The organism is Phenylobacterium sp. (assembly GCF_016793225.1).
In the GTDB taxonomy this organism is placed as follows: Bacteria; Pseudomonadota; Alphaproteobacteria; order Caulobacterales; family Caulobacteraceae; genus Phenylobacterium.
In genome coordinates this window covers 1-54,328 of the sequence record NZ_JAEUMN010000087.1, presented here as the reverse complement: position 1 = coordinate 54,328, position 54,328 = coordinate 1, and the positions used below count along the sequence as shown (strand labels likewise).

General features: G+C 71.8%; 53 protein-coding genes and 2 tRNA genes. 24 read left to right on the top strand and 31 right to left on the bottom strand.

The window, feature by feature from the left end; genetic code table 11:
* Positions 1–10 precede the first annotated feature (10 nt).
* On the top strand, positions 11–913 hold the full coding sequence (locus JNK30_RS10725; protein WP_293482227.1) for a cobalamin biosynthesis protein CbiG: 903 nt from the start codon (positions 11–13) through the stop codon (positions 911–913).
* A 1-nt stretch (position 914) separates the two neighbouring features.
* Here JNK30_RS10725 and JNK30_RS10720 read toward each other — a convergent pair whose 3' ends face one another.
* Positions 915–1,847, bottom strand: coding sequence for a LytTR family DNA-binding domain-containing protein (locus tag JNK30_RS10720; RefSeq protein WP_293482226.1), 933 nt, complete (start codon positions 1,845–1,847; stop codon positions 915–917).
* Here JNK30_RS10720 and JNK30_RS10715 point away from each other — a divergent pair.
* Positions 1,846–3,798 carry a pyrroloquinoline quinone-dependent dehydrogenase gene (locus tag JNK30_RS10715; protein WP_293482225.1) on the top strand — a complete coding sequence of 651 codons (1,953 nt, stop codon included), beginning with the start codon at positions 1,846–1,848 and terminating at the stop codon, positions 3,796–3,798. The genes JNK30_RS10720 and JNK30_RS10715 overlap by 2 nt on opposite strands.
* Here JNK30_RS10715 and JNK30_RS10710 read toward each other — a convergent pair whose 3' ends face one another.
* The gene (locus JNK30_RS10710; RefSeq protein WP_293482224.1) at positions 3,799–5,175 is read right to left on the bottom strand and encodes an MATE family efflux transporter; all 1,377 of its coding nucleotides are present in this window, start codon (positions 5,173–5,175) and stop codon (positions 3,799–3,801) included.
* 172 nt (positions 5,176–5,347) lie between these two features.
* Here JNK30_RS10710 and JNK30_RS10705 point away from each other — a divergent pair, with 172 nt between their 5' ends.
* A complete protein-coding gene (locus JNK30_RS10705) occupies positions 5,348–5,827 on the top strand; it encodes a DUF4188 domain-containing protein (RefSeq protein ID WP_293482223.1) in 480 nt (159 codons plus the stop codon).
* A 37-nt stretch (positions 5,828–5,864) separates the two neighbouring features.
* Here JNK30_RS10705 and JNK30_RS10700 read toward each other — a convergent pair whose 3' ends face one another.
* From JNK30_RS10700 to glmU, 6 genes are all read right to left on the bottom strand, one after another.
* Positions 5,865–7,958 (bottom strand): catalase, encoded by a 2,094-nt coding sequence (locus JNK30_RS10700; RefSeq protein WP_293482222.1) that lies wholly within the window; start codon positions 7,956–7,958, stop codon positions 5,865–5,867.
* An 85-nt stretch (positions 7,959–8,043) separates the two neighbouring features.
* Positions 8,044–9,423 (bottom strand): class II 3-deoxy-7-phosphoheptulonate synthase, encoded by a 1,380-nt coding sequence (locus tag JNK30_RS10695; protein WP_293482221.1) that lies wholly within the window; start codon positions 9,421–9,423, stop codon positions 8,044–8,046.
* Between the two features lie 406 nt (positions 9,424–9,829).
* A complete protein-coding gene (locus JNK30_RS10690) occupies positions 9,830–11,002 on the bottom strand; it encodes an O-antigen ligase (RefSeq protein WP_293482220.1) in 1,173 nt (390 codons plus the stop codon).
* 27 nt (positions 11,003–11,029) lie between these two features.
* On the bottom strand, positions 11,030–12,412 hold the full coding sequence (gor, locus tag JNK30_RS10685) for a glutathione-disulfide reductase (protein WP_293482219.1): 1,383 nt from the start codon (positions 12,410–12,412) through the stop codon (positions 11,030–11,032).
* An 11-nt stretch (positions 12,413–12,423) separates the two neighbouring features.
* A complete protein-coding gene (rpiA, locus tag JNK30_RS10680) occupies positions 12,424–13,107 on the bottom strand; it encodes a ribose-5-phosphate isomerase RpiA (protein ID WP_293482218.1) in 684 nt (227 codons plus the stop codon).
* Positions 13,107–14,459 carry a bifunctional UDP-N-acetylglucosamine diphosphorylase/glucosamine-1-phosphate N-acetyltransferase GlmU gene (gene glmU, locus JNK30_RS10675; protein WP_293482217.1) on the bottom strand — a complete coding sequence of 451 codons (1,353 nt, stop codon included), beginning with the start codon at positions 14,457–14,459 and terminating at the stop codon, positions 13,107–13,109. Before glmU ends, rpiA begins: the two co-directional genes overlap by 1 nt.
* 113 nt (positions 14,460–14,572) lie before the next feature.
* On the opposite strand from glmU, the gene JNK30_RS10670 reads away from it, so the two are divergent.
* From JNK30_RS10670 to JNK30_RS10660, 3 genes are all read left to right on the top strand, one after another.
* A complete protein-coding gene (locus JNK30_RS10670; RefSeq protein WP_293482216.1) occupies positions 14,573–16,837 on the top strand; it encodes a transferrin receptor-like dimerization domain-containing protein in 2,265 nt (754 codons plus the stop codon).
* Positions 16,827–17,537 carry a phosphoglycolate phosphatase gene (gene gph, locus JNK30_RS10665; protein WP_293482215.1) on the top strand — a complete coding sequence of 237 codons (711 nt, stop codon included), beginning with the start codon at positions 16,827–16,829 and terminating at the stop codon, positions 17,535–17,537. The genes JNK30_RS10670 and gph overlap by 11 nt, the downstream gene beginning before the upstream one ends.
* Positions 17,538–17,557: 20 nt before the next feature.
* Positions 17,558–17,632 (top strand) — tRNA-Val (locus tag JNK30_RS10660).
* 28 nt (positions 17,633–17,660) lie between these two features.
* Here the strand turns inward: JNK30_RS10660 and JNK30_RS10655 are convergent.
* Positions 17,661–18,599 (bottom strand): bifunctional enoyl-CoA hydratase/phosphate acetyltransferase, encoded by a 939-nt coding sequence (locus JNK30_RS10655; RefSeq protein WP_293482214.1) that lies wholly within the window; start codon positions 18,597–18,599, stop codon positions 17,661–17,663.
* On the bottom strand, positions 18,596–19,789 hold the full coding sequence (locus JNK30_RS10650; protein ID WP_293482213.1) for an acetate/propionate family kinase: 1,194 nt from the start codon (positions 19,787–19,789) through the stop codon (positions 18,596–18,598). The genes JNK30_RS10655 and JNK30_RS10650 overlap by 4 nt, the downstream gene beginning before the upstream one ends.
* A 211-nt stretch (positions 19,790–20,000) precedes the next feature.
* Between JNK30_RS10650 and JNK30_RS10645 the strand changes: the two genes are divergently transcribed.
* Positions 20,001–21,311 carry a PAS domain-containing protein gene (locus tag JNK30_RS10645; protein ID WP_293482212.1) on the top strand — a complete coding sequence of 437 codons (1,311 nt, stop codon included), beginning with the start codon at positions 20,001–20,003 and terminating at the stop codon, positions 21,309–21,311.
* A 21-nt stretch (positions 21,312–21,332) separates the two neighbouring features.
* Here the strand turns inward: JNK30_RS10645 and JNK30_RS10640 are convergent, their stop codons facing one another.
* From JNK30_RS10640 to JNK30_RS10615, 6 genes are all read right to left on the bottom strand, one after another.
* The gene (locus tag JNK30_RS10640; RefSeq protein ID WP_293482211.1) at positions 21,333–22,172 is read right to left on the bottom strand and encodes an SDR family NAD(P)-dependent oxidoreductase; all 840 of its coding nucleotides are present in this window, start codon (positions 22,170–22,172) and stop codon (positions 21,333–21,335) included.
* A gap of 79 nt (positions 22,173–22,251) precedes the next feature.
* Positions 22,252–22,662, bottom strand: a complete 411-nt coding sequence (locus tag JNK30_RS10635) for a MaoC/PaaZ C-terminal domain-containing protein (RefSeq protein WP_293482210.1) — start codon at positions 22,660–22,662, stop codon at positions 22,252–22,254.
* Between the two features lie 3 nt (positions 22,663–22,665).
* On the bottom strand, positions 22,666–23,184 hold the full coding sequence (locus tag JNK30_RS10630) for a MaoC family dehydratase N-terminal domain-containing protein (protein WP_293482209.1): 519 nt from the start codon (positions 23,182–23,184) through the stop codon (positions 22,666–22,668).
* 119 nt (positions 23,185–23,303) lie between these two features.
* Complete coding sequence (locus JNK30_RS10625) at positions 23,304–24,614, bottom strand: citrate:proton symporter (protein ID WP_293482208.1); 1,311 nt, start codon at positions 24,612–24,614, stop codon at positions 23,304–23,306.
* Between the two features lie 75 nt (positions 24,615–24,689).
* Positions 24,690–25,622: a hypothetical protein gene (locus JNK30_RS10620; RefSeq protein ID WP_293482207.1), complete on the bottom strand. Its 933-nt coding sequence runs from the start codon at positions 25,620–25,622 to the stop codon at positions 24,690–24,692.
* 121 nt (positions 25,623–25,743) lie between these two features.
* A complete protein-coding gene (locus tag JNK30_RS10615) occupies positions 25,744–26,058 on the bottom strand; it encodes a hypothetical protein (RefSeq protein ID WP_293482206.1) in 315 nt (104 codons plus the stop codon).
* 237 nt (positions 26,059–26,295) lie between these two features.
* Between JNK30_RS10615 and JNK30_RS10610 the strand changes: the two genes are divergently transcribed.
* Genes JNK30_RS10610 through JNK30_RS10590 form a run of 5 tightly spaced genes read left to right on the top strand, consistent with a single transcriptional unit; the run spans position 26,296 to position 30,384 of the window.
* A complete protein-coding gene (locus JNK30_RS10610) occupies positions 26,296–27,420 on the top strand; it encodes an ABC transporter permease (RefSeq protein WP_293482205.1) in 1,125 nt (374 codons plus the stop codon).
* Entirely contained in the window at positions 27,417–28,229 is an 813-nt protein-coding gene (locus tag JNK30_RS10605; RefSeq protein ID WP_293482204.1) for an ABC transporter ATP-binding protein, read from the top strand. Before JNK30_RS10610 ends, JNK30_RS10605 begins: the two co-directional genes overlap by 4 nt.
* Positions 28,229–29,200 (top strand): MlaD family protein, encoded by a 972-nt coding sequence (locus tag JNK30_RS10600; protein WP_293482203.1) that lies wholly within the window; start codon positions 28,229–28,231, stop codon positions 29,198–29,200. The genes JNK30_RS10605 and JNK30_RS10600 overlap by 1 nt, the downstream gene beginning before the upstream one ends.
* Positions 29,197–29,829, top strand: coding sequence for an ABC-type transport auxiliary lipoprotein family protein (locus tag JNK30_RS10595; protein WP_293482202.1), 633 nt, complete (start codon positions 29,197–29,199; stop codon positions 29,827–29,829). The genes JNK30_RS10600 and JNK30_RS10595 overlap by 4 nt, the downstream gene beginning before the upstream one ends.
* Positions 29,830–29,886: 57 nt before the next feature.
* The gene (locus tag JNK30_RS10590; protein ID WP_293482201.1) at positions 29,887–30,384 is read left to right on the top strand and encodes an SRPBCC family protein; all 498 of its coding nucleotides are present in this window, start codon (positions 29,887–29,889) and stop codon (positions 30,382–30,384) included.
* A 26-nt stretch (positions 30,385–30,410) separates the two neighbouring features.
* On the opposite strand, the gene folD is transcribed toward JNK30_RS10590, so the two are convergent.
* From folD to JNK30_RS10570, 4 genes are all read right to left on the bottom strand, one after another.
* On the bottom strand, positions 30,411–31,301 hold the full coding sequence (gene folD / locus JNK30_RS10585; protein ID WP_293482200.1) for a bifunctional methylenetetrahydrofolate dehydrogenase/methenyltetrahydrofolate cyclohydrolase FolD: 891 nt from the start codon (positions 31,299–31,301) through the stop codon (positions 30,411–30,413).
* Complete coding sequence (locus JNK30_RS10580) at positions 31,298–31,780, bottom strand: NUDIX domain-containing protein (RefSeq protein WP_293482199.1); 483 nt, start codon at positions 31,778–31,780, stop codon at positions 31,298–31,300. Before JNK30_RS10580 ends, folD begins: the two co-directional genes overlap by 4 nt.
* Complete coding sequence (locus JNK30_RS10575; protein WP_293482198.1) at positions 31,780–32,784, bottom strand: S1/P1 Nuclease; 1,005 nt, start codon at positions 32,782–32,784, stop codon at positions 31,780–31,782. Before JNK30_RS10575 ends, JNK30_RS10580 begins: the two co-directional genes overlap by 1 nt.
* Positions 32,785–33,436: 652 nt before the next feature.
* A complete protein-coding gene (locus tag JNK30_RS10570) occupies positions 33,437–34,021 on the bottom strand; it encodes a glutathione S-transferase family protein (protein WP_293482197.1) in 585 nt (194 codons plus the stop codon).
* Positions 34,022–34,206: 185 nt separating this feature from the next.
* Between JNK30_RS10570 and JNK30_RS10565 the strand changes: the two genes are divergently transcribed.
* The gene (locus tag JNK30_RS10565) at positions 34,207–34,686 is read left to right on the top strand and encodes a 3D domain-containing protein (protein WP_293482196.1); all 480 of its coding nucleotides are present in this window, start codon (positions 34,207–34,209) and stop codon (positions 34,684–34,686) included.
* Between the two features lie 200 nt (positions 34,687–34,886).
* A complete protein-coding gene (locus JNK30_RS10560; protein ID WP_293482195.1) occupies positions 34,887–35,420 on the top strand; it encodes an AAA family ATPase in 534 nt (177 codons plus the stop codon).
* Positions 35,421–35,453: 33 nt separating this feature from the next.
* Here JNK30_RS10560 and JNK30_RS10555 read toward each other — a convergent pair whose 3' ends face one another.
* The 6 genes from JNK30_RS10555 to cobA are packed head-to-tail and all read right to left on the bottom strand — an operon-like array spanning position 35,454 to position 40,379.
* Positions 35,454–36,281, bottom strand: a complete 828-nt coding sequence (locus tag JNK30_RS10555) for a ferredoxin--NADP reductase (RefSeq protein WP_293482194.1) — start codon at positions 36,279–36,281, stop codon at positions 35,454–35,456.
* A 12-nt stretch (positions 36,282–36,293) separates the two neighbouring features.
* The gene (locus JNK30_RS10550; RefSeq protein WP_293482193.1) at positions 36,294–37,040 is read right to left on the bottom strand and encodes a phosphoadenylyl-sulfate reductase; all 747 of its coding nucleotides are present in this window, start codon (positions 37,038–37,040) and stop codon (positions 36,294–36,296) included.
* Complete coding sequence (locus JNK30_RS10545; RefSeq protein ID WP_293482192.1) at positions 37,040–37,537, bottom strand: DUF934 domain-containing protein; 498 nt, start codon at positions 37,535–37,537, stop codon at positions 37,040–37,042. Before JNK30_RS10545 ends, JNK30_RS10550 begins: the two co-directional genes overlap by 1 nt.
* On the bottom strand, positions 37,521–39,176 hold the full coding sequence (locus JNK30_RS10540; protein ID WP_293482191.1) for a nitrite/sulfite reductase: 1,656 nt from the start codon (positions 39,174–39,176) through the stop codon (positions 37,521–37,523). The genes JNK30_RS10545 and JNK30_RS10540 overlap by 17 nt, the downstream gene beginning before the upstream one ends.
* Before the next feature lie 7 nt (positions 39,177–39,183).
* On the bottom strand, positions 39,184–39,546 hold the full coding sequence (locus JNK30_RS10535; protein WP_293482190.1) for a DUF2849 domain-containing protein: 363 nt from the start codon (positions 39,544–39,546) through the stop codon (positions 39,184–39,186).
* Complete coding sequence (cobA, locus tag JNK30_RS10530; protein WP_293482189.1) at positions 39,543–40,379, bottom strand: uroporphyrinogen-III C-methyltransferase; 837 nt, start codon at positions 40,377–40,379, stop codon at positions 39,543–39,545. The genes JNK30_RS10535 and cobA overlap by 4 nt, the downstream gene beginning before the upstream one ends.
* 185 nt (positions 40,380–40,564) lie before the next feature.
* On the opposite strand from cobA, the gene gcvA reads away from it, so the two are divergent.
* Positions 40,565–41,524: a transcriptional regulator GcvA gene (gcvA, locus tag JNK30_RS10525; protein WP_293482188.1), complete on the top strand. Its 960-nt coding sequence runs from the start codon at positions 40,565–40,567 to the stop codon at positions 41,522–41,524.
* Between the two features lie 34 nt (positions 41,525–41,558).
* Positions 41,559–42,182 (top strand): hypothetical protein, encoded by a 624-nt coding sequence (locus JNK30_RS10520; RefSeq protein WP_293482187.1) that lies wholly within the window; start codon positions 41,559–41,561, stop codon positions 42,180–42,182.
* 198 nt (positions 42,183–42,380) lie between these two features.
* On the opposite strand, the gene JNK30_RS10515 is transcribed toward JNK30_RS10520, so the two are convergent.
* From JNK30_RS10515 to JNK30_RS10505, 3 genes are all read right to left on the bottom strand, one after another.
* A complete protein-coding gene (locus JNK30_RS10515; RefSeq protein WP_293482186.1) occupies positions 42,381–42,695 on the bottom strand; it encodes an Hpt domain-containing protein in 315 nt (104 codons plus the stop codon).
* Between the two features lie 58 nt (positions 42,696–42,753).
* Positions 42,754–42,829: transfer RNA gene (locus JNK30_RS10510), tRNA-Lys, on the bottom strand.
* A gap of 163 nt (positions 42,830–42,992) precedes the next feature.
* Entirely contained in the window at positions 42,993–43,610 is a 618-nt protein-coding gene (locus tag JNK30_RS10505; protein WP_293482185.1) for a PEPxxWA-CTERM sorting domain-containing protein, read from the bottom strand.
* 183 nt (positions 43,611–43,793) lie between these two features.
* Here JNK30_RS10505 and JNK30_RS10500 point away from each other — a divergent pair, with 183 nt between their 5' ends.
* The 3 genes from JNK30_RS10500 to JNK30_RS10490 all read left to right on the top strand — a co-directional run bounded on the left by JNK30_RS10500 (position 43,794) and on the right by JNK30_RS10490 (position 45,883).
* Entirely contained in the window at positions 43,794–44,525 is a 732-nt protein-coding gene (locus JNK30_RS10500; protein WP_293482184.1) for a helix-turn-helix transcriptional regulator, read from the top strand.
* Positions 44,526–44,616: 91 nt separating this feature from the next.
* Positions 44,617–45,060, top strand: coding sequence for a hypothetical protein (locus tag JNK30_RS10495; RefSeq protein WP_293482183.1), 444 nt, complete (start codon positions 44,617–44,619; stop codon positions 45,058–45,060).
* A gap of 103 nt (positions 45,061–45,163) precedes the next feature.
* Positions 45,164–45,883, top strand: coding sequence for a PEPxxWA-CTERM sorting domain-containing protein (locus JNK30_RS10490; RefSeq protein ID WP_293482182.1), 720 nt, complete (start codon positions 45,164–45,166; stop codon positions 45,881–45,883).
* 69 nt (positions 45,884–45,952) lie between these two features.
* Here the strand turns inward: JNK30_RS10490 and JNK30_RS10485 are convergent, their stop codons facing one another.
* Entirely contained in the window at positions 45,953–47,542 is a 1,590-nt protein-coding gene (locus JNK30_RS10485; RefSeq protein ID WP_293482181.1) for a caspase family protein, read from the bottom strand.
* Positions 47,543–47,673: 131 nt separating this feature from the next.
* Positions 47,674–48,276, bottom strand: a complete 603-nt coding sequence (locus tag JNK30_RS10480) for a DedA family protein (RefSeq protein ID WP_293482180.1) — start codon at positions 48,274–48,276, stop codon at positions 47,674–47,676.
* 230 nt (positions 48,277–48,506) lie between these two features.
* Between JNK30_RS10480 and JNK30_RS10475 the strand changes: the two genes are divergently transcribed.
* From JNK30_RS10475 to JNK30_RS10455, 5 genes are all read left to right on the top strand, one after another.
* A complete protein-coding gene (locus JNK30_RS10475) occupies positions 48,507–49,880 on the top strand; it encodes a lipopolysaccharide biosynthesis protein (RefSeq protein ID WP_293482179.1) in 1,374 nt (457 codons plus the stop codon).
* Positions 49,877–51,610, top strand: a complete 1,734-nt coding sequence (locus tag JNK30_RS10470) for a fatty acyl-AMP ligase (protein WP_293482178.1) — start codon at positions 49,877–49,879, stop codon at positions 51,608–51,610. The genes JNK30_RS10475 and JNK30_RS10470 overlap by 4 nt, the downstream gene beginning before the upstream one ends.
* A 91-nt stretch (positions 51,611–51,701) precedes the next feature.
* The gene (locus JNK30_RS10465) at positions 51,702–52,634 is read left to right on the top strand and encodes an NAD(P)-dependent oxidoreductase (protein ID WP_293482177.1); all 933 of its coding nucleotides are present in this window, start codon (positions 51,702–51,704) and stop codon (positions 52,632–52,634) included.
* A gap of 107 nt (positions 52,635–52,741) precedes the next feature.
* Complete coding sequence (locus tag JNK30_RS10460) at positions 52,742–52,996, top strand: acyl carrier protein (RefSeq protein ID WP_293482249.1); 255 nt, start codon at positions 52,742–52,744, stop codon at positions 52,994–52,996.
* Positions 52,997–52,998: 2 nt separating this feature from the next.
* Positions 52,999–54,213 (top strand): aminotransferase class I/II-fold pyridoxal phosphate-dependent enzyme, encoded by a 1,215-nt coding sequence (locus JNK30_RS10455; protein WP_293482176.1) that lies wholly within the window; start codon positions 52,999–53,001, stop codon positions 54,211–54,213.
* Positions 54,214–54,328 lie beyond the last annotated feature (115 nt).

Here is a 54,328-nt window from a genome sequence, read left to right as displayed (position 1 = left end):
GTTTCCGCCCGTGCCGCGCCTGTTCAGCGCCTATGTGATCGTCGACTGGAGCGCCGCGGCGAAGCCGACTACCGGCGCGGACTCGATCTGGATCGGCGTTCTGAAGCGCGACATCCGCTTCCGGATGGCGTTCGAGAGCTTCAACCCGGCGACGCGGGCCGAGGCCGAGACGCGGCTGACGGCCATCCTGGACGACCTGAAGAAGCGCAACGAGCGCTGCCTGCTGGGCTTCGACTTCCCGCTGGGCTTCCCGCGCGGGTTCGCGGCGGCGCTGAAGCTGCCCGGCGAGGCGCCGTGGCAGGCCACCTGGGACCAGCTGGCCAAGATGGTGAAGGACAAGCCCGACAACACGAACAACCGCTTCGGCGTCGGCTCGGAGGTCAACCGGCGGCTCACCGGCGGGCCGTTCCCGTTCTGGGGCTGCCCGCCCAAGGATGCGCTGACCACGCTGCAGCCGAAGCGCACCCGCAACCACGGGCCGGACGACCTGCCCGAGTTCCGCCACGCCGACCTGGCGGCGAAGGGCGCGGCGTCGATCTGGAAGCTCTACTACAACGGCTCGGTGGGCGGTCAGGCGATCCTGGGCATCCCGTTCGTGCGGCGGCTGAAGGCGGCGCGCGGCGAGGGCTTCAAGGCGTGGCCCTTCGAGACGGGCTTCAAGGCGCTGACCGAGGCGGACCTGGCGGGCGTCGACGTGGTGGCGGCCGAGGTCTACCCCTCGATGCTGAAGCCGCAGGGCGCCCCGGGCGAGGTGAAGGACCTGACCCAGGTGCGCACCACCGCCGAGCACTTCGCGCGCCTGGACGAGGCCGGCAAGCTGGGCGCCCTGTTCGCGCCGCCGAAGGGCGCCGCGGCCGACGCCGTCCTGGACGCCGAGCGCGAGGAAGGCTGGATCCTGGGCGCGGGCGTGTAGGTTAGCCGGCCCGCAGCCGCTGCAGCGCCGCCCGGTAGCGGCGCGACAGGGGGATGCGGAGCTCGCCGATCTCGACGGCGTAGTCGCCCGACCCCTCCGGCGCCAGGCCCGTCACCCGCGCGGCGTTCACCAGCCAGGAGCGGTGGGTGCGCACGAAGCCCAGGGGCGACATGAGGGTCTCGAGCCCGCCCAGCGCGGTCCGCATGAGCGGCCGCCGGCCGTCGTCGAGCAGGAACTCGGCGTAGTTGCCGGCCGAACGGATCGCGACGATCGCCAGCACCGGAACGCGGATGAGACGCGCGCCGTCGCGGATGTCGAAGGTGGCGGGCGTCGCGGGGGCTGGAAGCGCGGCCGGGCGCATGATCCAGCCCAGGGTCACCCAGAACAGGAACACCGACACCGCGAACCCGGGCGCGTCCTTGGCCAGTTCGTAGGCCAGTTCCTGCCCGAGCGGTGTGAAGTGGTAGCGGGCGTCCGCCGCGGCGTAGGCCGCCTGGCGGATGAGCACGAAGCCGCCGATGTGGACCAGGGCGAAGGGCGCGAACGCCAGGGCGAGCCCCGCGGCCATCCGGAGCGGCGACGGCCGGGAGCGCCGAAGCCAGAGCGCCGCCAGCCCCGCGATCAGCAGCGCCGGCGCCATGCTCACCAGGCTGGAGCCTTCCAGGACCACGACTTCGGCGATGGGCTGCCCGGGAAAGTCATGGCGGCGGGTGAGCACGTTGAAGAGGATGATGACGGCCACCACCGACATCCCGATGGCCCAGGACAGCAGGAGCCCGCGGACGGTGTCGCCGTCGATCCCGCGGAGAAGGCCTTGCAGCCCCGCCCCGGGCGGTTCGTCCCTGGCCGCGAGCCGTTCGTCCCGGCCCGGCTGGCGCACGAGGGCGGCGCGATGTTCCATCGCCGCCATCGCCTGCCCTTCGGATTTCGCCATGACCGTCCTGACCCGATGCGCCGCGACCTGCGCCGCCGTGAGCCTACTCGCAATCGCCGCGTGCGCGCCACGCCCGAGCGCGGCCGTCGCGGCCGCGCCCGAAGCGGACTGGCCCTACTATGGCGGCGACGCGGGCGGGCAGCGGTACTCGTCCGCGGCGCAGATCACGCCGGCGAACGTGGCGGGGCTGAAGGTCGCCTGGACCTATTCGACCGGCGAGCTGGCGCGGAACGGCGCGGAGATCGAGCACGCGGCGTTCGAGAACACGCCGATCCTGGCCGAGGGCCGGCTCTACGTCTGCTCGCAGTTCAACCTGGCGGCGGCGCTGGATCCGGGGACGGGCCGCGAGATCTGGCGGCACGACCCGAAGGTGGACCCGACGGTCCGCTACCCCAACGACAACGTCTGCCGCGGCGTGACCTTCTGGCGCGACCCCGAGGCGCCGGCGGGCGCAGCCTGCGCGGCGCGGGTGTTCCTGCCCACGGTGGACCGGCGGCTGATCGCGCTGGACGCGGCGACCGGCGCCCCCTGCCCCGGCTTCGGCAAGGGCGGGACCGTGGACGTGGGCCTGGGCGTCCTCTTAGAGCGCAAGGGCCAGATGCAGATCACCTCGCCGCCGGTGGTGGTGAACGGCGTCGTGGTGGTGGGCTCGTCGATCGACGACAACCAGCGGGTGGAGGAGATCTCGGGCGTGGTGCGGGCCTACGACGCGCGCACCGGGGCGCCGCGCTGGGCCTTCGATCCGCTGGCGGGCGCCGGGCCGGGCGTGAAGGCGGGCGCGGCCAACGTCTGGGCGCCCATGTCGGCGGACCCGGCGCGCGGCCTCGTCTTCCTGCCCACCTCGAGCGCGAGCCCGGACTTCTTCGGCGGCCTGCGTCCGGGGAACAACGGCATGGCCAATTCGGTGGTGGCGGTGGACGCCGCGACCGGCCAGCCGCGCTGGAGCTTCCAGACGACGCACCACGACGTCTGGGACTACGACGTCCCGGCCCAGCCGACCCTGGGCGACGTGGCCTACGGCGGGCGCGCCACGCCGGCGGTGATCCAGGCCACCAAGCAGGGGCTGATCTTCACCCTGGCGCGGGAGACCGGCGCGCCCGTGATCCCGGTGGAGGAACGCCGCGTCCCGCAGGGCGGCGCCCCGGGCGAGCCTCTGTCGCCCACGCAGCCCTTCCCCACGGCGCCGCGGCCGCTGAGCCCGATGGAGATCGCGCCCGAGGACGCCTACGGACTGACGCCCTGGGACCGCGGCGCGTGCCGCAGGCTGATCGAAGGCGCCCGGCGCGAGGGGATCTATACGCCGCCGTCTCTGCAGGGGACGATCCTGTACCCGTTCACCGGCGGGGGCATGAACTGGGGCGGGCTGGCCTTCGACGCCGGCCGGCAGGTGGTCTATGTGAACACCTCCAGCGCGCTGCACCTCGTGACGCTGATCCCGGCGGACAAGGTGAAGGCCACCCAGCAGGCCGAGATGGACACCGAGGTCTCGGCCCAGCGCGGGGCGCCCTACGGCATGAAGCGCGAGGTGCTGCGCTCGCCGCTGGGACTGCCCTGCAACCCGCCGCCCTGGGGCCAGCTGCACGCCGTGGACATGCGCACCGGCAAGGTGCTGTGGGAGGTCCCGCTGGGGACCACGCGCGACCTCGCGCCGGGCTCGCAGCTGCTGCTGGGCGACATCGGGGTCCCCGGCTTCGGCGGGCCGATCGCCACGGCGAGCGGGCTCGTGTTCATCGGCGCGGCGATGGACAACTACCTGCGCGCCTTCGACGGCGCGACGGGGCGCGAGCTGTGGAAGGGCCGGCTGCCGGCCGGGGGCCAGGCGACGCCGATGACCTACGTCTGGAAGGGGCGGCAGTACGTGGTCATCGCGGCCGGCGGCCACGGGAAGAGCGGAACCAAGCCGGGCGACCAGGTGGTGGCCTTCGCCCTGCCCGGGCCGCTGCGCCCCTGACTAGAGCGGCCGGCGGCTCAGCAGCCAGAAGCGGCCCAGCAGCAGCGCGCCCGACAGGAAGCTGGCGGCGATCACGGCCCAGGTCATGCCGAGGATCCCCTGCCCCATCGGGATCGCCAGGAACCAGGCCAGCGGCATCATCACCAGGATGTAGCTGGTGAGGTGGGTGATCGTGGGAACCCAGACGTCGCCGCGGGCGCGCAGCGACTGGGCGGCCACCACCTGCAGCGCGTCGGGCGCGAAGAAGAGGCAGGCCAGCGCCAGGGCGGGAATGGCGATCGCCAGGGTCGCGGGATCGGTCGTGTAGGCGCCCGAGATCAGGCCGGCGGCGGGCCAGATGGCGAGCGAGATCGCCACGCCGAACGCGAAGGTCACGGCGAAGGAGACGACGCCGGCCCGGGTCACGGCGGCGGGATCGCGGGCGCCGTAGGCCTTGCCCACGAGAACCGCGGCGCCGGTCGCCAGGCCCAGGGGCACCATGAAGACGATGGCCGCGACGTTGAGGACGATCGTCCACGCCGCGACGGTGAGCGCGCTGATCCAGCCGGCGATCACGTTCAGGCTGGCGAAGGCGGCGACCTCGAAGAAGTTGGAGATCCCCGCGCCGTAGCCGATGCGCCGCTGCTCGATCTCGGCCGGCCGGTCGCGCTCGGGCCGGTCGAAGACGCCGAGCGCGCGGGCCTCGGCCATGCGCAGGATGAAGGCCACGCTGATCAGCGCCAGGAAGGTCCGGGCGCCCATGGTCGCCCAGGCCCCGCCGACCGCGCCCATGGCCGGCAGGTCGAAGGTCCCCGGCACCAGCAGCAGGTTCAGCGCCAGGTTCACGACGTTGGCCGCCCACATGAACCAGGCGGCCGGCCCCGGGCGGGACAGGCCCTCGAGCCAGAAGGCGCAGGCGACGCTGATCGCGTAGCCCGGCAGCGACAGCGAGAAGACCAGCAGCACCCGGCTGGCGCCGTCGGCGAGGTCCTTCTCGAGCCCGATCACATGCATGAACGGCGGACCGCCGACGGCCAGGATCACGGCCGACACCAGGCCCAGCCAGAAGGCGTAGGCCAGGCCGCGCCTGAGCACCGCCCCGGTCAGGTCGCGGCGTCCCTCCCCGATCCGGCGCGCGGTCATCACCTGGACGCCGGTGAGCAGGCCCACCACGGCGGTCAGCACCACGCTGGTCGGCGCCCAGCCCAGCGCGTGGTAGCCGAGCTCGCGCGCCGAGAAGCGGCCGACGACGATGGCGTCGGTGAGCCCCATGGCCATGATGCCCAGGCGCGACAGGACGACCGGTCCCGAGAGCTTCAGGAGGGTGTCGAGATCGGTGCGGAAAGGGCTCGTGCGCCCCCGAGACTCCGCGGGCGCCTGGCCCGCGGGGCGGTCCATGGCTGGCAAGCTCGGGTTTTCAAAGAGGCGCGGAGACTGGCGCCGGCGTCGCGGGACGGCAAGGCCAGCTTCAGCTTGGCCGGCCTTCTCCCTGCGCGCGTGGCCTCGAGGGCACATCCAAACGCCGGCGCCGGGCGGTAGCCGCAAGGGATAACCGGACAGCGAGGGCGACATGGGCGGCATCAACAAGGCGCGGATGTGCGCCGAGCTGGAGGGCGAGTTCGTGGTCTTCCTGATCGGCGCCCGCATCCTGCGGCCGTGGAAGATCTGGAAGTGGCGACCCGTCGCCGCGGCGATGCGGAGGATGCGCAGCGAACTGGAAGCCCGCCCGGAACTGGGCCTGCTGCACGCGCAGGACTTCAACGGATTCCCGGACGTGATGACCGTGCAGTACTGGCGCAGCTTCGAACATCTGGAGGCCTACGCCCGCGCCGAAAACCACGAGCACTTGCCGGCCTGGCGCAGCTTCTACCGGACCGTGGGCATGGATGGCGACGTCGGCATCTGGCACGAGACCTACCTGGTCGCGCCCGGGCGCTACGAAGCGATCTACGGCGGCATGCCCACGTTCGGCCTGGGCGCGGCGGGCCGGCTCGTCGACGCGGTCGGCGCGAAGCAGGAAGCCCGCCAGCGCCTGAAGGCCGCAGCGTGACGACGGCCGCGGGCGCGAGGCCCGCGGCCGCGCAGGCTCAGGCCACGGCGTCGAGGTCGGTCTTCAGCTCGCGGGTCCAGACCCGGAGCTGGCGACAGGCCTGCACGAACGTCTCGGCGTCGTCGTCGCCGGACAGGGGCACGAAGCCGCTGTCGAGGTCCGCCGCCATGACCCCGGCCCGCTCGAAGAACGGCAACGCCGCCTCGGTGTGGCCGATCACCTTGCAGTGGGCGAAGGCGTCGCTGACGAAGTCCTTGGCGGGCTTGTCCATGCCGAGCAGCGCCGCGCCCTCGGCCGAGACGATAACCGCCACGGCGTCGTAGAGCACCGACGGGCCGCCATCGATCTTCTGCTGCGCCGGCTGGAGCGCGCCGTCGCTGAGCCGCGCGCCGCCGACCTTGGGGGCGATCAGCTCGTAGATGGCGCCTTCGGCCTCGATCGCGTCGACGAGCGCCTCGAGCAGGTCGGCGTCGGAGCCGTCCGCGATGAGGATGCCCACCTTGCGGCCGCGGAAGCTGGGCGGCGGCCGCTTCAGGATGCTGAGCGGGTCGGAGGCCGGGAGGTCCTGGATCACCGGCGCCGCGGGCGGCGCGGCGGTCGGGATCTCCGCCAGGCCGAGTCCGTCGGCCACCCGCGCCGCGAGACCCTCGTCGATGTTGCGCAGGTGCGAGACCATGCGCGCCCGGATGTCCTCGCGCTCGCACTTGCTGAGCTCGAACACGAGGGCGTCGGCGATGTGCTTCTGCTCCACGCCGGTCTGGCTGACGTAGAATTGGCGGGCCTGGCTGTAGTGGTCCGCGAACGTCTCGGACCGGATCTGCCGCTTGTCGCCGGCCTCGGGCGCGACGAAGTGGCGGTAGCCCCGCTCGGGACTCTCACGCGGGCCGCCCCAGCTGTTCGGCTCGTAGTTCACGCGGCCCGACGGGTTGCGCATGGCCATGTGGCCGTCCTGCTGGAAGTTCATCACCGGGCAGCCGCGGGGCTGGTTGATCGGGATGTGGGTGAAGTTGGGGCTGCCCAGCCGCTTCAGCTGGGTGTCGAGGTACGAGAAGTTGCGGCCCTGCAGCAGCGGGTCGTTGGTGAAGCCGATGCCGGGCACGACGTTCTGGGTGCAGAACGCGACCTGTTCGGTCTCGGCGAAGAAGTTGTCGACCACCCGGTCCAGCACCAGGCGGCCGACGACGCGGACCGGCACGAGCTCCTCGGCGATGATCTTCGTGGAGTCGAGGATGTCGAACTCGAAGCTGTCGGCGAAGGCGTCGTCGAACACCTGGACGCCGAGCTCCCACTCCGGAGGATCGCCCAGGGTGATGGCGTCCCAGAGGTCGCGGCGGTGGAAGTCGGGATCGGCGCCGTTGATCTTCACGGCCTCGTTCCACATCACCGACTGCAGGCCGAGCTTCGGCTTCCAGTGGAACTTCACGAAGGTCGAGCGCCCGTCATCGGTGATGAACCGGAAGGTGTGGACCCCGAAGCCCTCCATGAACCGGAACGACCGCGGGATCGTGCGGTCCGACATGATCCACATGACCATGTGCATGGACTCGGGCGTCAGGGTGATGAAGTCCCAGAAGTTGTCGTGCGCGGTCTGGGCCTGCGGGAAGCCGCGATCGGGCTCCTGCTTGGCGGCGTGGACCACGTCGGGGAACTTCATCGCGTCCTGGATGAAGAAGACCGGGATGTTGTTGCCGACCAGGTCCCAGTTGCCTTCCTTCGTGTAGAACTTCACGGCGAAGCCACGGACGTCGCGGGCGAGGTCGAAGGACCCCTTGTTGCCCGCCACGGTCGAGAAGCGGACGAAGACCGGCGTGCGCTCGCCGGCGCGCTGGAAGAGATCCGCGCGGGTGAGGTCGGCCAGGCTCTCGGTGGTCTCGAAGTAGCCGTGCACGCCGAAGCCGCGGGCGTGGACGACCCGCTCCGGGATGCGCTCGTGGTCGAAGTGGAAGATCTTCTCGCGGAAGTGGAAGTCTTCCAGGAGGGCGGGGCCGCGCGCGCCCACCCGCAGCGTGTTCTGGTCGTCGGCGACCGGCACGCCCTGCTGGGTGGTCAAGACCGGGGTGTCGCCCTCGGCGATCTGATGCGTTTCGCCGCCGGCGCCCGGATTCCGGTCGCGGTAGATGTCGTCGGACATGTCGTCCCTCCTGTGGCCCGCCTCAACCGCGGGACAGGAGGAAAGTTCAGGCGCGCCCGAAAAGAGGTGCGCGCCGGCCGCCGGCTCACACCGCCGCCGCCACCCTCCGGGAGAGATCGACGCGATCGTCCTTCAGCTTCTCGGCCACCAGGAACGCCAGTTCCAGCGCCTGCTCGCCGTTGAGCCGCGGGTCGCAGTGCGTGTGGTAGCGGTCGGCGAGGTCGCCCTCCGCCAGGGCCCGCGCGCCGCCCAGGCACTCGGTGACGTTCTGGCCGGTCATCTCGAGGTGCACGCCGCCGGGATGCGTCCCCTCGGCCTTGCAGAGGTCGATGAACGACTTCACCTCGGACAGGATGCGGTCGAACGGCCGCGTCTTGTAGCCGGTGGCCGCCGTCAGGGTGTTGCCGTGCATCGGGTCGATGGCCCAGACCACGTTCGCGCCCTTGGTGGCGCGCAGCAGCGCCGGCAGCCGGCCCTCGATCTTGTCGTAGCCGAAGCGGCCATAGAGCGTCAGCCGGCCGGCCTCGTTCTTCGGGTTCAGCACGTCGATGAGCTTCAGCAGCTCGTCGGGCTCGACGGTCGGACCGACCTTCACGCCGATCGGGTTGCGGATGCCGCGGAAGTACTCGATGTGCGCGCCGTCGAGCTGGCGCGTGCGCTCGCCGATCCAGAGCAGGTGCGCCGAGGTGTCGTACCACTCGCCCGAGGTGCTATCGACCCGGGTCATGGCCTCCTCGTAGCCCAGCAGCAGGCCCTCGTGGCTGGTGAAGAAGTCCACCTGGTGGATGGTCGGATGCGTCTGGGCGTTGATGCCCAGGGCGTCCATGAACGACAGGGCCCCGGAGATCTTGTCGCCCAGTTCGCGGTAGCGGGCGCCCTGCGGGCTGTCGGCCACGAAGCCCAGGGTCCAGCGGTGGATGTTGTAGAGGTCGGCGTAGCCGCCGCTCGCGAAGGCGCGCAGCAGGTTCAGCGTGGCCGACGACTGGCTGTAGGCCTGGATCAGCCGCTGCGGGTCGGGCGTGCGGCTCTGCGGCGTGAAGTCCATGCCGTTGATGTTGTCGCCGCGGTAGCTGGGCAGCTCGACGCCGTCGATCGTCTCGACCGGCGAGGAGCGCGGCTTGCCGAACTGGCCGGCCATGCGGCCCACCTTCACCACCGGCTTGCCGCCGGCGAACGTCAGCACCACCGCCATCTGCAGGATCAGGCGGAAGGTGTCGCGGATGTTGTCGGCCGCGAACTCCTTGAAGCTCTCGGCGCAGTCGCCGCCCTGCAGCAGGAAGGCCTTGCCCTCGACCACGTCGGCCAGGGCCGCCTTGAGGCGTCGCGCCTCGCCCGCGAACACCAGGGGCGGCATCTTGCGAAGGGTGGTCTCGACCCGCGAAAGCTCAGCCAGGTCCGGATAGTCGGACGGGATGTGCTTGGCGGGCTTCGTTCTCCAGGATGCGGGCGTCCAGTGTTCGGTCATCTGCTCAAGTCCGGTACCGCCGTCGTCAGCGGGCCGGGCGTTTTACCCACATTGCAGCGCAGCGTCACGCCCCTGCGGACCGGCTGCGGCGTTCGATGCCTCGCGGGCCGGCCGTTGCACCGGTCCAAGTTAACCGCAGAGATCGCGGAAAGGGCCGTGGGCCTACGCACCCCCACGGCTGTCATCCCGGTTTCGCCGCAGGCGAAGACCGGGACCCATACGCGCCCGATGTGTGGGGGTGGCCCGCTGGCGGCGGCGCCCGCGCTTTATCCGGAGAGGCGGAGTCTATGGGTCCCGGTCTTCCGCTTGCGCGGAAACCGGGATGACAGGGGGTTGGGGTGGGGCCAGGCCCCCTCTCGCTTCGCGAGCTCCCCCAGGGGGGGGAGCATCGACCACCCACGTCCCCTCAGCTGCGGCGTTCGGCGTCCTCGGAGTCGGCGAGGGCCGCCGCGGCGGCGGTCAGGGCGGCCGCGCCCAGCCACCACTCCTGCCAGACGCCGAAGCTGATGGCGCCGAAGAGGACGTAGACCATGGCCGACCCCGCCGCGCCCGCCGCGACCAGGCTGCGCGCCTCGCCGGCGAACCGGCGGAAGACGAACGCCCACACCAGCGCGCCCAGGACCGCCCCGAGGGCCCCGAGCTCGAGCCAGAGCTGCAGGGCGCCGTTGTGCGGGTGGAGCTGGATCCAGGGGCTGAAGGCCCGGCTGGCGTCCAGGCCCCAGCCGCGGAACGGATGGTCGGCCAGACGGGCCAGGGCGTAGCCCCAGTAGCCGACGCGCTGGGCCCAGGACTCCGGCAGGTGCTGGCCCGTCTGCAGCTTCAGCGCGGCCAGGATCAGGAGGGGCATCAGCAGGATCAGCGTCGCCGTGGCCACCGCCAGCGACTTCGGCGCCGAGCGCGGCCAGATCCAGACCGTCACGCCGGCGGCCACCGCCAGCCCGACCGCGAGAACCGGCGCGTCGGATCCGAACTTCGCCCCCACCAGCGCCGTGCCCACCGCCATGGGAACCGCGAGCAGCCAGGACGCGCCGGCGCGCGCCGCGCCCGCGGCGACGACGGGCCAGAGCAGCGCCAGCACGAAGCTGCCGTGCGCGATGTTCTTCTTGCCGAGGTCCGGCCGGATGGGGTCGCGGATCAGGTCGCGCAGCGCGCGGTAGAGCCCCGCCTCGGTCATGGCCTCGACCGCGAGCACGGCGCCGTACGCGGCCAGGCCCCAGCCGAAGACCTTCAGCGCGAGGCGGCGCTGGGCCGGCGCGGCGCGACGGGCGCCCTGCCAGGCCGACCAGTAGAGCAGCACCTGGAAGGCGAGCTTCAGCGCGGCGCTGTCTTCCAGCCGCGTGGCCTTGTGGGGGCTCCAGAAGGTGGAGGCGGCGGCCCAGGCGACGGTGAGCAGCAGCAGGATGGCGAGGGGCCGGTCCCGCTCGTCCACGCGGACGGCCGGCAGGCAGAGCAGGCCCGCCAGGCTGAGCAGGGGCGCGAAGCCGAGGGGGCCCAGCCAGGCGAACAGCGGCGTCAGGGCGGCCACGCCGACCATCACCCAGCCGCACCACGCCCCGAGGCGGTCGCCCCTCTCGCTCATGGCCGCCTGATAAGGGCGTTCGCCGGCTTAGGCCACCTGTCCGAGCGCGGGCGGCGTGTACTTCTCGCGCATGGTGACCAGCTCCTCGGCGAGGGTCGGGTGCACGGCGCAGGTGGAATCCCACTGCGGCTTGGTCACGCCCATCTTGAGCGCGATGGCGGCCATCTGGATGATCTCGCCCGCGTCGGGGGCGACCACATGGCAGCCCAGGATCCGCTCGCTGCCCTGCTCGACCACGAGCTTGATCAGCGCGCGCTGGTGGCCGCCGTAGAAGGTCTCCTTCATGGGCCGGAACTTCGAGAGGTAGACGTCGACCTTGCCGTGCCGATGCCGCGCGTCCGCCTCGGAGAGGCCCACCGAGCCGATCTGGGGCTGGGTGAAGACGGCCGAGGCGACCATCTCGTGGTCGAAGGACATCGGCGTGTTGTGGAACTCGGTGCGGGCGAACGCCTCGCCCTCGCGGATCGCCACCGGCGTGAGGTTGATCCGGTCGGTGACGTCGCCCACGGCCCAGATGTTGTCGACGCTGGACCGCGAGAAGCCGTCGACCTTCACCGCTCCGTTCGCCGCGAGGTCCACGCCGGCGTTCTCCAGCCCGAGGCCGGCCGTGTAGGGCTCGCGGCCGAGGGCGAACATGACGACGTCGCTCTCGCAGCTGTGCCCGTTGTCGAAGGTGTTGAGGATGCCGGTCGCGGTCTTCTCGAGGCGCGTGTGCTGCGTCCCCAGGAGGATGCGCACGCCGGCCTGCTCCATCTCTTCGGCGATGTGGGCGCGGATGTCGTCGTCGAAGCCGCGCAGGACGTTGGGGCCCCGGTGGACCACTGTCGTTTCCACGCCCAGGCCGTTGAAGATGCCCGCGAATTCCAGGGCGATGTAGCCGCCGCCGGCGATCACGATGCGCTTGGGCAGTTCGGGCAGATGGAAGGCCTCGTTCGAGGTGATGGCGAGCTCGACGCCGGGCAGCTCGCGGGGCATCCAGGGCCGCCCGCCCGTGGCCACCAGCACCTTGCCGGCCGTCACCTCGCCCTTGCCTTCGAGCTCGATGACGTGGCGGTCCTTCAGCCGCGCCTTGCCGTGGAAGAGCTCGGCGCCGGCGTTCTGCAGGTTGCGGACATAGATGCCGGAGAGCCGGGCGATCTCCTTGTCCTTCTCCACCAGGAAGCGGGACCAGTCGAAGCGGGTCTCGCCGACCTCCCAGCCGTACCCGCGCGCCGTCTCGAAATGCTTCGCGTATTCCGAGGCGTAGACCATGAACTTCTTGGGCACGCAGCCGCGGATGACGCAGGTGCCGCCCACCCGGTGCTCCTCGGCGACCCCCACCTTGGCGCCGGACATGGCCGCCACGCGCGCCGCCCGGACGCCGCCCGAGCCGGCGCCGATGACGAAGAGGTCGTAGTCGTGATCCGCCACGCGCGGTCTCCTCAAGGTTCCAGTTCGACGACGCCGTCGGGCGTCCCGACCAGCGCCCGATCGGCCAGATCGAGGAACAGGCCGTGGTCCACGACGCCGGTCACGCTCTTCAGCGCCGCCGCCAGCGCGGCGGGCTCCGCGATCGTCCCGCAGGCGGCGTCATAGATAAGGTTGCCGCCGTCCGTTGTTACCGGCTCCCCGTCCCGGCGTCGAAGCATCGGTGCGATGCCGATTTCGAATTCCGCCAGGACGTCGCAGATGCGCGCCTGCACGGTCTTGTGCCCGAACGCCGTGACCTCGACGGGCAGGGCGAACTTTCCCAGGGTTTTCACCTGCTTGGCGGCGTCGGCGATGACGACGCAGGAACGGGACGCCTCCCAGACCAGCTTCTCGCGCAGGAGCGCGCCGCCGCCGCCCTTGATCAGCGCCAGGCCGGGGCCGATCTCGTCGGCGCCGTCGACGGTGAGGTCGATGGCCCGGGTCTCGCCCAGTTCCCCCAGCCGGATGCCGAGGCTTGCGGCCAGCTCGGCCGTGGCCTTGGAGGTCGGCACGCCTACGATGTCGAGCCCGCGCGCGGCGAGCGCCCGGACGAACCAAGCCGCGGTCGAGCCGGTGCCCAGGCCCACCACCATGCCGTCCTGCACGAGGGCGGCGGCCGCCTCGCCCGCGGCGCGCTTCTGGGCGTCGGCGTCCATCACTTGCCCTTGGCCTTCTTCGCGCTCATCGCCTGGCGGAAACGGGCGGCCCAGCCGGGCTTCTCCACCTGCTGGCCGCGGGCCAGCGCCAGGGCCTCGGGGGCCACGTCGCGGGTGATGACCGAGCCCGAGCCGGTGTAGGCGCCCGCCCCGATGGTCACCGGCGCCACGAGGGCCGAGTTGGAGCCCACGAAGGCGCCCTCGCCCACGTGGGTGTCGTACTTGAAGAAGCCGTCGTAGTTGCAGAAGATCGTGCCGGCGCCGATGTTGGCGCCCGCGCCCACCGAGCCGTCGCCCAGGTAGCTCAGGTGGTTGGCCTTGGCCCCCCTGCCCACCGTGACCTTCTTCACCTCGACGAAGTTGCCGATGTGCGCGTCCTCGCCGATGTCGGCGCCCGGCCGCAGCCGCGCATAGGGTCCCACCAGGGCGCCCTCGCGCACCACGCAGCCCTCGAGGTGGCTGAACGCCCGGATGACGGCCGCCGTCTCCACCTTCACGCCGGGCGCGAAGACGACGTACGGCTCGACCGCGGCGCCGGCGGCGATCTCCGTGTCCCATGAGAAGAACACGGTCTCGGGCGCCGTCATCTGCACGCCCTCGGCCAGGAAGTAGGCGCGCCGGCGCCGCTGGAACTCCGCCTCGGCCTGGGAGAGCTGGAGCGGCGTGTCGGCGCCCATGACCGCGGCTTCCGGCGCGATGTGGGCGCGGACCAGCGCCTCCTCGTGCACGGCTTCGGCCACGATGTCGGTGAGGTAGTACTCGCCCTTGGCGTTGTCGTTGCGGACGCGCGACAGCCAGCGGAACAGGTCGCCGCGGTCGGCGAGGTACATGCCGGCGTTGCAGGTCCGGACGGCGCGGACCTCCTCGGTGGCGTCGGCGGCCTCGACGATGCGCACCACGTGCCCGTCCGCCCCCCGCAGGACGCGGCCGTACTTCAGCGGGTGGACCGGCTCGAACGCCATGATGGCCAGCCGCGTCCCGCGGCCGCGCAGGGTGAACAGCGGCTCCAGGTCCTGGGCCGTCAGCAGCGGACAGTCGCCGTTGACCACCAGCACCTCGCCCTCGAAGTCCGCGAGCGCGTCGGCGGCGCAGAGGACGGCGTGGCCGGTGCCGAGGGGCGGGTCCTGGACGACGACCGCGGCCTCGCCCAGCCGGTCGACGACCAGCTGCCGCACGGCGGGGCTATGGGCGCCGACCACCACGTGGATGCGCTCGCAGCCCGCGGCCTGCACCGTGTCGATCACGCGGTCGAGCAGCCCGCGGCCGCCCACGGCGTGCAGGACCTTGGGGGTCCTGGACTTCATCCGCGTGCCCTGGCCGGCGGCCATGATCACGGCGGCTCTGGCGGTCATTCGGCGCTCCCCCACGCAAGTCCATGAGTCTCGGCTCCCGCCCGGCTTAGCAAGCCTTGTGGCGGGGCGCGACTAACGGTTAGCGTCCGCGCCATCCTGTCCCCGGAGTCTTCATGGCATCTCAGCTGCGTCCGGCCGCCCTCGTCTGCGCGGCGGCCCTGGCGGCGCTCGCGCCCGCCGCCGCCCTCTCCGCCCCCGACGCGGCGCTGGAGACCAAGTTCGACGGCCTGATCGATCCGGCCGAGATGGGCGGGTGGATGAAGACCATGTCGGCCGAGCCGATCCACGTGGGCGCGCCGCACAACCGACGCAACGCCGAGATGACGCTGGCCCAGTTCAGGAGCTGGGGCTGGGACGCGAGGATCGAGACCTTCTGGGTGCTCTATCCGACGCCGAAGGAGGTGGCCCTGGAGCTCGTGGAGGGCCGCGGCGCGCCGTTCAGGGCCACGCTCTCCGAGGCTCCGGTTCCCGGCGACGAGAGCTCGTCGCGCACCAGGGACCAGCTTCCGGCCTATGTGGCGTTCCAGGGCGACGGCGAGGCGACGGCGCCGCTCGTCTACGTGAACTACGGCATGCCCGCCGACTACGAGGCCCTCGAGCGCCTGGGCGTCTCGGTGAAGGGCAAGATCGTGATCGCCCGCTACGGCGCCGGGTGGCGGGGCCTCAAGCCGAAGCTGGCCCAGGACCACGGGGCCGTGGGCGCGATCATCTACTCCGACCCGCGGGACGACGGCTACGCCGTGGACGACCCCTACCCGAAGGGCGCGGCGCGGCCGCCGCAGGGGTTCCAGCGCGGGTCGGTGGCGGACATGACGCTGTTCCCGGGGGACCCCACGACGCCGGGCTACGGCTCGACCAAGGACGCCAGGCGGGTCGCCCGCGAGGACTCGCCCACCATCCTGAAGATCCCGACGCTGCCGATCGGCTACGGCGACGCCCAGGTGCTGCTGGCGTCCCTGGACGGCCCGGTGGCGCCGGCGAGCTTCCGCGGCTCGCTGCCCATCACCTACCACGTGGGCGGCGGGGACGGCGGCGCCCGCGTCCGCCTGAAGGTCGCCTCGGACTGGAGCCTGAAGCCGGCCCATAACGTGATCGCCACCCTGAAGGGCCGCGAGCGGCCGGACGAATGGGTGGTGCGCGGCAACCACCGGGACGGCTGGGTCTTCGGGGCCACGGACCCGATCTCGGGCCACGTGGCGATGATGGGAGAGGCGAAGGCGCTGGGCGCGCTGGCCAAGACCGGCTGGCGGCCGAAGCGCACGATCGTCTACGCGAGCTGGGACGCCGAGGAGCCGATGCTGCTGGGCTCGACCGAGTGGGCCGAGACCCATGCGGCGGAGCTGAAGGCCAAGGCGCTCGTCTACATCAACTCCGACTCGAACGGCCGGGGCTTCCTGTCGGTGGGCGGAAGCCACGCGCTGCAGCGCTTCGTCAACCAGGTCGCCGCCGACGTGGCGGACCCTCAGACGGGCGTCTCGGTTCGCGACCGGCTGCGGGCGGCGCTGGCCGTGGCCGCGGCAGAGCAACCCGGCAACACGCGGGCGGCGGCGCTGGGCCGCATCGCCGCGGACCCGACGCGCGACCTGCCGATCGAGGCGCTGGGGTCCGGCTCGGACTACTCGGCGTTCCTGCAGAACCTCGGGCTCGCGAGCCTCAACGTGGGCTTCGGCGGCGAAGGCGAGTCGGGCGGCGTCTACCATTCGGCCTACGACACCTACGAGCATCACAGCCGCTTCGTGGACCCTGGCCACGCCTACGCCGGCGCCCTCGCCCGGGTGACGGGGCGGATGGTGATCCGCCTGGCCGACGCCGAGGTCCCGGTGCAGCGCTACGGCGACTTCGCGGACACGGTGGCCGGCTACCTGGACGAGGTGAAGCGGCTGGCGGACGGCAAGCGGGAAGAGGCCGCCGCGCGGACCCGCCTGCTGGCCATCGGCGCCTACCGGCTGGCCGACGATCCCACGATCCCCCGCAGCGACCCGGCGCCGCTTCCGGCCTCGCCGCAGCTCGACTTCGCCCCGCTCGACGGCGCCGTAGCGCGGCTGCGGACCAGCGCGGCGGCGTTCGACCAGGCGCTGGCGGCCAAGGGCCCGGGCCTGGCCCCGGCGCGGCGCAAGGCGCTGGACGCCGTCCTGCTGCGCCAGGAGCAGCGGCTGCTGCGCGACCGCGGCCTGCCCTTCCGCCCCTGGTACCGGAACATGATCTACGCGCCGGGGCGGTTCACGGGCTATGGCGCCAAGACCCTGCCGGGCGTTCGCGAGGCCATCGAGGAGCGCCGCTTCGAGGACGCCCGCGCCTACATCGTGCTGACGGCCGAAGCGCTGAACGACTACGCCGCCGGGCTCGACGCGGCGACGGCGGTGCTCAATGGCGGATGAGGCGCTGCGCGGCGCGACGATCGCCTTCGACCTGGACGGCACCCTCGTCGACACCGCCCCGGACCTGATCGGGACCCTGAACCACATCCTGCGGGAGGACGGTCTGCCGGCCCTGCCGCTCGCCCAGGCGCGGGCCTACATCGGCCACGGCGCGCGGCATCTGCTCAAGCTGGGCTTCGAGGCGGCCGGCCAGAGCGTGCATCCGACCCGGCTGCAGCAGCTCTTCGAACGCTTCATCCCGCACTACCGGAGCCGGATCGCGCAGGAGAGCCGACCCTTCCCGGGCTGCGAGGCGGCGCTGGACGCCCTCGCCGCGGCCGGCGCGACGCTGTGCGTCTGCACCAACAAGCCCTCGGACCTGTCGGAGGCGCTGCTGGACGCCCTGGGCCTCACCGCCCGCTTCGCCGCCGTCGTGGGACCCGACCGGGCCCCCGCCCCCAAGCCCGACGCGGCCCACCTGCGGGCCGCCGTCGACGCCGCGGGCGGCGACATCGGGCGCACGATCCTGGTGGGCGATTCGGGCACGGACGCCGGCGCGGCCCGCGCGGCCGGCGCGGGGCTGGTGCTGGTGGATTTCGGCTACACCGAGATCCCGGTGGCCGACCTGTCGCCCGACGCGGTGATCTCGCACTACGACGACCTGCCGGAAGCCTGCCGGCGGCTGCTGGGCGCTTGCGGCGGGAAAGCCGGTCGGCTATAGCCCCCGACCTTCCCGGGTAAGGATGCGTAGCTCAGCGGGAGAGCACCTCGTTCACACCGAGGGGGTCACAGGTTCAATCCCTGTCGCATCCACCATCCTCTCCGACATCCACGCGTCGACGTCTCACCCCGGCAGGCCGGGCGTGGCCTTGGGCGCGGCGCGGGCCAGGAGGACGGCGACCGCGCAGGACGCGAGGCGCGTGCGCTCGGAGTCGGCGCGGCTGGTGAGGATGATCGGCACGCAGGCGCCCAGGACGACGCCGGCCGCCTCGGCGTCGCCCAGGAAGGTCAGCTGCTTGGCCAGCATGTTGCCGGCCTCGAGGTTGGGGACGACCAGGATCTCGGCCTGGCCCGCGACGGGCGAGACGATCCCCTTCTCGGCGGCGGCGTCCCGGTCGATGGCGTTGTCGAGCGCCAGCGGGCCGTCGAGCACCCCGCCCGCGATCTGTCCCCGGTCCGCCATCTTGCACAGCGCGGCGGCGTCGATCGTGGAGGGGATCGCGGGGTTCACCGTCTCCACCGCCGACAGGATCGCCACGCGCGGGCGCTCCACGCCGATCACATGGGCGAGGTCGATGGCGTTGCGCACGATGTCGGCCTTCGCGGCGAGGTCGGGCGCGATGTTGATGGCCGCGTCGGTGATGATCAGCGGCCAGGGGTAGTCCTCCACGTCCATGATGTAGGCGTGGCTGACCCGACGCTCGGTGCGCAGGCCTTCCGGCGCGAGGACGGCGCCCATGAGCTCGTCGGTGTGCAGCGAGCCCTTCATCAGGAGCCGCGCCTGGGCGGACCTCACGAGGGCGACGCCCCGGTCGGCGGCGGCGTGGCTGTGCGGCGCGGGCTCGATGCGCAGGCTGGCCGGATCCACGCCGGCCTCGCGCGCGGCGGCCTCGATCTTCCCGGGCGGCCCCACCAGGATCGGCGCGATGAGCCCCAGGCGCGCGGCCTCGGCGGCGGCGGCGACCGAGGCGGCGTTGCAGGGGTGCACGACGGCGGTGGGGGCCGGCGCACCGCCCGCCGCGGCGGCCATGAGGCGGTCGTAGCCGCGATGCTGCCGGGTCATGCGCCCTCTCCCGCACCCTCCGGCGCGAGCCGCGCCAGGGTCTCGTCGGCGATCATGCGCTCCTCGTCGGTGGGAATGCGCAGGATCTTCACCCGGCTGTCGTCCGCATGGAGGCTCTCCCGCTGCTCCCGGTTCGCCAGCGGGTCGAGCCGGACGCCGGCGTAGGCCAGCCGCTCGCAGATCGCCGCGCGGACGCCGGGACTGTTCTCGCCGATGCCGGCCGTGAAGACCAGGGTGTCGAGCCCGCCCATGGCCGCGACGAGGCCGCCCGCCTCGCGAACCGTGCGCCAGACGAAGAGGTCGATGGCCTCGCGGGCCTCGGGCGCGGCGCTGGCCTCGAGGACCCGCATGTCGGCCGAGATCCCGGAGACGCCCAGCAGCCCCGAGCGGCGGTAGAGCAGGTCCTCGAGCTCGGCCGGCGCCATTCCGGCGGCCTGCAGGTAGAGGACGACGCCGGGATCCAGGCTGCCCGGCCGCGTCCCCATCATCAGCCCGTCGAGGGCGGTGAAGCCCATGGTGGTGTCGAGGGAGGCGCCGTCCACCATGGCGCAGAGGCTGGCGCCGCTGCCCAGGTGCGCGGCCAGGACGCGGCGGCCCACCGCCCCGTGCGTCCCGCCGGCGAGGGTCCGGGCCAGATAGGCGTAGGACAGGCCGTGGAAGCCGTAGCGGCGCACGCCGCGGTCGTGCCAGGCCCGCGGCAGCGGCAGGCGCGCCGCCACCGGGGCGATGGTGTGGTGGAAGGCGGTGTCGAAGCACGCCACCTGCGGCAGGGCGGGGTGGAGCCCCGTGACGGCGCGGATGGCGGCGAGGTTGTACGGCTGGTGCAGGGGGGCGAGCGCGTCGAACCGCTCCAGCTCGGCCAGCACCGCGTCGTCGACCACGACCGGATCGACATAGCGGCCGCCCCCGTGCACCACGCGATGACCGACGCCCACGAGGTCGACCGGCTCGGCGCGCGACGCCATCCAGTCGAAGACGAGGCGGAGGGCGGCGTCCGCCTGCCCCGCGTCCCCGGTCTTCCGATCCTCCACAAGCGCGCCGGCCGCGTCGTGCGCCAGCAGCCGAAGCGCGCCGCCCAGCCCCTCAACCTTGCCGCCGAAGAGCCGCGGACGGCCCGCCGCCGCCGCGTCATAGGCCGCGAACTTCAGGCTGGACGACCCGACGTTCAGGCAGAGCACCGCACGTGGCACGCATCGATCTCCCGGTCATCGCGCGGCCCGGATAGACGTCGGCGGGCGGTCCGGCGGCGGGCGAAGCCCCTGCGCGCGAGATCAACACGACGCGCCGCATCGATCCAGCCTCTCGGCGTCGAGGCGGCGCCGCGTTGCGGCCCAGGTCAAGCCGCGCTTATCTGAGTGGGGCCAGGCCGTCGCCGACGTCCGGCGCGCGCGAGGAGGAAGTGTGGCGGACGAGCAGGCCGAGTCGTTCCGGATCCTGGCCGAGACGCTGCCCCACCTCGTCTGGACCGCAGGCGACAACGGGGTGGTGGACTACTACAACGCCCAGGCCGCCAACTATTCCGGGCTCCAGCGCGACGCCTCGGGCTCGTACGACTGGGCGCCCATCGTGCATCCCGACGACCTGGAGGCCACCACGGCCGCCTGGTCCCGCGCGGTCGCCGAGAGCGCGCCCTACACGGCCGAACACCGGCTGCGCATGGCCGACGGATCCTGGCGCTGGCACGTCAGCCGCGCGACGCCCGTCCGCCGCGGCGACGGGATGCGGTGGTACGGGACAGCCACGGACATCCACCAGCTCAAGTCCGCGCAGGAGGCGGCCACGCTGAACGAGGCGCGCCTGAGGATCGCCCTGCAGTCGGGGGGCCTGGGCGACTGGGACTGGGACGTCGGCACGAACCTGGTGACCCTGTCGCCCCGGGCGCGCGCGATCTACGGGCTGGAGCAGCACCAGGTCGACCTGACGGACCTGCGCGGCCTCGTGGCCCTGGAGGACTCGGCGTCCGTGCGACGGCTCATGGAGGCGACCGTCAGGGACGGCTCGGAGTTCGAGGCGGAGTTCCGGATCACGCGGCCGGACGGCGCGCGGCGCTGGGTGCATGCGAGGGCGCTGCTGAACGAGTCGGACGGCCGGGTCCTGGTGGGCGTGCTGGGCGACATCACCGAGGCGCGCGAGGCCGAGGAGCGCCGCCGCCTGCTGGTGAACGAGCTGAACCACCGGGTGAAGAACACGCTCGCCGTCGTGCAGGGCCTGGCGAGCCAGAGCCTCCGATCGTCGGGCGCCGAGGCGAAGGCCGGCAGCGAGTTCCTGCAGCGCCTGGGGGCGCTGGCGCGGGCGCATGACATCCTGACCGCGGAAAGCTGGCAGCCGGTCGACCTGGCCGACCTGCTGGTCGGACAGCTGCGCGTGCATGTGGACGAGGGCCGGTTCGGCCTGGCCGGGCCCTCGGTGCGGCTGGGTTCGCGGGTCGCGATCGACCTGGCGCTCGTGGCGCACGAGCTGGCCACCAACGCGGTGAAGTACGGCGCGCTTTCGAACGCCACGGGCCGGATCGAGATCGCCTGGCAGGTGGACGGCGAACGCGTGGAGATCGACTGGCGGGAGACCGGCGGGCCGCCCGTGGCCGAGCCGAGCCGGACCGGCTTCGGCACCCGCCTGATCGGCCGCGCCCTCGCCGCCGACGGCGGACAGGCGAGCATCACCTATGCGCCCGAGGGGGTGCGTTGCCGCATCCGTTGCCCGCGCGAGACCTGAGCGCCGCGGCCGGCGTCGCCGTCAGCGCCGTGGCGTGCGGCCGCGGATGCGGTCGAAGCCGGCCTTGATGTTGGCGAAGCGGGCCTCGATGAACGGCTCGAACTCGTTGTCGGTGAAGATGTACGGCCAGTCGTCCTCGATGCCCTCGCGGACCAGCTCGCCCACGTAGAGCGGGTCGATGCCGGCCTGGATGCGCTCGCGCAGCGAGGCCGCCCCCACCGCGCCCACGTCGCGGGAGCGGTCCTCCAGGTTGTAGCGGCCCGGCACGTTGCGGGCGGCGTCCATGATGTTGGTGCGGATGATCCCGGGGCAGAGCACCGAAACGCCGATGTTGCGCGGCGCCAGCTCGTTGCGGAGCCCCTCGGACAGGGCCACCACCCCGTACTTGGTCACGCTGTAGGGATTGCTGGTTCCCGAGATCAGGCCGGCGATCGAGGCGGTGGAGACGATGTGCCCGCCCTCGCCGTGGCTCTCGATCAGCGGGCCGAAGATCTCGACGCCCCAGACCACCGCGCGCAGGTTCACGTCGAGCAGCCAGTCCCAGCCGTCGTCGGTCCAGCTGCCGTAGAGCCCGCCGCCGCCGACGCCGGCGTTGTTCACCAGGATGTGGACCTTGCCGAAGCGCTCGATGGTGGCCGCGGCGGCGGCCTGCAGCTCGGCCTTCAGCGAGACGTCGGCGCGCACGCCCTCCACGTCGAAGTTCGTCCGGCGCAGCCCCTCGAGCGCCTTGTCCAGGGCCGCCTGCTCGATGTCGCACAGCATCACCTTCACGCCCGCCTGGGCCAGCGCGGTGGCGATGCCCAGCCCGATGCCGGACGCGCCGCCGGTGACGAACGCGACCTTGCCTGCGAGATCCTTCATGCTGGCCCTCTCCTGTCTCCATGGCGCCGAGCGCGAAGGCCGGCGACGCGGACGCCGCCGGCCGGCGATGCGGGAGCCGCTAGGGGTCGACGCGGGCCTCGGCGTAGCCCGAGAGCACCTCGATCCCGTCCTGGTTCCTGGTGGAGACGGTGAACTTGGCGATGCCGTCGGCCACCTCGGTGACCGTGGCGGAGCCGTCCAGGGTGTCGCCCGGCCAGACCTGGCTGGTGAAGCGCACGCCGTACTTGGTGAGGCGCCCGTCGCCGACGAGGTCGGTCAGCATCTTGCCGGTCATGCCCATGGTGAGCATGCCGTGGGCGAACACCGACGGGTAGCCGGCGACCTTGGTGGTGAAGATCTCGTCGGTGTGCAGCGGGTTGTAGTCGCCCGAGGCGCCCGCGTACTGGACGATCTGGGTGCGCTTCAGGTCCTCGACGAGGCGCGCGGTGTGGACGTCGCCCACCTTCAGCTTGGCTGCGGACAGCGGCATGGCTCAGGCCTCCTTCTTCGCGGGCTGCTCGACCGGACGCTCGGTGCGCACGCCCACGCCGCGGGCCGTGACCACCAGTTCGCCGTCCTGGTTGCGGTATTCGGTGACGCTTTCGGAGAAGACCAGCTTGCCCGAACGCTTGCCTTCCTTCTCCCAGGTCTTGCCCGGGAAGGTGGTGGCGGTGAGCACGTCGCCGGCGCGCAGCGGCCGGTGGTACTCGTAGTGCTGCTCGGCGTGGAGGCCGCCGCCGCCACCGCCGCCCCCTCCCCCGCCGCCCGGCGCGCGGGTGATGCCGGTGGGGTTCTTGCCCGACCCGAACCAGGGCTGGCCGATCTTCGGCCGCAGGAAGTAGTCGGGATCGAACTGGGCGCTCGACTGGACGAAGGTGGGCGGGGCGATGACGCCGCCGGCTTCGGTCTTCTTCGCGGCCTCGGCGTCGTAGTAGACGGGATTGGGGTCACCGATGGACCGGGCGAACATCATGATGTGCCCGGCCTCGATGGGAAACGTCTTGGCGGCCATGTAAGCGCCCTCCCTCTCGTTGTTGTTGAATACCGTTCCTTCCAAGTGAGGCGACCCGCGCGGCGCTCGTCAACCGTCGATCCGCGTGACGTTGCGGCGCCCGTGGCCCGCGGACGCCGTCAGGCGCGGAACGGAAAGACGCCGCCCGCCATGGCGGCCAGCGCCAGCACGGCGCAGGTCGCGACGGCCCAGGGCAGGGTGAACTTCTGGTGCTCGCCGAACTCGACGCCGGCCAAGCTCACCAGCAGGTAGGTCGAGGGCACGAGCGGGCTCAGCAGATGGAAGGGCTGGCCCACCAGCGACGCGCTGCCGATGGCCGCCTTGTCGACGCCGTAGCTCGCCCCCGCCTCGGCCAGCACCGGCAGCACGCCGAAGTAGAAGGCGTCGTTGGAGATGAAGAAGGTCATCGGCAGGCTGAGCGCCGCGGTGATGGAGGCCATGTAGGGGCCCATGGAGGGCGGGATCAGCGCCAGCAGGCTCCTGGGCATCGCCTCGACCATGCCCGTGCCGGCGAGGACGCCCGTGAACACCCCGGCGGCGAAGATCAGGCCGGCCATGGCGATGACGTTCGGGGCATGGGCGGCGATGCGCGCGCGCAGGTCGGCCGGGCGCGGGTAGTTCACCAGGCTGGCGACGGCGAAGCCGGCCATGAAGAGCGCCGGCAGGGGCACGACCCCGGCGACCAGGGCCGCCAGCAGCGCCGCCGTCAGGGCGGCGTTCACGGCGAGGAGCCGCGGCCGGCGGGCGTGGGGGTCGGACGAGACCGTGACCCCGGGATCGGGGCCCGCGGGGGCCAGGGCCAGGACGCCCAGACGGCGACGCTCGCGCCGGCCGTAGAACCAGGCGAGGGCCAGCAGCCACAGCACCGCGACGCCCATGGCCGGGATCATCGGGCGGAAGATGGCGCCGGCGTCCACCTGCAGCGCCGCGGCGGCGCGCGCGGTGGGCCCGCCCCACGGGGTGAGGTTCAGCACGCCGCTGGAGAGCATGATCAGGCAGGCCATGATCCGCGGATCGAGGCCCATGCGGACGTAGAGCGGCAGGAGCGCCGCGACGGTGACCATGTAGGTGGTCGAGCCGTCGCCATCGAGCGAGACGAGCACCGCCAGCACCACCGTTCCGACCACCACCCGGACCGGATCGCCGTGCACGACCGCCAGCAGGCGGCGCACGACGGGATCGAACAGCCCCGCGTCGATCATCAGGCCGAAGTAGAGGATCGCGAACATGATCATCACGCCCGTGGGCGCGATGCGGGTGACGCCGTCCAGCGCCATGGCGCCCAGGTCGAGGCCGTGTCCCGCGAAAAGGCCAAAGGCGACCGGGACGAGGATCAAGGCGACCAGCGGCGCCAGGCGGCCCGTCATGATCAGCGTCATGAACGTCGCCACCATGGCGAAGCCCAGAAGGGCGAGCGCTCCCTCGGTCAAGCGGTCCCCTCCCCGGTCCGCCGCGAAGTGACCACGACCGCGCCCGCCGGGGCAAGCGGCGCGCGGCGAAAGGGGTCAGTAGGGACGCGTGGTCGTCATCGGCGCGCCGGGATCCGGGGGCGGCGGCGGGCGGTAGGCCGGCAGTTCGGGCGCGGGCTCAGGCTCGACGCGCGCGGGCGGCGGCAGGGCGATGACGGGCGCCGTGATCGCCTCCTCGGCCGCCTCGGCGGCGTCGCGGGACGGCGCGGGCCTCGGGATCGCCACCCCGGACGGGGCGCGCGGCGCAGGCGCGGGCCGGGTCGAGGACGCCGCCGGCGCCGCGACGGGTGCGGCGAGCGAGGGCGCCGGCGGGGACGGCGCGGCGGCTTCGGCCGGCGGGGCGGACTGCGCGAGCTGGGCGGGCTGCGCCGGCGGCGGGGCGGCGGCGACCTCGACAGCGGACGGGGCGGCGGGCGCGGCGTCGTCCGACCGCGTGAGGACGTAGCCGAGGCCGCCCAGGCCCGCCGCCACGACCAGCGTCGCGGCGAGGGCCGGCAGCCGCGACGGAGCCTTGCGGGCGGCGGCGGCGCGAAGCGGCGGCGCGACCATGGGCGCCTCCGCCAGCGGTTCGGGCGCGGGCGCTTTGGGCGGGAGGGGTTCGGGCGCGACGGCTTCGGGCGCGAGTCTGGGCGGCTCGGCGCTGTGCGGCACGGGCGCCGGCGCCGGCTCCGGCGGAGTCTGGACCGGGGCGCGCGCAAGGGGCGCCGCCATGGGCATGCCCGAGAAGGCCGGCGCGCCGCCGCCGGTGGGGCGGGCGAACACGGGCGTGATCTTCCGCGGCTCGGCCGGGGCCGGCGGGGGCGGCGCCCCCTCGCCTTCCGCCTTCGGCGCGACGTCGGCCTCCGGGCCCGGCCTTGCCGGCGCGGTCGCCTGGGCCTTGGGCAACGGCCCCACGCGGAAGGGCGCCTGGGGCATCTTCGGCCAGGCGCTGTTGCGCACGAAGGGATTGTCGTCCGGTTCGGATGCCATGGGCGGGAAACTCGCGGCCGAGTTGGTCAGGACTATGGCCCAGGCCGGCCGGGACGCGCCAGCATCACGGCGAAATCGTGCGGGATGGCCCGGCCCTCCCAGGGAAGGCCGGACCCCGCCGTCAGGCGCCGTTGAGCGGCGGGTGGTAGGCGTCGATGAGGTCGCGCCGCTCGGCCTCGCGCACGGCGCGGGTGACGTTCAGGCGCGTGAGCACCGTGGCCGCGGCGTACTTGCGGCGGGCGCGCTCGAGATCCGAACGCCACGTCTGGCTGGCGAGGTTGTCGGTCTCGCCGGCGTAGACGACCGTGGCGCCGTCGTCGGTGAGCTCGGCGATGACGTAGTTCGCCCCCGCCGGCGGCAGGAAGCGGTTCTCGTCCATCGGCGTATAGCGGTAACGCGTGCCGGACGCCCCGGCGAGATCGATCTGGCGGGTCACGGAGCCTCCATCCAACACAAACGCGACAAGCGCCCCCGGGGTCCCTTTCCGAAGTGACTTGGACCAAATCTAGGCCGAGCTTGACCGTAGCCCCAGCCTTGCGCCGCAATTGAGGGCGGAACAACCTTCGCCATATGCACGTTGGGCCTCGACCCGGAGCCCCGGGCGACGTTCACCAGGGAGGACGATCCCGAACGCAAAGCTGGACAGCCGCGCCAGACGCCGGGACAAGACCCCATGCAGCAACCCGCCGCATTCGAGATGGACTCCGCGACGGATCGCCCCACGGCGATTCTCAGCGGCGACTGGACCACGGCGCAGCTGGGCGACGCCGGGCAGGCGCTGGCGAAGGCGACGGGCGGTCGCGGCGTCGATGTGGACCTGACCCGCGTCCGCCGCATGGACACCGCGGGCGCGTACGCGATCACCAAGGCCGTCGGCGAGGGCTATTCGCCCGAGCGGGTCCGCGGCCGTCCCGAGATGCAGCGCCTGCTGGAGCTGGTCGACAAGGCGGTCCAGGTGAAGCCGGTGATCCGCCGGGAGCCCCAGGGCTTCCACAACCTGACGATCCGCATCGGCAAGGGCGTGATCGACCTGCAGCACGAGTTCCTGTCGACCATGGGGTTCCTCGGTCGGCTGCTGGTGGTCTCGTTCCGCACGTTCCTCAATCTCTTCGTGCGCCCGCACCGGATCCGCTGGGCGCCGATCTTCTCGCAGATGGAGCGCGCCGGGCTCGACGCCATCCCGATCGTGGCCATCACGACGTTCTTCATCGGCGCGGTGGTCGGCCTGATCGGGGTCAACATGCTGCGCCAGTTCGGCGCCGAGGTGTTCGTCGTGGAACTCGTCGGCGTGGCGGTGCTTCGGGAGTTCAACATCGTCATCACGGCGGTGCTGCTCGCGGGGCGCTCGGCCTCGGCGTTCGCTGCGGAGCTGGGCTCGATGAAGATGCAGCAGGAGGTGGACGCCATGCGCGTCATGGGGGTCGACCCGTTCGAGGCCCTGGTCCTGCCCCGCTTCATCGCCCTGATCCTGACGATCCCGCTGCTGACCTTCGTGGCCACGCTGGCGGGTCTGCTCGGCGGCCTGATGGTGAGCTGGACGACGCTGGGCCTGGGCCCGACGTTCTTCCTGCAGCGCATCGTCGACAGCGTGGGCGTGAACCACTTCTACATCGCGCTCTCGAAGGCGCCGGTGATGGCCGCGGTGGTCGCAGGCATCGGCTGCCGGCAGGGCCTGCTCACGGGCGGCGACGTGGAGTCCCTCGGCCGGCGGGTGACCGCCGCGGTGGTGCATGCGATCTTCGCCATCATCCTGCTCGATGCGGCGTTCGCCCTGATCTACATGGAGCTCGACCTGTGAGCGGGCCGGGCGACGGGCCGATCCTCGACGACGACGCTCCGGCCATCGAGGTGCGCGGGCTGCGCACGGCGTTCGGCGACCATGTGGTCCACGACAACCTCGACCTGGTCGTCCCGCGCGGCGAGGTGCTGGGGGTGGTGGGCGGGTCGGGGACCGGCAAGTCGGTGCTGCTCAACAGCATCATCGGCCTGCAGCAGCCGGCCGCGGGCAGCATCCGGGTCTTCGGCCAGGAGCTGCGCCGCGCCAACGAGAGCGCGTGGAGCGAGCTGGAGCGGAGCTGGGGAGTCCTGTTCCAGGGCGGCGCGCTGTTCTCGAACCTCACCGTGCGCGAGAACGTCGCGGCGCCGATGTTCGAACACACCGCCATGTCGCGCCGGGAGGCCTACGAGCTGGCCGACGTGAAGATCGCCATGGTGGGCCTGCGGCCCGAGGCCGGAGCCCTGAAGCCGGCCGAACTCTCGGGCGGCATGAAGAAGCGGGCCGGGCTGGCGCGGGCGCTGGCGCTCGACCCCGAGCTGCTGTTCCTCGACGAGCCCACGTCCGGTCTCGATCCCGTCGGCGCGGCGGCGTTCGACGAACTGATCGCCGACCTGGCGGCCAGCCTGGACCTCACCGTCTTCATGATCACCCACGACCTCGATTCCCTCTACGAGATCACGGACCGCGTCGCCGTCCTGGCCGACAAGCACGTGGTGGCCAACGCGCCGGTGCGCGAGCTGGAAGCCTCGGACCACCCCTGGATCCGCGAGTACTTCCTCGGGCCCCGCGGCCGCGCCGCGCGCCAGGCCCGAGCTGGAGCTGACGCCTGATGGAAAGAAACGCCAACTACGCCCTCGTGGGCCTCTCGACGCTGATCCTGACGGCGGCCCTGGCGGTGTTCATCGTCTGGCTGGCCCGCCTGCGCATCAACGCCGAGTACGACCTCTACGACGTCGTCTTCCAGGGACCGGTGCGGGGCCTCAACGAAGGCGGCGAGGTCCACTTCAACGGCATCAAGGTGGGCGAGGTCGTCCGGATCGCGCTGGACCAGACCAACCCGCGCAACGTCATCGCCCGCGTCCGCGTCACCGAGGACGTGCCGATCCGCGTCGACAGCTACGCCACCCTGGAGCCCCAGGGGATCACCGGACTCAACTATGTCCAGATCACCTCGGGGACCGGCACGCGCCAGCTTCTCAAGGACAACGCCGAGGCCGAGTGCGAGACCCGGCGGCGGCGCATCGGCGAGGAGTGCATCCCGGTGCTGAAGAGCCAGCGTTCGGCCATCTCGGACCTGCTCGAGGGCGGCGGCACGGTGCTGACGCGCACCATCGAGGCGCTGGACCGGGTGAACCGCGTGCTGTCCGACCAGAACATCAAGACGTTCTCGGCGGCCCTGTCCGACACCCAGGCCTTCACCGCCGAACTGCGGGAGCGCAAGGCGATCATCGCCGACCTGCAGAGCGCGGTGCAGCGGATCGACACCGCCGCGGACGAGATCGCCAAGCTGTCGGCGTCCACGCGCGGGCTGGTGGAGGGCGACGGCAAGCGCGCGATCTCCAACGTCGCCGACGCCGCCGAGGAGGCTTCGGCCGCGGCGCGGGACGCCCGCGCCATGATCGCCCGCCTGCAGGGACCGACGACCGAGTTCGCCACCAACGGCCTGCCGCAGGCGACGGCCGCCCTGATCCAGCTCCAGACCGCCGCGGAGTCCCTCGAGCGGCTGGTCAACGACATCCAGTCCAGCCCGACCGGCGCGCTCGGCAAGGGTGCGGCGCAAGAGGTGAAGGTGCCCCAATGATCCGCAGAAGGACCCTCGCGCCGGCGGCGGCCGCCCTCGCCGTCACCGCCCTGACCCTCGGCGGCTGCGTGTCGCTGCTGCCCAAGTCGAAGCCGGCGCACCTCTACCGCTTCGGCCAGCCGCTGGCCGCCGAGGCCGTCACCGCGCCCCAGGGCTCGGTGGGCGTGCTGCGGGCGAGCGCCACCTTCCAGCGCGAGGCCGCGGGCGACCGGCTGCTCACGATCACCAACGGCAAGGCGGCCTACGTCGCCGAGACGCGCTGGGTCGCGCCGGCCACGGTGTTGTGGGACGAGGCGGTGCTGGCGGCGTTCGACGCCGACCCCGGCCCGGTGCGGATCCTGTCGCGCGGCGAGCCGGCCTCGGCCGCCTATGTCCTGCGCCTGGACGTGCGGAACTTCGAGACCCACTACACGGCGGGGCCCAAGGCCGCGCCGACGGTCATCGTCCGCGTGCGCGCCGCGATCACGCGGGGGACCGACCGCGAGATGGTGCGCGAGCAGATCTTCGAGAAGCGCGTTCCTGCCGCGGACAACCGGGTGACGGCGATCGTGGCGGCCTACGACCGCGCGGTGGCCGAGGTGCTGCGCGAGGTGGTGGCCTGGACGAACGCCCAGGCCCAGCCGGTTTGAGCCGCGTCAAGGCGCACGCCGATCGCGCCGCCAAGCTCCCGAAGACGGAGGTGGCGCATGGACATCGCGGAACAGGACCTGGCGCGGATCACTCGGGCTGACAGCGGCTTCCGCTGCGAGTTCACGCGCGACTTCGACCATACGCCGCAGGAGGTCTGGCGCATGCTGACCGACGCGGCCCGGCTGCCGGAATGGCTCGCCCCGGGAACCATCGAGCCCCGGATCGGCGGCCGGGCGCGCCTGGATTTCGTGGACAGCGGCATCGTGATCGACTCCGAGGTGACCCTCTACGAGCCCGACCACCTGCTCGAATACTCCTGGAGCGGCCCGGACGAGCCCACGCGTCGGATGACCTGGACCCTGAGCGCGCTGCTGGACGGCTGCCGCCTGACGCTCGTGCTCCGGCTGCCCGAGGGGGATGACGTGGCGCGGAGCTGCGCGGGCTGGGAGGCTCACCTGGACATGCTGGCCGCCGCCCTCGAAGGCGTGCCGGTCAAGTTCCCCTTCGAGACCTTCAAGGCCGCGCGGGAGGCCTACAGGACACGGCTGCCCTGAGCCGGCCGCGGGCCCGATCCGGTCGGTCAGTCGACGCCGGCGATCCGCTTCGCGGCGGTGACGGTGTTCTGCAGGAGCATCGCCACCGTCATCGGCCCCACCCCCTTGGGAACCGGCGTGATCGCGCCCGCGACCTCGAGCGCCTCCTTGTAGTGGACGTCGCCCACCAGCTTCGTCTTGCCCAGGGCCGCCTGCTCGGGGTTGTCGAACGGCACCCGGTTGATGCCGACGTCGATGACGGTGGCGCCTGGCTTGATCCAGTCGCCGCGGATCATGCGCGGCCGGCCGACGGCGGCCACGAGGATGTCGGCGCTGCGGCACACTGCCGCCAGGTCCTGCGTCTTGGAGTGGGCCATGGTGACCGTGCAGTCGGCCGCCAGGAGAAGCTGGGCGATCGGCTTGCCCACCAGCCGCGAACGGCCCACCACGACCGCGTGCTTGCCGGCCACGTCGCCCAGGGTGTCGCGGATCAGGACCATGCAGCCGACCGGCGTGCAGGCCGTCAGGGCCGGCTCGCCCACGGTGAGACGGCCCGCGTTCACGACGTGCAGGCCGTCCACGTCCTTGTCGGGGTCGATGGCGGAGATGACCGGCTTCTCGTCCAGGTGCGACGGCAGGGGCAGCTGCACCAGGATGCCGTGGATCAGCGGATCGGCGTTCAGGTCGGCCACCAGGCGGATCAGCTCGTCCTGGCGCGTGTCGGCCGGCAGGCGGTGCGTGACCGAGTGCATGCCGGCGGCGAGGCTCTGCTCGCCCTTGGACTTCACATAGGCCTGCGAGGCCGGGTCGTCGCCCACCAGGACCACCGCCAGGCCCGGCTGCAGCCCATGTTCGGCGCGCAGCTGCGCCACCTCGGCCGTGACCTCGGCGCGGATGCGCTCGGCCACCGGCAGCCCTTCGATGATTCTCGCCGTCATGGCGCGCTGCTAGACCCTGGGGCGCGCGCGCGCAATCGCAGCCAGGCGGCGACCGCCCAGGCATGCGCCTCGCGTTCCAGCCGGACCACCGCCTCGTGCGGCGCCATCCAGACCAGCCGATGGTCGGCCTCGGTCTTCAGGGCGGGGTCTTCCGCGGCCACGCGGCCGGCGAAGAAGGCGCCGCGCGTGTTTCGGACCACGCCGTCGTGGTGCAGGAAGTAGTGGTCCGCGCGAAGGAACGGCGCCGGCTCCAGCGTCACCGCGAGGCCCGCCTCCTCCCCGCACTCGCGCACGGCCGCGGCGGCCTCGTCCTCGCCCTCATCCAGGCCGCCGCCCGGCAGGTGCAGCAGGAGGCCCCGGCCCTCCCAGGCCACCTCCACGAGCGCGACGAGACCGTCACGCTCGATGACGCAGAAGGCGGCCGGCCGGTCGGCGGGCGTGTAGCCGGCCGGCGGCTCGCCGAACTGGGGGGCCGGCATCAGTCGATGCCGTAGAGGGCTGGATAGGGATCGACCTTGCCGGCCAGGACGTCGCGGACGGCGACAGGCTTCCAGCCCACCTGCCGGTTCTCGCTGGCGCGCCAGGCCTCGACGATCACGTCACGCAGCTCCGAGGCGCCCACCGCCAGGCGCGCGGACGCGAAGGCCACGCCCCGACGGTCGCCCGGCGCGAGGCCGCCCGCCTTCTCCAGCTCGTAGAAGGGGACGACCTGCCGGCCCGTGGCGACGAGGTACTCGCCGACGCGCTGCTCGAACGGGCAGTTGCAGAGGCGCAGGGGCGTCATGCGCCCGGCGACGTCCGAGGCCTTCACATAGGCCTGCACGAAGTCGCTCTCGAACGGCCCGTGGATCTTGGCGGTGGTGTAGCCCTTCGGGTTCGGGCCGCTCCAGCCGTTGTAGCTGTCGGTCACGTGCAGGGGCTGGCTGCCGTCGCCGACGAAATGGGAGAGCTCGCCCAGCGTCTGCAGGACGAGGGCCTCGCGGCGGAGGCGATCCTGCCGGAACCAGACGCGGTTCCTGGCCCACTTCGGGTTCTTCTCCGCGGCGTCCAGCACGCGCCAGTAAGCGAGGTCGGTGGTGAGCTGCTGCCAGCGGTCGATGAGGGCGTAGGGCAGATAGCCGGTCTTCCACTGGTCGAGATTGGCGGCCCGGAGCTGGGTCTCGAACTCGGCGCGCGTGGGCGCGAGCGGCAGCATGGGCGGTCCGCCGAGCAGCCGGCCCTCGGGGTCGAGGTCGATGAAGTGGGCGGCGTCGCGGTCATGGCCATGCATGCGGCCCGAGCCCTTGGACCGGTCCGGCTCGCGCGAGAACTCGCCGACGTCGCGGGCGGCCTGGGGGGTGCGCAGGAACGCCGGGACCTCGGCCGGCAGGGCGCGCATGGCCAGCTCGCCCAGCATGCGGTGGCCGGTGTTGCCCCAGGCGAGCAGCGAGCCGGGGAGCGCGAGGGCGAGCGCGGCCACGGCCGGCGCGAGGAGGTGTTTCATGCCCTCCGTTTCGCGTGGGCGCGTGACAGGCGCAAGCGCCTCGAGCCTCATCCGTTCGGAAGGAGCCGTCCGAACGGGACAATGAGGCTCCAAACCAAGGGCTCGAGCGCGGAACGCGCTCTAGGTCGTGTTACTCATCACGCCCGCTGAGGTCCGCTTGTCGCCGCGTGAGCGATGACCGCTTTCGACCCGTTGCGGACATTCGGCAGACAGAGCAGCTTGACCGTAAGCACGGGGCACGAATGACGGATTGGAAGGGACGCGCGCGACGGGCACAGGCCGCAAGAAGGCTGGCGTTCTTCGCAGCACTATCGCTCCTAGTTGTGGCGTGGTTCGCCACTACGGCGCTGGCTTGGTGGGCCCACTACGTCGCGCTCGGCGCTCCGTCAGGGGCTCGACTGATTGTGATGTACCTGGCGATTGGCGGAGCGCTATCGGTTGCCTTCTGGAAATGGGGGCCAGTCTTGCCGTTTCGAGGCCGCGCTCCTGAAGAGGAAGCCGCCAGAACATTCTTCGCGCGGGAGGATGCGCGTTCTGACGACCACCAATTCGAGCGCGGGCTGGAGCCCTAGGTCCGCAAACCACCCATCTCTGACCTTCACGAGGTCCGTTTAAGGCGCTTCCACCTGATCCCAGCTTATGAGTACACGCTCTAGTCGCGGATGCGCAGGGCCTGCTCGACCCGGGCCACCCAGCCGCGCACCGCCGGGTAGTCGGCCAGGTCGAAGCCGCCTTCATGCGCCCAGCGGGTGTAGGCGACGAGCGCCACGTCCGCGAGCGTCGGGGTCTCGCCCACAAGGAACGAGGAGCTCTGCAGCCCCAGCTCCAGCCGGGCCAGCGCCTGGGCGCCCCGCTCGACGATCCGGCTCTCCAACTCGGCCACGGGCTTGCCGAGGTACTTCACCTGGAAGCGGGCGACGGCGACGTAGGGCTCGTGGCTGTACTGTTCCCAGAACATCCACTCGAGCATCCGGGCGCGATCGTAGGCGTCGACGGGAATCAGCGACGAGCCCTCGGCCAGGTGCAGGATGATGGCGTTCGACTGCGCCAGCGGGCGGCCGTCGTCGAGGACCACGGCCGGCACCTGCCCCGCCGGATTCATCGCCAGGAAGGCCTCCGTGCGGGACTCGCCCACCATGATGTCGGTCTCGATCCAGGAGTAGGCGCGGCCTACGAAATCGGCCGTCCACTTCACCTTCAGGCAGTTTCCGGACTTGCTGTCCCCGTAGATTTTCACGACCTGCCCTCCTGATGCGAAGCGCTGCCTTGGGCCGATTTCTCTCGGGCAGCAAGCAAGGAGGCTTGCCCCGGGGTGTAAGGAAAACTCACAGCATGCGGCAAGACGGCCATCGGGGGTTGCCCCGGGCGAGCTCAGCCGGTAGGACTCCGGCCACCAGTTCAACGACGAAGGAGACGCCGTCAATGCGACGCCGCCTCGCCGCCCTGGCAGTCATTTCCGCCATCGGTATCGCGTCCAACGCGCAAGCCGCGAACAACGATCCCGTGGGCGACCTACTCACCTCGATGATTTCGGGCGCCCTGCCCGGGACCGGCGTGTTCAACGTCAAGGCCACGCTCTATCACGCCGGCGCCAAGGGCGTGGGCGCGCTCGACTCGCTGGGCTGCCGTGTCGTCCCGATGCGCACCATCGCGGTCGACAAGAACATCATCCCGCGCCGCACGGTGATCTTCATCAAGGAGACCGTGGGCCTGAAGATGCCCGACGGGAAGCCGCACGACGGCTACTGGTACGCCTCCGACGTCGGCGGCGCGATCAAGGGCCAGCGCATCGACCTCTACACCGGCCACGGCAAGGCCTCGATGCAGCCGATGCAGAAGCTGAACCTGTCCACGCTGACGGCGGTCAAGGTCGGCAAGTTCGACGGCTGCCCCCCGCGCTGAGGCGCGGCGGCCAAGCCCCCAGACCTACCGAGCATCCCGGCGAATGCCGGGACCCAGATCACAGGTTCTGAGGCCGGCTTGGAAGGGCTCCGAGCCTCCCCTTCTTGCGCCCGCGCCTTCCCATCTGGATCCCGGCATTCGCCGGGACGCTCGCTAGGGGGAGCGCAAAGGCTAGGCCGGTGCGCGAAAGGCAACTCAGCTTGATCGAAAAGTCCAACTTCCACGTCTTCACCGGCGGCGGCGGCACGGGCAAGACCACGCTGATCGAGCACCTGCGCGCGCGTGGCGAGCTTGTGGCGGCCGAGAACATCCGCGCGGTGATCCGGGAACAGGTCGCCGCCGGAGGACAGGCCGTGCCGTGGATCGACCCGGCCGCCTGCTGCGACCTGACCACCGCGCGCGACATCGCCACCTTCGACGGCCTCGCGCACGAGACGCGGCGGGTCTTCTTCGACCGGGGCCTGATGGACATGCACGGCGCGAACGGCGCGCTGCCCTCCCCGGCCCTGCTGAAGGCGCTGGCCTCGCGTCGGTACAACAGCCGCGTGTTCGTCTTCCCGCCGTGGCGCGAGATCTACGCGCCGGACGCGGAACGCCGGCAGGACTGGTCGGAGATGGAGGCCGTGTTCGAGCGGATCGTGCGCACGCTGCCTGATCTCGGCTACGCGCCGGTCATCGTTCCGAAGGCCAGCGTCGAGGACCGCGCGGCATTCGTCCTGGCCCACTCGGCCTAGAGGCCGCCGCGGCGAGCGGCGCGCGGGCGGCCGCTAGGTCTCGACGAACGCGCGCTCGAGCACGAAGTCGCCGGGCTGCGAGATCGAGCCTTCCACGTAGCCGCGATCCAGCAGCTGCTGCTTCAGGTCGACCAGAACCGATGGTCCGCCGCACAGCATGACCCGGTCGACGGCGGGGTCGAAGGGCGGCAGGCCCAGGTCGCGGAACATCTGCCCGCTCTCGATGAGATCGGTGATCCGGCCGCGGGTCCTGAACTCTTCGCGCGTGACGGTCGGGTAGTACTTCAGCTTGCCGCCGATGATCTCGCCCAGGATCTCGTCGTTGGGGAGGTCGCGCTCGAAGAGCTCGCGGTAATTCAGGTCGGCCACCTCGCGCACCGTGTGGGTGACGATGACGTCGTCGAACCGCTCATAGACCTCAGGCTCGCGGGCGAGCGACAGCCAGGGCGCCAGCCCGGTGCCGGTGCCCAGCATGTAGAGCCGCTTGCCGGGCTTCAGGCCGTCCAGCACCAGGGTGCCGGTGGGCTTGCGGCCGATGAGCACCTGGTCGCCGACCTTCAGGTGCTGCAGCCGCGAGGTGAGCGGACCGTCGGGCACCTTGATCGAGTAGAACTCGAGCTCCTCGTGCCAGGACGGCGAGGCGATGGAGTAGGCGCGCACCAGCGGCTTGCCGGTTTCCAGCATCAGCCCGACCATCACGAACTGGCCGCTCGCGAAGCGCAGGCCCGGATCGCGGGTCGTGCGGAACGAGAACAGGGTGTCGGTCCAGTGCTGAACCCAGGTCACCGTCTCCACATAGAAGGCGGCCGAGGCCTTGGTCGCGGCGGCGGGCGCCGGCGGGGCGAGGGTCACGTCGTTCATTCCTGATACTGCCTAGATGTCGCCGCCGACGTTGTTGGGCGTCCCCGGCGCACGGGCCACATGGATGCCGCACTCGGTCTTGTCCATCCCCTTCCAGCGGCCGGCGCGGACGTCCTCACCCTCTTCCGCGGGCGAGGTGCACGGCCAGCAGCCGATCGAGGGGAAGCCCTGGGCCACCAGCGGATGGGGGGGCAGATCGTGGGCGGCCGCGTAGGCGTCGAGGTCCGCCTTGCCCCAGTTGGCCAGGGGATTGAACTTCACCTTGCCGTCGGCGTGCTCGACCACCGGCAGGTTCAGGCGGTCGCCGCCATGGAAACGCTTGCGGCCCGTGATCCAGGCGTCGAACTCGCCCAGCGCCCGGTCGAGCGGCAGGACCTTGCGGATGTGGCAGCAGGCGTCGGTGTCGGTCTGCCAGAGCTTCGCCTGAGGATCGCCGGTGGCGAGGTCCTGGTACTGGGGGCGCAGGTCGCGGACGTTCGTCAGGCCCAGGCGCTCGGCGAGGGTCTTGCGGTAGTCCAGCGTCTGGCCGAACAGCATCCCGGTGTCGAGGAACAGCACCGCGATGTCCGGCTTCACCTTGGCGGCGATGTCCAGCAGCACGGCCGACTCCGCGCCGAACGAAGAGACCAGCGCCAGCCGGTCGCCGAAGCTCTCGACGGCGGCCTCGAGGACCGTCCGTGGGTGCGCCCGCCGCAGTTCGGCGTCGAGCCGAAGCGCGGTCGCGCCGCTGGCGTCGAAATCGTCGTAGGCCAAACTCATCACGCACGCTCCTCGAACGCGACAGGCCGGTCGTCGGCGGCCCGCTGGTAGGCATGGCGATAGCGCCGCGCCGCCGCCTGCCATTCGTTGGCGCTGGAGCCGTCGGCCGGCTCGTAGGCGTCGAACCCGACGCGGATCATCCACGGCGCCTGCTCGCGCAGCACGTCGCCGACCGCGCGGACCTCGCCCTTGAACCCGAAGCGCTCGCGGAGCAGGCGCGCGTTCGAGTAGGCGCGGCCGTCCAGATGCTTCGGGAACTCCAGCGCCACCAGAGTGAGGCGCGGGAGGTCGTAGGCCAGCGCCTCGACCTGCTCGTCGCTCTTCAGCCGCACGCCCAGCCGCCGCCCCTCGGAGAGGAGCCGGTCGCCGTCCGACTGGAAGCGGGCCAGCGACAGGATCACGTCGCCGGTCGCCATGTCCTCGTCGTCGGCCACGTGGGTGAAGGCGTCGGCGACGGTCTTCGCCACGCCGTCGCGGATCTCAATGAGCGTCGGCATAGACGGCCTCCTTGAAGGGCGCGACGCCCGTGCGCCGGAAGGTGTCCAGGAACCGCTCGCCGTCCTTGCGCTCGCGCAGGTAGACGTCGACGAGGGTGTCCACCGCGTCCGCCACCTTCTCGTAGGGCAGCGCCGGGCCGAGCATCGAGCCGACCGCCGCGTCCTCGGCGCCCGAGCCGCCGAGGGTGAGCTGGTAGAACTCCTCACCCTTCTTATCGACGCCCAGGATGCCGATGTGGCCCACATGGTGGTGGCCGCAGGCGTTGATGCAGCCGCTGATCTTGATCTTCAGCTCGCCGACCTGCTCGGCGCGATCCTGGTCGCGGAACTTCTCGGCGATGTGCTGGGCGATCGGGATCGCGCGGGCGTTGGCCAGGGCGCAGTAGTCCAGGCCCGGGCAGGCGATGATGTCGCTGACCAGGTTGATGTTCGGGGTCGCGAGGCCGGCGGCCTCGAGGCCCGCCCACACCGCCGGCAGGTCGTCCAGCTTCACATGCGGCAGCACCAGGTTCTGCTCGTGCGTGACCCGGATGTCGCCCTGGCCGAAGCGCTCGGCCAGGTCGGCCACTACCTCCATCTGGTCGGACGTCGCGTCGCCGGGCGTCTCGCCGATCGCCTTCAGGCTGATCTCGACGATGCCGTAGCCGGACTTCTTGTGCGGCTTGACGTTGTTGCGGGCGAAGCGGGCGAAGGCGGGCGTCGAGGCCTTGGCGGTCTCGAACGCCTCCGAGCGCTCGGGCAGAGTCTCGAAGCCCAGGGGCGCGAAGGCCCCGCGGATGCGGGCGAGCTCGGTGTCGGGAAGGTCGACCGCCTCGCCGATCTTGGCCCACTCGGCCTCGACCTGCCGGGCGAACTCGTCCTTGCCGAGCGCCGCCACGAGGATCTTGATCCGGGCCTTGTAGATGTTGTCCCGGCGTCCGTGGCGATTGTACACGCGCAGGATCGCCTCGAGGTACGAGAGCAGCCGGTTCACCGGCAGGAACTCGCGGATCGTCGGCCCGATGTGCGGCGTGCGGCCCATGCCGCCGCCGACGATCACCTCGAAGCCCAGCGCCCCGTCGCGCGCCCGCTTCAGCACCAGGCCGATGTCGTGCACCCGCGCCGCCGTGCGGTCCTTCGGCGCGGCGGTGATGGCGATCTTGAACTTGCGCGGCAGGAACGTGAATTCCGGATGGAAGGTGGACCACTGGCGGATCGCCTCGGCCCACACCCGCGGATCGTCCACCTCCTCGGCCGTGGCCCCGGCGTAGGGGTCGGTGGTGGTGTTGCGGATGCAGTTCCCCGACGTCTGGATGGCGTGCATGTCCACGCTGGCCAGGTGGTCCAGGATGTCGGGCGCGTCCTTCAGCTTGATCCAGTGGAACTGGAGGTTGGTGCGCGTGGTGAAGTGGCCGTAGCCCTTGTCGTAGGTGCGCCCGATCCAGGCCAGCTTGCGAAGCTGGGTCGGGTTCAGCGAGCCGTAGGGAATGGCCACCCGCAGCATGTAGGCGTGGAGCTGCAGGTAGAGGCCGTTCATCAGGCGCAGGCGCTTGAACTGGTCCTCGGTCAGCTCGCCCGACAGCCGGCGCGCGACCTGGCCGCGGAACTCGGCGGACCGGTCGGCCAGCATCTCCTTGTCGATGGTGTCGTACTGGTACATGGCGGCCCTACTTCCGCTTGATCAGGTTGACGCGGCCGGTCGAGCGCGCCGCGCCGCTGGCGTGCTGCAGCGCCTCGATCACCGCCCCGCCCTCGGCCTGCTTGCCGTGGTGCGGATGGTTCGTCGGGCCCAGCGCCCGGATGCGTTCGCGGTAGCTCAGGGGCGCCCAGAGGCCCTCCGACTCCACGAGGTCGATCAGGTAGACGTCGACCACGGTCGTGCCCTGGCTCTTGCCCTGCGCCTCGGCCTCCACGGCCTGGGCGTCGTCGTCGGACCAGAGCTGGGCGTCGGCGAAGCGCTCGACCCACGCGCCGTCCTTCCAGAACACGACCTCGCCGTCGGTCAGGCGATTGGCGGTGAGCGCCTTCATGCGCGGGCCTCCCGAAGCAGGGTTTCGAGGCGCGGCGAGGCTTCACCCGGACGGGCAAGCGCCATGGCCTCGCCGACGATCAGCAGCGCCGGTCCGCGCACGGCGTCCGCCGTGTCGGGCAGGCCGGCCAGCGTGGTGGTGAACCGCCGCTCGTCGGGGCGGCTGGCGTTCTCGACGACCAGGGCCGGGGTCGCGCCGTCGCGCCCGGCGGCGAGCAGGCGCGCCGCGATCGCCGGGGCCATGGACACGCCCATGTAGACGACGACCGTCTGGTTCGCCCGCGCGAGGCTTTCCCAGTCGAGATCGGGTTCGCCGCCCGCCTTGGCGTGCCCGGTGACGAAGGTGACCGCCTGGGCCGAGCCGCGATGGGTCAGCGGGGCGCCGGCTCCGGCCGCCGCCGCGAGCGCCGCCGTGACCCCGGGGACGACGATGCACTCGACGCCGGCCTCGCGGCAGGCCTCCAGCTCCTCGCCCCCGCGGCCGAAGATGAACGGGTCGCCGCCCTTCAGGCGCACGACCTCGAGGCCTTCGAGCGCGAAGGCCACCAGCATCCGGTTGATCTCGTCCTGGCTGTAGGCGTGGCGCGACTTGCGCTTGGCGACGCTGATCCGGTGCGCGGAGGCCGGCGCCAGGCCCAGGATCTCGTCGGTCACCAGGCCGTCGTGGACCACCACCTCGGCCGCCTGCAGCGCCTTCAGGGCCTTGATCGTCAGGAGTTCGGGATCGCCGGGACCCGCGCCCACCAGCGCCACACGGCCGGGACGGCGAGCTCCGCGCCCCCCGAGGACCACCAGGCGGTCGCTTCGCTTCTCGTGTTCGCGGCCTTGGCCCATTTAGCTTCTCTAACGACGCGGCGACCCTACAAACACGACGGGACGGACTGACGCCCGCCCCGCCGACCGCCCACCGCTGAAAAGGGCCGATACAGCGGCGGACGCTTGCAATAAGTGCGTCGAGAGGCCACTTCGCAACCCAAGGACTTCTGCCGGGGCGTTCAGGAATTCTAGGCGGCGACGGGATGGATCAGCGGAACACACAGCGTCGACGCCTGCCGCCGCTGAACGCGCTGCGGGCGTTCGAGGCGGCCGCCCGGCACCTCAACTTCAGCCGCGCGGCCGACGAGCTCTCGGTCACGCCGGGCGCCGTGAGCCAGCAGATCCAGAACCTCGAGGACTATGTCGGCGCGGCGCTCTTCAAGCGCACGCCGAAGGGGCTGCTGCTGACGGACGCGGCCCAGACCGCCCTGCCCGCCCTGCGCGAGGCGTTCGACCGGCTGGCGGAAGCCGCCTCCCTGCTTACCGCCGCCGTGGACGGCCGCAGGCTGACGATCACCGCCCCGCCGTCCTTCGCCGCCAAGTGGCTCGCGCCGCGCCTGGGCGCCTTCGAGCGCGCCCATCCGCAGGTGGACGTCTGGCTGAACGCCGGCATGGACCTGGTGGACCTCAACGCCGGCGAAGTGGACCTGGCGCTGCGCTACGGCGGCGGGCGCTATCCGGGACTGGAGGTGCGCCGCCTGGTCAGCGAGGCGGTCATCCCGGTGGTGAGCCCGGAGCTGATCAGGGAGATCCCGCTCGATACGCCCGAGGACCTCGCCAACCACGTGCTGCTGCACGACGGCTCGCCCGAGATCGACGATTCCTGCCCGGACTGGCCCATGTGGCTGGCGGCGCGCGGCCTGCGCGGCATCGACGGGCACCGGGGCCCCCGCTTCAACCAGTCCAGCCTGGTCATCGAGGCCGCGGCCAACGGGCGCGGCGTGGCCCTGGCCAAGCGCACCCTCGCCAAGGCCGACCTGGACGCGGGCCGGCTGGTGGCGCCTCTGCAGATCGCCACGGCGGTCGACTTCGCGTACTATCTGGTGCACCCCAAGGCCAAGGGACGGCTCCCGCAGGTGAAGGCCTTCATCGGCTGGATCGAGGCGGAGGCGCAGGCGCACGAAGAGGCGCTGCGGGCCATCGACAACGGCGCCGGGATCTGAGGAAACGCCAGGACTGAGTTCAGTAGGAGGTCTCGTGGCGTTGCTTGTTTCGGCGACTGCGTCCGAAGGGACGCAGGTTCCGGGCGCGAACTATGTGCGGCGATTGCGGCTGCAGGCGCAGCTCGAACATCTGAACGCCGAACTGCTCAGCCAGGACAGCGCGACCTCGGTGCTGCAGGCGCTGTGCGACCGGCGCGATCCGCGGGCGCCGAAGGTGCAGGCGCGACGGCTTCCGACCCCCGAGGACGTGGCGGCGGCCAACGCCGCCCGCCGCCAGCTCGGCGCGGCCGCCGACGCGCCGATCCGGCGGCGCCGTGTGCATCTCGTCTGCGGCGAGGCGCTGCTCTCGCGCGCCGACAACTGGTACCTGCCCGCCCGCCTGACCGAGGATATGAACGCCGGCCTCGAGTCGACGGACACCCCGTTCGGGGTCGTGGTCCGGCCTCTCGCGTTCCAGAGGCGAACGCTCTCGGCCCGCCGCCTGTTCAGCCCCCTGCCCCCGGGCTGGGAGACGTGTGACGCGGGCGCTTTCGACCATCCGGTTTCGATCCCCGACGACGTCCTGGAGCATCGTGCGCTCCTGCAGACGCCGGATGGACGGCCCTTCAGCCTGCTGGTGGAAATCTACACCGCGACGGTGCTGGCGGGCTCGGGGTAGCCGATCGCACCTGCCGCTTGCCCTTTCCACCACCCGCTCTTCGGCGGGCGGTCCCCCTTTCCCGCGAGCGGGAAAGGAAGGGGCTTTTCCTTTCCCATGCATGGGAAAGGGGGACCGCTCGCCGAGCCCGCAGGGCGTAGAGCGAGGGGTGGAAAGGGAGCACCGCCGGACCGGATCAGGCGGCGTTGCGCTGAGGGGCTAGCCTCCGCCGATGCGGGAGAGATAGCCCTCGATCTCGGCCACCGTCTCGTCGAGCGCGGCGCGGACCTGGGGGGCCATCCCGGCGTCGCCGGCCTCGGCCTGTTCGGCGAGATCGCCCAGCGCGTGGGCGCCGATTCCCCGCGAGGCGCCCTTGATGGTGTGGACGAGGTCCTGCCAGCCGGCGTCGGGCGAGGCCAGCTTCCCGCGCCAGATCTCGGCCTGGCCCTGAAACAGCGCCAGGACTTCGGTCACGACCTGAGCGTCCCCGGCGGCGAAGCCTTCGAGGTAGTCGAAATCGACGATCTGTTTCACGTGATCACCAGAAGCGCCTGCGGGCGCCGAGCCTGCGCGGCACCAGGCCCGACGCAGGTGGTGGGTGTACAAGGATTCGAACCTTGGACCCGCTGATTAAGAGTCAGCTGCTCTACCAACTGAGCTATACACCCGTCCCGGCTCCGGACGGTCCCGAAGGGGCCCGGCGGCGAGGGCGCGGAAAATACGCAAAATCGCGCCGATGGCAAGGCGCGTTTCCAGAAAGCTTCGGGAAGCTGACGGCGGCGGGCCGTTGACACGGATCAGCCCGCCGCCGTCCCCCAAGCGGCCGCCGTGTCAGGCCGCCGCGCAGGTGACCGTGTGACGGCGCCGGCGCAGCATCGCGCCGGCCCCGCCGAAACCGAGGATCATGAGCGCCCACGTCCCCGGCTCGGGGATGCCGCCCACGTCGGGCGAGCCGGAAACGGTCAGGGTCGCAAAGCCGGCGTTGCCGAAGCAGCAGTCGAACTCGTTCTGGCCCACAGGCGGCCCGTTCACCGGCCAGCCGTCGGTCGTGTAGACGCCCGGCGCGCCGAAGGCGCCCGAGGCGAAGAAGTAGAAGCCGCCGCCCCCGAAGGCGTTGGCCACGCCGTCGTTGTACGAATAGCCGAAGGACATGAAGTCGCCGCCGACATTGAAGGCGTTGGGGAAGGTGTTGAACTCCATGTCGCCGCACGAGAAGAATGCGTTGTCGTCGGTGCAGCTGTCGGGCGTGAACGTCCCGTCGGTGATGAAGCCGGGACGCGTCAGCGTGAAGCTCATCGTCACCGGCGTTTCGAGAAAGGGCCCTTCGGGATCCTCGGGGTTGACGAGGCTCAAGGTCATCGAACCGGCGAACGTGTAGGTCACTGCGGCCTGGGCCGCCGGCGCGCCAAAGCAGGCGGCCAGCGCCAAGCCTGCAAGTACTCGTCTCATGATCGCACCCCACTCGAAGCTCAACGCCCGGTGCGCACACCAGCGCGCATCGGATGATCAAACGTGCGGCAAGGTTCGGGCCTGGGACAGCTCTCGAAACCGAGGGGTTGACGCTCGTGATTACCCGCGGGCGTGGAACTTGCTAGGGTCGGGACAGTCGAACCGGGAGGCACGACCGGTCCCATGTTGAAACGCGCGCTCAGCATCGCCGAGGCGGCGCTGTCGGCCGACACGCCGGAGGCGGCCAGCGCCGGCTTCTTCGGCGCGGTGCGCGGCCTGGGCGCCTCTTACCTGCAGACCCGGCTCTACCGGCGTCCCATCACACCCCTCACCTCCGAGGCGCATTTCGCGGCCGGCGGCGTCGTCGCGCGGATCGCGCCCGAGACGTGGCGGGCCGGCACGCCCGCCTTCGACTACGTCTGCTTCGAGAACAATCCGCTGCTCGAGGCGATTCGTGGCGGGATGACGCGCTACCGCTTCTCCGACTTCGCGCCGCGCGGGGACAAGGGGTACGGGACCTACTGGGAGGCCATGGGCGAGGCGGGCATCGCCGACGCAGTCTGCGCGACGTCGTACGGCCGCCACCGCACCATCGCCTCGCTCCACCTGGGCTTCCTGGATCCGGATCTCGCGGGCGAGGACGCCCTGGCGGTGCAGCTCGCCGGCCTGATGCTGACCGAGAAGCTGATGACGTTCTCGCCGCTCCCGTCCGAGGACGACGACGTGCGGCTGACGGCGCGCGAGCGGGACGCCCTGGCCTGGGTGGCCGAGGGCAAGTCCGACTGGGAGATCTCGGTGATCCTGGGGGTTTCCGAAACCACCGCCCGCTTCCATGTGGACAACGCCCGCAAGAAGCTGGGCGCCGTGAACCGGGCGCAGGCCGTGGCCCGGCTCGCCGCCGCCCGCCTGCTCTGAGACGCACCGCAATCGCGCGGGACGCCTGCAACCTTGACCGCAGCGCCGGGAAGCCGGATGCAGCGTCAGCGGGAACGTGGAGGAACGGATCATGTCGCGCGCCATCCTGCCCCTTGTCCTAGCCCTGGCCGCGGCCGGCGCGGCGCAGGCGGCCGACTATGTGGTCGTCGCCTCGAGCGAGGCGAGCCTGAAGCCCGGGCTCACGCTGGACGCGGGCCAGCGGGTCGCCCTGCCCGCGGGACAGACGCTGACCCTGATGAGCGGCGGGGGCGAGGTCGTCACCCTGCGCGGCGCCGCCGCGGGCGTGACGGCGCCGAGCCGCCGGCGGAGCGACGACGGCGGTCGGGTCCAGGCGCTGGCCGCCCTCATCGCCCCGCCCCCGACCTCCCGGCAGTTCGGCGGCCGCCGCGGCGGCATCTGCCCGCCGGCCTCCGAACTCCAGACCGTGGACCAGATCCTCGCCGCGCAGCAGGGCGCCTGCCAGAAGCAGGCGCGGGCGGCCCTCGAGGCGCTGATCGCCCAGGCTTCACCGTAGCGCGCAAGCTTCGCCTCTGCGGGGTACGCCCTTGCCATGGGGCGCCGCCCCGTTAACCATGGATTCGGCGTCCGTTCCGGCCGCCGAACGAGCGGGGGCGGGAATGAAGTTCGCAGCATTCGGCGCGGTCGTGGCCGCGGGAGTCCTCGCCATCGCCGGCCAGGCGGCGGCCAGCACGTGGGTGGCCACCTACCGGGGGGTCGTCGACGGCGGCTACGATACCACCGGCGTCTTCGGAACCAGCGACACGGCCCTCGACGGGCTCGCGTTCGTCGCGACCTTCACCTACGACACCGAGGCGCCCTTCTCGACGATCACGCCGGCGGCGAACGGGGAGATCGGCGACGGATTGCTGATCGGCTCCACGATCACCATCGGCGGGACGACCTTCGACCTCGGCTCGGGCTTCACGAACCAGGTCCAGACCCACAGCGTCTCGCCCTTCGGGGCCTTCGGGCCGGGCTACGCCTTCCACACGGTCAGCGCCTTCTTCGAGATCCCGGGGCTCTTCTCCGTCAACAACCAGCTGACCCTCGACGGGGCGACGGCGGCCGCGGGCGTGCTGGCGCAGGCCGTGGCCGAATCGCCGGTGGTCAACGCCTTCACGGGCGGACCGGCCTCGTTCTCGGGCTACCTCCAGATCGAGGAGTCCAGCATCTTCGGCAACAACTCGGCCTATGCCTTCCTGCGCCCGGACTTCTACTCGGTGTCCGAGGTCGTGACGGGGGGCGTGCCCGAGCCGACGACCTGGGCGCTCATGATCCTCGGCTTCGGCGCGGCCGGCAGCGCCCTGCGCCGGCGTCGGACGGCGCCGGCCGGCTAGATATCAGAAGCTTCCGACCGTCCCGGCGAAGGCCGGGACCGGGATCGTGATCGGGACGGCTCCGACCCCCTAGGGGCCGGTGTAGAGTTCGCCCAGGCCCACGGCGGCCTTGCCTCTCGCCTGATCCAGCTCGTCGCGCACGGCGCCGGCGGCGGCCATGGCCTCGCGCTTGCCGTCCATCCGCTTGAGCGCCGCCCGCAGCAGTCGCGGCTCCACGGGCGTGGCCACGGCCACGACGTTGTCCACGCCGAAGGGCTTCGTCGCCTTGGTGCGGGCCAGGACGACGCGGGACTGGCCCGCCTCGACGCGGCCGTCGCCGTCGCCCTCCAGGGGGTAGAGCATCTGCACCGTGCCGTCGCCGGCCAGGTTGAACGCGGTCAGCCAGGCGGCCTCGCCGCGATGCGTCACGGCCAGGTCGACGGCCTCGCCGGCGCGGTAGAGCTGCCCGGCCGGGCGCGGCCCGACCGCCACCTTCACCACCCGCTCGTTCGCCGAGGCCGCAAGCTGGCTCACCGCCTTGCGCTTGAGGATGACGCCGGTCAGCTGCTCCGCGCTGGTCAGGCCCTCGGCGACCCGGTCCCCCCGGCTGTCGGTGACCCAGCCCTCCTTGGCGTTCCAGGTCAGGTCGGGCACGCCCCGCGGGATCGAGGCCCATGGCCCGCGGCCGCTCAGCAGCTCGGCGGCCTGGTCGTCGGCGGGCTTCACCTCGATCGGGATCTCGTCGGCGGGCGGCGGCTTGAGCGGCTGGAAGATCACGCTGCGCTCGTTGCGAGCCGGCACGGCGGCCGAAGCCCACTGCTGGGTGGACGACAGCTCGCGGGTCCGGGTCTCCAGCGTCGCGGCCAGTTCGGCCAGGGAGAGCCGGCCATCGTCGTCGAGGTCGGCGGCCAGGTGGCCGTTGGGCCGCCGGTCCTGCAGCGCGCTCTCCAGCGCGAAGGTCAGCAGCCCGCGGGAGGGCGAGTCGCCGCGGGGCAGCGGACCCTCGAGGGCGAACTGGTCGTCCTGGGCGGCGCCCACGTAGACGAGGTTCGGCGGATCGCCGGCGCTTGGCGCCTTGGCCGCGGGATCCGGCGGGCCGGGCGGCAGCGAGATCGCCATCGGATTGTCCAGCGCCGTGCGCCGCTTGAACGGCGTGGGCGCGACGACGGCGCGGTTCAGCGTGCCGGAGTGGCAGGCGTCGGCGATCTGCAAGACGTTCACGCTGGTCGGGAAGAAGTTCATGAGCCAGCCGCGCAGATCGTTGTCGAGCACGAACTGGTTTGGATCGGGCTTGGCCACCCGGAAGCCGGAGAGGGCCATGAACTCGTCCATGCCGTCGACCTCGGTGGGGTCGCGCGAGCGCGCCTGGGCGCCATGGCCCGCGTAGAAGAAGATCACCCAGTCGCCGGGCTTGGAGCGCTTGCCCAGCGCCTCCAGCGCGCCGCGGATGCTCGACCGGGTGGCGTCGGTGTCCTTGATCGAGACGATATCGGTGGCGCCCTGGGCCTGCAGCAGGCGGGTCAGCGCGGCGGCGTCGTTGGGCGGCCCCTCCAGCGAGGGAATGGGGTCGGTGTAGGTGGAGACCGCCACGATCAGCGCACGGATCTCGGCCTGGGCCGGCGTCGCGAGCGCCGCGGCGGCAAGGCCTGCGGCGACGGTGCGCGCGAGCGTCTTCAGCATGGTCGTCCGGCCCCTACTCTGCCCTCACACATACGGGCGCGGCGGCGCGGCGGCCGCCTTGGGGTCGATGATAAGCGGGAGCAGGGCGCGCAGGGCAAGGGGCCGCGGCCTGCATGGCGCGGAAGTGCGGCTCAGCGCCGCTGCCGCCGCAGGCGGATGACGCGGTAGACGTAGAGGAACAGCACCGCGGCGATGACGACCTGGGTCACCGGATCCATCCAGCGTTCCACCCGGTCGTACTCGGCCGCCAGCACGTATCCGGCCGAGGCCAGCCCCAGCGTCCACAGCGCGGTCCCGAGCGAGGTCCAGAGCAGGAAGCTCGGCCACGGCATGCGGACGATGCCCGCCGGGACCGAGATGAACGTCCGCACGGTGGGAATCAGGCGTCCGATGAACACGGCCACGGCGCCATGGCGTTCGAAAAGCCCCATGGCGCGGTCGAAGTCCTTGGGCTCGAGGGTCAGCAGGTGGCCTTTCCGTCCGATCCAGCCGCGCAGCCTGTCGCGGCGCACCCGTCGTCCGACGACCTTCCAGGCGCTGGCCCCGGCGACCGCGCCGACGGTCCCGGCCGAGACGACTCCGGCGAAGCTCAGGTGGCCCTGCGCCGCCGCGAAGCCCGCCAGCGGCATGATGACTTCCGACGGGATGGGGGGGACCACGTTCTCGGCGAACATCAGGAAGGCCACGGCCACAAGGCCGCCTGCGGCCACCGCCGCCACAATCCATTCGAACATCGCGACCCCGGATGCGGTTGAGCCGTTCTAGGTGGGTTGAAGGTCACGCTGGACAAGGCGCCCGAGGTGTTTCCGGCCACTCGGCCGCGCGGAAGCGCCGGCGAGACGATCCTCAGCGCACCTGCGGCCCTTTCCCCTGCGCGGCTACGACGCTTGGCGCGCCGGGGCGGTCGGGGGTATCTGGGCGCGTCGCGTTTCGGGGGCGGCGCGTAACGGAGTAGGCTGGCCGGATGACGGCGTCCCAGGCGGAACAGATCGCCGGCGTTCGGCCGATCCTGATGCGCGTGCTGGCGAACGCGGGACGGCTGCTGGGCGGACGCACGATCAACGCGCTGCTGGGGCTGGCCACCATGGCGATCGCCGCCCGGGCGCTGGGCGCGCCGACGCTGGGCGTGCTGGTCCTGATCCAGGCCTTCGTGGCGTTCCTCGCCGACGTGGTCGAGTTCCAGTCATGGCAGACGGTATTGCACTACGGCTCGCGTCCGCTGGCCGAGGGGCGCAAGGCCGACTTCCAGCGCGTGGTGCGCTTCAGCCTGACCCTGGACATCGTGAGCGCCCTCGTGGCGGTGAGCGTAGGCGTCTTGGGCTCGTTCCTGTTCGCGGGGCGGCTGGGATGGTCGGAGGCCGAGGCTCCGATCGCGGCGCTGTTCATGCTGACGGCCGTCTTCACGGTCTCGGCCACGCCCACGGGCCTGCTGCGGCTGTTCGACCGGTTCGACGTGATGGCGCGCCAGGCGGTGCTGATCGCCCTGATCCGGCTGGTGGCGAGCGCCATGGCCTGGGTGCTGGGCGGCGGGCTCCCGGGATTCCTGCTGGCCTATTTCGTCGCGACGCTGGGGAGCTGGTGCTATCTCGCCGGCTCCGCGTACGCCGAGCTGAAGCGGCGGGGCCTGACCGAGGGGTTCTCGTGGCGCGGACCGCTGGCCGCCGGCATGCCGGGCATCTGGCGCTTCGCCTGGAACACCAACCTGGCGGCCGGGCTGGACGTGCTGTTCACCCACGTGGCGACGCTGATGGTGGGCGCGATCGCGGGACCGACGCAGGCGGCGTTCTGGCGCGTGGGCCGGCAGGTGGCCGACGCCATGGCCAAGCCCGCGAAGCTCCTGACCCCGGCGCTCTATCCCGAGCTGGCCCGGCTGCGGGCCGACGAGCGCATGCACGCCATGTGGCGGCTGGCGCGCAACGTGGGCCTCCTGACCGGCGGCGTGGGCGCCCTGCTGCTGCTGGTCACCACCGTGGCCGGGCCGCCGCTCCTGTCGGCGGTGCTGGGCAAGGAGTTCGCGCCGGCCGCCGACGCCATGACGTGGCAGGTGGCCGCGGCGGTGATCGGGATCTGCGCCCTGCCCCTGGAACCGCTGCTGATCTCGCTGGGCAAGCCTGGGCGGGCCGTCTGGGTGCGCCTGGCGGTGGGGATCGCCTTTGTGGCCGCCCTGCCCTTCCTCATTTCGCGGTTCGGCCTTATAGGCGCGGGCGCCGGGCTGGCTGCCGCGGCCGGCGCCCTTGCCCTGGGCATGCTGTGGTTCATCCTCAGAGAGAACGGGAATCGGCGGGCCGCCGACGCGCGCGCGCCCGATCCCCCGGAGAGTCCGAAAGGCGATCTTTGACTGCGACGCCCACCACGCTTCCTGGCCCCACCCCAACGGCGCCGGACCGCCCGTTCCGCCTGGACGGCTTCGCCACGCTGACCGAGGCGCTGGACTTCGCCGCGGGCGGTCCGACGGGCGTGAACCTGTACGGCCTGCGCGGCGAACTGGCGGAGGCGATCCCGTACGCCGAGCTGCGCGCGAGAGCGCTGGCCATGGCCGCCCGGCTGCTGGCGGCCGGGCTGAAGACCCACGACCGCGTGGGGCTGGTCGCCGAGACGGACGCCGAGTTCGTGGTCGCCTTCTTCGCCTGCCAGTACGCGCGCCTGACGCCGGCGCCGCTGCCGCTGCCGGCGCCCCTGGGCGGCCGCGACGCCTATGTGGAACAGATCGCCCGGATGCTGGGATCGGCTCGGGCGGCCGCCGTGTTCGGGCCCGAGACGCTGCAGCCGTGGCTGGCCGAGGCGGCCAAGGCGGCGGACGTGAGGCTGGTGGGGCGCGTGGGCGACCTGCCGGAAGCCGCCCCCGTGGCGCTGGAGCCCCCGCAGCCGGACGACCCCTGCTACGTGCAGTTCTCGTCGGGCAGCACGCGCAATCCGACCGGCGTGCTCTGCACGCACCGGGCGCTGATGGCCAACGCCTTCGCCGCCACGAGCAGCGGCCTGAAGGTGACCCCCGCGGACCGGGCGATCTCGTGGCTGCCGCTCTACCACGACATGGGACTGGTGGGCTTCCTGCTGATGCCGCTCTCGGGGCAGATGTCCATCGACCTGATGCCGACGGGTGCGTTCGTGCGCCGGCCGCTGCTGTGGCTGGACCTGATGTCGAAGAACGGCGGCACGATCAGCTACAGCCCTTCGTTCGGCTACGAGCTGTGCGCCAAGCGCGGCGACGGGTCGCGTGAGGGCCTCAAGCTGGACCAGTGGCGGGTGGCCGGCTGCGGCGGCGACATGGTGCGGCCGGGCCCGCTCACCGCGTTCGCCGAGCGGTTCGCCGCCGCCGGCTTCCGCGCGGAGGCCTTCGTGGCGAGCTACGGCATGGCCGAGGCGACCCTGGCGCTGACCATGGCGCCGCTCGACCGTGGCCTGGTCTTCGATTCCGTGGACGTGACGCGCATGGAGCGTGACGGGGCGGTCGTGAAGGGGACCGGCGCCCGGGCGCGGGGCTTCGTACGCTGCGGGGGGATCTTCCCCGGTCACGAACTGGAGGTGCGCGACGAGGCCGGAACCGCCCTGCCCGAGCGGCAGGTGGGCCGCATCTTCGTCCGCGGGCCGTCGCTGATGCGCGAGTACTTCGGCGACAGGGCGGCGACCGAGGCGGTGCTGTCCGCCGACGGCTGGCTGGATACGGGCGACCTGGGCTACCTGGTGGACGGCGAGATCGTGCCGACCGGCCGGGCCAAGGACCTGATCCTGCTGAACGGCCGCAATGTCTGGCCGCAAGACCTGGAATGGACGGCGGAATCCGAGGTCGAGAAGCTGAAGAGCGGCGACGTGGCGGCCTTCTCCATCGATCGCGACGCGGGCGAGCAGCTGGTCGTGCTCGTGCAGGCGCGGACCTCGGATCCCGAGGTGCGGCGCGCGCTGGTGGACGACGTGGCGGCCCTGCTGCGCGCCCGTCACGGCGTGGAGGCGCAGGTGGAGCTGGTGGGCCACAACGCCCTGCCCCAGACCTCGTCCGGCAAGCTGTCGCGCTCGAAGGCGCGGGCGCTGTTCCTGGCGGGGGCCTTCAAGCAGGAGGTGCCGGCCTGAGGACGCCCTCGAGCTGTCGTCCCGGTTCCGCCAGCGGCGGACAGCGGGCCCCTGGCGCGCTTCGCGCAGAGGACGGCCCCCGGGGCGCGGCATGAGGGGCCTCGCCGCGGTGACCGGAGCCACCGGGTTCCTCGGGCGTCAGCTTGTCCGGGTGCTGGCGGCCGACGGCTGGCGCGTGCGGATCCTGGCGCGGCGTGACCCCATCGACCCCCTCTGGCGCGACTGCGAGCCCGAGGTCGTGCCCGGCAGCCTGACGGACGAGGCCGCCCTGGCGCGGCTGGCGGCGGGGGCGGACGTGCTGATCCATGCCGCGGGTCTGGTGAAGGCGCCGAACCGGGCCGCCTTCGACGCGATCAACGCCCAGGGGGCGCACCGCGTGGCGCTCGCGGCGCGCGAGGTCCCCCACGTGGTCCTGGTCTCGAGCCTGACGGCGCGCGAGCCGCAGCTTTCGCACTACGCCGCCAGCAAGCGGGCCGGCGAGGAGGCGATGCGGGTGGTTCTGGGCCCCCGGCTGACGGTGGCGCGGCCGTGCGCCATCTATGGGCCCGGGGACCGCGAACTGCTGCCAGTGTTCCAGGGTGCGGCGGTCTCGCCGGTGCTGCCGGTGCTGTCGGAGCGGGCGCGCGTGTCGATGATCCACGTCGAGGACGCCGCGCGCCAGGTGGCCGACCTTGCTGCAGCGCAGCCCGCCGGCCTGCTGACGGCGCTCTGCGACGATCGACCCGCGGGCTACGGCTGGTCCGAGCTGATGGCGGCGGCGGCGAGGGCCTGCGGCCGTACGCCGCGGCTCGCGCCCGTCCCGGGGACGATCGTGCGCGCGATCGGAATCACAAATGATTTCACAGCGCTGCTGGGCGCCTCGCCGATGCTCACCTCCGCCAAGGCGCGCGAACTCCTGCATCCGAACTGGGCGGTCGCCGAGGACGAGCGTACGAAAGGACTTTCGGCGGCGCGGTACGATCTGGAGGCCGGGTTCGCCGACACCGTGGCCTGGTACCGCAGTGCGGCATGGATGAAACATTAGATGCGGTTTTGTGACCGGTCGGCGCACGGGTTGTGGAAATCGCGGTCGGACAAGGCTATGTGCGCGACTGGCGTGAACTGATCGAACAGGCCGTGGGGGGCCTCCGAATGGCGGAACTGACGACGGATCTGACCGTCCGCGAGGTGGCGCGAGCCGCCGAGACGGTCCTGGGCCGTAGCGTTCAGGTCACCCATGACACGGACATCGCCCGCGACCTCGCCGTAGATTCGCTTGCGCTGATGAACATCGTCATGGAGCTTGAGGATCGTTTCGACCTCTCGATTCCCCTTGATCGTCTGGCGACGGTGCAGACGGTTGGCGATCTCTCCGATCTGATCAACAAGCTGCGGGTGAAGGCTTAACGATGGGGCTCCTCGACAAGCACCTGGGCTACCGCGCCCCCCTCGACGGCATCCGCGCGGCCGGCGCCGATCCCTCGGCCGTTCGATTCGACGCCGTGCTCTCGCCGACCGAAGGCCTGCTCGACGGCCGGAAGGTCATCCTGCTCGGGACGAACAACTACCTGGGCCTGACGTTCGACCCCGCCTGCATCGAGGCGTCGGCCGAGGCGGTGAAGCAGTGGGGCACCGGCACCACGGGCTCGCGGTTCGCCAACGGCACCTTCGCCGGCCACACGGCGCTGGAGACGGCGCTCGCCAAGTTCTACGGCCGCAAGCACGCCATGGTGTTCACCACCGGCTACCAAGCCAACCTGGGCGGCATCTCCGGCCTCGTGGGCCGCGGCGATCACCTGATCCTGGACGCCGACAGCCACGCCTCGATCTATGACGCGGCCAAGCTGTCGGGCGCCGAGGTCATCCGCTTCCGCCACAACGATCCCGAAGACCTGGCCAAGCGTCTGCGCCGCATGGGCGACGCCGCCAAGGGCAGCCTGATCGTGGTCGAGGGCATCTACTCGATGATCGGCGACGTCGCGCCGCTCAAGGAGATGGTCGCGGTCAAGAAGGAAATGGGCGCCTACCTGCTGGTGGACGAAGCCCACTCCATGGGCGTCCTGGGCGAGAAGGGCCGCGGCCTGGCCGAGGCCGCCGGCGTCGAGGACGACGTCGACTTCATCGTCGGCACCTTCTCCAAGAGCCTGGGCGCCGTCGGCGGCTTCCTGGTCTCGAACGAGGACAACTTCGACCTGCTGCGCATCGTCAGCCGGCCGTACATGTTCACCGCCTCGCTGCCGCCGGCCGTGATCGCCTCGACCCTGACGGCCCTGAAGCGCCTGGAAGAAGATTCCAGCCTGCGCGTCCGCCTGGCCGCCAACGCCGACCGCCTCTACGACGGCCTGCGCGACATGGGCTTCGCGGTTGGACCGCACGCCAGCCCGATCACCGCGGTGGTGATGCCGGACCAGGCCATGGCGGTCACCATGTGGAACGCCCTGCTCCAGAACGGCGTCTACCTGAACCTGGCGATCCCGCCGGCCACGCCCGAGAACAAGTCGCTGCTGCGCTCCAGCGTCAGCGCGGCCCACACCGCCGAGCAGATCGACGCGGTGCTGGATATCTTCGAGCGCCTGGGCCTCGAGTACGGCCTGCTGCAGCGTCCGCGTCGCGCCTCGGCGTAGAACTCTCCTCTCCCCCCGCGAAGCGGAGAGGGAGAGGTCGGGAGAGGGCGGCTCCGGCGCTCGGCTTCCCGTAAGGTGATCCGAGAGATCGCAGCGGCGATGCAAGCCGATGGCG

Excerpts from the sequence above, each read along its gene's own strand:
- JNK30_RS10600 (WP_293482203.1), top strand. The coding sequence starts at position 28,229 with ATGGAAAGAAACGCCAACTACGCCCTCGTGGGCCTCTCGACGCTGATC.
- JNK30_RS10455 (WP_293482176.1), top strand. The coding sequence starts at position 52,999 with ATGGGGCTCCTCGACAAGCACCTGGGCTACCGCGCCCCCCTCGACGGC.
- JNK30_RS10590 (WP_293482201.1), top strand. The coding sequence starts at position 29,887 with ATGGACATCGCGGAACAGGACCTGGCGCGGATCACTCGGGCTGACAGC.
- folD (WP_293482200.1), bottom strand. The coding sequence starts at position 31,301 with ATGACGGCGAGAATCATCGAAGGGCTGCCGGTGGCCGAGCGCATCCGC.
- JNK30_RS10595 (WP_293482202.1), top strand. The coding sequence starts at position 29,197 with ATGATCCGCAGAAGGACCCTCGCGCCGGCGGCGGCCGCCCTCGCCGTC.
- JNK30_RS10555 (WP_293482194.1), bottom strand. The coding sequence starts at position 36,281 with ATGAACGACGTGACCCTCGCCCCGCCGGCGCCCGCCGCCGCGACCAAG.
- JNK30_RS10670 (WP_293482216.1), top strand. The coding sequence starts at position 14,573 with ATGGCATCTCAGCTGCGTCCGGCCGCCCTCGTCTGCGCGGCGGCCCTG.
- JNK30_RS10465 (WP_293482177.1), top strand. The coding sequence starts at position 51,702 with ATGAGGGGCCTCGCCGCGGTGACCGGAGCCACCGGGTTCCTCGGGCGT.
- cobA (WP_293482189.1), bottom strand. The coding sequence starts at position 40,379 with ATGGGCCAAGGCCGCGAACACGAGAAGCGAAGCGACCGCCTGGTGGTC.
- JNK30_RS10485 (WP_293482181.1), bottom strand. The coding sequence starts at position 47,542 with ATGCTGAAGACGCTCGCGCGCACCGTCGCCGCAGGCCTTGCCGCCGCG.
- JNK30_RS10545 (WP_293482192.1), bottom strand. The coding sequence starts at position 37,537 with ATGCCGACGCTCATTGAGATCCGCGACGGCGTGGCGAAGACCGTCGCC.
- JNK30_RS10535 (WP_293482190.1), bottom strand. The coding sequence starts at position 39,546 with ATGAAGGCGCTCACCGCCAATCGCCTGACCGACGGCGAGGTCGTGTTC.
- JNK30_RS10720 (WP_293482226.1), bottom strand. The coding sequence starts at position 1,847 with ATGGCGAAATCCGAAGGGCAGGCGATGGCGGCGATGGAACATCGCGCC.
- glmU (WP_293482217.1), bottom strand. The coding sequence starts at position 14,459 with ATGACCGCCAGAGCCGCCGTGATCATGGCCGCCGGCCAGGGCACGCGG.
- JNK30_RS10700 (WP_293482222.1), bottom strand. The coding sequence starts at position 7,958 with ATGTCCGACGACATCTACCGCGACCGGAATCCGGGCGCCGGCGGCGAA.
- JNK30_RS10690 (WP_293482220.1), bottom strand. The coding sequence starts at position 11,002 with ATGAGCGAGAGGGGCGACCGCCTCGGGGCGTGGTGCGGCTGGGTGATG.
- JNK30_RS10705 (WP_293482223.1), top strand. The coding sequence starts at position 5,348 with ATGGGCGGCATCAACAAGGCGCGGATGTGCGCCGAGCTGGAGGGCGAG.
- JNK30_RS10490 (WP_293482182.1), top strand. The coding sequence starts at position 45,164 with ATGAAGTTCGCAGCATTCGGCGCGGTCGTGGCCGCGGGAGTCCTCGCC.
- JNK30_RS10655 (WP_293482214.1), bottom strand. The coding sequence starts at position 18,599 with ATGACCCGGCAGCATCGCGGCTACGACCGCCTCATGGCCGCCGCGGCG.
- JNK30_RS10505 (WP_293482185.1), bottom strand. The coding sequence starts at position 43,610 with ATGAGACGAGTACTTGCAGGCTTGGCGCTGGCCGCCTGCTTTGGCGCG.
- JNK30_RS10500 (WP_293482184.1), top strand. The coding sequence starts at position 43,794 with ATGTTGAAACGCGCGCTCAGCATCGCCGAGGCGGCGCTGTCGGCCGAC.
- JNK30_RS10495 (WP_293482183.1), top strand. The coding sequence starts at position 44,617 with ATGTCGCGCGCCATCCTGCCCCTTGTCCTAGCCCTGGCCGCGGCCGGC.
- gph (WP_293482215.1), top strand. The coding sequence starts at position 16,827 with ATGGCGGATGAGGCGCTGCGCGGCGCGACGATCGCCTTCGACCTGGAC.
- JNK30_RS10715 (WP_293482225.1), top strand. The coding sequence starts at position 1,846 with ATGACCGTCCTGACCCGATGCGCCGCGACCTGCGCCGCCGTGAGCCTA.
- JNK30_RS10640 (WP_293482211.1), bottom strand. The coding sequence starts at position 22,172 with ATGAAGGATCTCGCAGGCAAGGTCGCGTTCGTCACCGGCGGCGCGTCC.
- JNK30_RS10550 (WP_293482193.1), bottom strand. The coding sequence starts at position 37,040 with ATGAGTTTGGCCTACGACGATTTCGACGCCAGCGGCGCGACCGCGCTT.
- JNK30_RS10635 (WP_293482210.1), bottom strand. The coding sequence starts at position 22,662 with ATGCCGCTGTCCGCAGCCAAGCTGAAGGTGGGCGACGTCCACACCGCG.
- JNK30_RS10620 (WP_293482207.1), bottom strand. The coding sequence starts at position 25,622 with ATGGCATCCGAACCGGACGACAATCCCTTCGTGCGCAACAGCGCCTGG.
- JNK30_RS10695 (WP_293482221.1), bottom strand. The coding sequence starts at position 9,423 with ATGACCGAACACTGGACGCCCGCATCCTGGAGAACGAAGCCCGCCAAG.
- JNK30_RS10710 (WP_293482224.1), bottom strand. The coding sequence starts at position 5,175 with ATGGACCGCCCCGCGGGCCAGGCGCCCGCGGAGTCTCGGGGGCGCACG.
- JNK30_RS10575 (WP_293482198.1), bottom strand. The coding sequence starts at position 32,784 with ATGAAACACCTCCTCGCGCCGGCCGTGGCCGCGCTCGCCCTCGCGCTC.
- gcvA (WP_293482188.1), top strand. The coding sequence starts at position 40,565 with ATGGATCAGCGGAACACACAGCGTCGACGCCTGCCGCCGCTGAACGCG.
- JNK30_RS10610 (WP_293482205.1), top strand. The coding sequence starts at position 26,296 with ATGCAGCAACCCGCCGCATTCGAGATGGACTCCGCGACGGATCGCCCC.
- JNK30_RS10480 (WP_293482180.1), bottom strand. The coding sequence starts at position 48,276 with ATGTTCGAATGGATTGTGGCGGCGGTGGCCGCAGGCGGCCTTGTGGCC.
- JNK30_RS10565 (WP_293482196.1), top strand. The coding sequence starts at position 34,207 with ATGCGACGCCGCCTCGCCGCCCTGGCAGTCATTTCCGCCATCGGTATC.
- JNK30_RS10630 (WP_293482209.1), bottom strand. The coding sequence starts at position 23,184 with ATGGCCGCCAAGACGTTTCCCATCGAGGCCGGGCACATCATGATGTTC.
- rpiA (WP_293482218.1), bottom strand. The coding sequence starts at position 13,107 with ATGGACGCCGACGCCCAGAAGCGCGCCGCGGGCGAGGCGGCCGCCGCC.
- JNK30_RS10460 (WP_293482249.1), top strand. The coding sequence starts at position 52,742 with ATGGCGGAACTGACGACGGATCTGACCGTCCGCGAGGTGGCGCGAGCC.
- JNK30_RS10475 (WP_293482179.1), top strand. The coding sequence starts at position 48,507 with ATGACGGCGTCCCAGGCGGAACAGATCGCCGGCGTTCGGCCGATCCTG.
- JNK30_RS10580 (WP_293482199.1), bottom strand. The coding sequence starts at position 31,780 with ATGCCGGCCCCCCAGTTCGGCGAGCCGCCGGCCGGCTACACGCCCGCC.
- JNK30_RS10540 (WP_293482191.1), bottom strand. The coding sequence starts at position 39,176 with ATGTACCAGTACGACACCATCGACAAGGAGATGCTGGCCGACCGGTCC.